This is a genomic window from Streptomyces sp. AK010, assembly GCF_014207295.1.
Classification (GTDB): Bacteria; Actinomycetota; Actinomycetes; order Streptomycetales; family Streptomycetaceae; genus Streptomyces; species Streptomyces massasporeus.
On record NZ_JACHCX010000001.1, the window covers coordinates 167962 to 224169 of the forward strand.

The window sequence follows — 56208 nt, forward strand, 5'->3', positions numbered from 1 at the left end:
GGCGTGGACCTGGCCCGTCATCTGCTCGGCGACATCACGTCCCTGACGGCCGACACGGCGATCTTCCTCCCGGAGCGGGCCCGTCCCACCGGCGCCACGGCGGGCCACAGCCGCGCCGCCGGAGGCGAACTCGGCCCCGTCGAGAACGAGGACTACGTCAGCTGCCTGCTGCGCTTCGCCTCCGGGGCGCGCGGGGTCCTGGAGGCCTGCCGGGTCTCGGTCGGCGAGCAGAACAACTACGGCTTCGAGGTGCACGGCACCAAGGGCGCCGTGATCTGGGACTTCCGCCGCATGAACGAGCTCGGCGTCAGCCGGGGCACCACCTACCAGGACCAGTCCGTCACCACCGTCCATGTCGGCCCGGGCCACGGGGAGTTCGCGGCGTTCCAGCCGGGCGCCGCGAACGCCATGGGGTACGACGACCTGAAAGTCATCGAGGCGTACCGCTTCCTGAGGTCGGTCGCCGAGGGCACCCCGCACGGAGCGACGCTCGCGGACGCCGTGCACAGTGCGGCCGCGCTGGACGCGATGGCGCGGTCGGCGCAGAGCGGGAGCTGGGCCGAGGTGACGGGGCGGGGGTGAACGGGCCGAGGTGACGGGGCGGGGTTGAACGGGCCGAGGTGACGGGGCGAGGGTGAACGGGCCGAGGTGACGGGGCGAGGGTGAACGGGCCGAGGTGACGGGGCGAGGGTGAACGGGCCGAGGTGACGGGGCGGAGGTGAACGGGCCGAGGTGACGGGGCGGAGGTGAACGGGCCGAGGTGACGGGGCGGAGGTGAACTGGCCGAGGTGACGGGGCGGAAGTGACCCCCGCCCTCCCCGGCCCGGGCTCGGGCGTGATTCCCACCTCCCCGGCCCGGGCTCGGGCGTGATTCCCACCTCCCCGGCTTGGGCTCGGGCTCGGGCGTGCCGCCGCCCTCAACCCGAGCTCTGAAGCTTTCGGCCCAGATAAACCTTCACCGGCACGAGGGCGAGCCACATCCACATGATCCTCGGGCCCGTCACCAGGACCAGCGGGACGTGGCGAGGAATACCACCACCGACGTGGCGCTGTCGAGGAGGTACAGCCTGGTCGCCGCCTCGCAGGGCCTGTCGTGGCGCAGCCAGGGGCGCCTCGCCAGGACGGCGGCCACCGCGAGGTGGCAGGCGCCCAGCGCGGCGACGGCGCCCGCGTAGACGGCGACCGACACGGACTGCGCGCCGTACTCGGCGAGCAGCCGCGTCGGGAACGGCACCAGGGCCGCGACGCCGAGGCCGACCATCGAGAGGCCGATCACCTGGCCGTCGATCTCCCGGACGTCCTGGAAGATCCGCCGGTGGTCACGCCAGAAACTCCCCAGCACCACGACGCTCAGCGCGTACGCCCCGAGGTCCGGGAGCAGCTCGCCCAGGGCCCGGCGGTAGGCGGCGGGGTCGAGCTCCCGGGGCACGGAGAGATCCAGGACGAGCAGGGTGATGGCGATGGCGAACACACCGTCGACCAGGGTCACCAACCGCTCGGGGCCGCCGTCCGGGCGCGAGGTCCACATGCGCCCGACGGTAGGGGCCGGCACGCGGCTCCTCCCGGACCCACGCCCGGCATCGCCCGCGGATCACACGGCCGCCTGCGGGGGCATGTTGTACGGCGTCACCACCTGGATCGCCGACGGCAGGGTCGGCCCCGCCGGCGGCAGCGCGTCGTGGGCGCGCATCACGGTGTGGCAGGCCTCGCGCACGTCCTGGCGCAGGTCGTGGTGGAGCACGGCGGACAGCCGGTGCTCGCGCAGCAGACGGGTGTTGTCCTGGTCGAGGTCGTGCGCGACGAACACCGCGCACTCGCGCCCGAGGTCGTCGAAGGCCCGCAGCGTGGCGATGTTGCCACCGCCGATCGAGTACACCGCGCGGATGCCGGGGTCGCGTTCCAGAGCGGCCCGGACTAGGTCGTACTGGGTGGCGTCCAGCCCCTGTCCCTCGGCGATCTCGACCAGCGTGCGCTCGGGGTGGCGGGCGCGCATGGCGCTGCGGAAGCCCATCTCACGCTCCTCCTCGTTGCGGAAGAAGCCACTGCTGAGGCTGGTCAGGATGTTGCCCGGGCGTTCCCCCAGCCACTGGCCCATCAGATACGCCGCCGTCGCACCCGCGGCCCGGTCGTCTATGCCGACGTAGGCGAGGCGGGCGCTGGCCGGCAGGTCGGTCACCAGGGTCACGACCGGCACCCCGGCGGCTTCGAGCCGGCCGACCGCGGCGGTCACCTCGGGGACGTCCGGGGCCTTGAGGATCACGCCCTGCGAGCCGCGCCGGGCGATCCGGTCCAGGATCCGTACGAGTTCCCCGGCCGGGCCGGTCTGGCGGAAGTGGAAGCGGGAGCGCAGGACCGCCGGACGCAGCGACGGCAGCTCGGCCTCCAGGGCGGCGCGGATCGCCGTGGTGAAGCGCTCGGGTGCCTGCATCACGATGTCGACCATGAAGGTCCGGCCGACGAGTCGCACCTGGGTGCGCTGCCGGTCGAGATCGGCGATGGCCTGGCGGACCTCCCGTGCGGTGCTCTCGCGCACGCCTCCCCTGCCGTTCAGCACCCGGTCGACGGTCGCCTCGCTCAGGCCCGCCTGACGTGCGATCTCCCGGATCGGGAACGGGTGGCCCATACGCCGGCTCCTTGAGGGGTTTTTGATGGCTCGCTGCTGGTTGTTCGAGGGGTTTGTACTGACAAGAATGACAGGGCTGCGTCGCTCCGTGACCCTGAAGGGACGACGATGTCCTTCACTTCCGTACACCACCGTGCCTGGCTGTCCGAACAGGACTGCGATCTCGACGCGTTCCGCGCGCTGGTCGAGCAGGCCACCGATCCCGCCGACTATCCGCACGCCTCCGCCGTGGAGCGGAACGTGCTCGTCTACGACTGCGGCCTGCTCGAAGGCGACCGGGTGGTCCAGGCCGAGCTGGTGCGGGCGCTCGCCGACGGGCCCGGCATCGTGGTCTTCCGCGGCGCCTTTCCCGATCCCCGCGTCGTGGACCGGGCCACCGACGTGTTCGAGGCGCTGATCGCCGAGCAGCGCGCCTCGGGTGCGGCTTCCGGTGACCACTTCGCCCGACCGGGCGCCAACGACCGGGTGTGGAACGCGCTGGAGAAGGCGGCCCTCTACGACCCCGAGGCGTTCGCCGACTACTACGCGAACGACATCCTGGCCCTGGTGGCCACCGCCTGGCTCGGCCCCGCCTATCAGGTGACCTCCCAGCTCAACGTGGTCAACCCGGGTGGCGCCGCCCAGACCGTGCACCGCGACTACCACCTGGGCTTCCTGTCGAACGAGGTCGCCGCCGCCTATCCGGCGCAGGTGCACCGCCTCTCCCCCGTGCTGACGCTCCAGGGCGCGGTCGCGCACTGCGACATGCCCGTGGAGTCCGGGCCGACGATGTACCTGCCGCACTCGCAGAAGTACGAGCCGGGCTATCTCGCCTGGCGGCTCCCACAGTTCCGGGCGTACTTCGACGCGCACCAGGTGCAGCTGCCGCTCGCCAAGGGCGACGCCGTGTTCTTCAACCCGGCCCTTTTCCACGCCGCCGGCACCAACCGCTCCGCGGACATCCGGCGCATGGCCAACCTGCTGCAGGTGTCGTCCGCGTTCGGGCGGGCGATGGAGACGGTGGACCGGGAGGCGGTGGCCAACGCGGTGTACCCGGTCCTCCTCGAGCGCAAGGCCGAAGGCGCCGACCAGGTGTGGCTGGACAACGTGGTCGCGGCGAGCGCCGAGGGCTACCCCTTCCCCACCAACCTCGACAGCGACCCGCCGGTCGACGGCCTGGCCCCGCCCTCGCAGGCGGACCTGGTGCGGCGCGCGCTGCGCGAGGGATGGACGCCGGAGGCGCTCCGATCGGAGCTGCGGGCCGGTGCCGAACGGCGAGAGAGCTGAGGAATTTCGATGGGACTTCTCGACGACAAGGTCGTCCTGGTCAACGGCGGCAGCCAGGGGGTCGGCGCGGCCATCGCGCGGGCCGCGGTCCGCGAGGGGGCGGACGTGGCCGTCACCGGGCGGCGCCCGGAGCCCGGCGAGGCGCTGGTGGAGGAGCTGACCGCCGCCGGCGGCAAGGCCCTGTACGTCCGGGCCGACCTGTCGGACGCCGAGCAGGCCAAGGCCTCCGTGGCCCGGGTCGTCCAGACGTACGGCCGGGTCGACTGCCTCGTGAATTCCGCCGGCCTGACGTCCCGGGGAACGCTGCTGGACACCACGCCCGAGCTGTTCGACCAGCACATCGGGATCAACCTCAAGGGCCCGTTCTTCGCGATGCAGGCGGCGGTCGCGGACATGGTGGGGCGCGAGGCGCCCGGCACGATCGTCAACATCATCACGTCGTCGGCGCACGGCGGGCAGCCGTTCCTCGCGCCCTATGTCGCCGCCAAGGCAGGGCTGATCGGCGTGACCCGCAACGCCGCGCACGCACACCGGTGGGACCGGGTCCGGATCAACGGCCTGAACATCGGCTGGACCGCGACGGAAGGCGAGGACGCCACCCAGAAGGCCTTCCACGGGGCCGGGGACGACTGGCGTGACGAAGCCGCCGCGAAGCTGCCCATGGGCAAGCTCGGCCAGCCGGACGAGATCGCCGACTTCGTGGTCTTCCTGCTGTCGGACCGGTCCGGGGTGGTCACCGGGTCGGTCATCGACTGGGACCAGAACGTGCTCGGTGGACTCGACTGAGCCCTCTCCGCAAGCAACAACCCTCCCCCTCCTCTAGGAGCAACACCCCCATGCGTATCGGAATCCTCGGCCTCGGCCGCATCGGCGCCTTCCACGCCGAGACCCTCTCCGGACTCGACGCCGTCGACTCCCTCGTCGTCACCGACCCGTTCGCGGACGCCGCCAAGGCCGCCGCCGAGCGGTTCGGGGCCGATGTCGTGGACTCGCCGGAGGCCCTGCTGGCCGCCGGTGTGGACGGCATCGTCGTCGCGGCCGCGACGGATGCCCACCCGGCGCTGATCCTGGCCGGTGTCGAGGCCGGCGTCCCCGTCTTCTGCGAGAAGCCCGTCGCCAGGACCATGGCCGAGGGTGTCGAGGTGCTCAAGGCCGTCGCCGGCCGGGACGTGCCGATCCAGATCGGCTACAACCGCCGCTTCGACGCGGGGTTCGTGGGCGCCCGCGCCGCCGTGCAGAGCGGTGAGCTCGGCACGCTGCACACGGTCCGCTCGACCACGCTGGACCCGGCGCCGCCACCGGCCGCGTACATCGCCGCCTCCGGCGGCATCTTCCGAGACTGCTCGGTGCACGACTTCGACATCATCCGCTGGGTGACCGGCCGCGAGGTGACCGAGGTCTACGCCGTCGGCGGCAACCGCGGCGCGGACTTCATCAAGGAGGCCGGCGACGCCGACACCACCGGCGCGATCCTCACCCTCGACGACGGCACCATCGCGGTGGTGTCCAACTCCCGCCACAACGCCCGTGGTTACGACGTCCGCATGGAGATCCACGGCTTCCAGGACTCCATCGCCGTCGGCCTGGAGGACAAGCTGCCGCTGCGCTCGGTCGAGCCCGGGGTGACCTTCCCGGCCGGCACGCCGCACGACTTCTTCATGGACCGCTTCACCGACGCCTACCGCGCCGAACTGACCGCGTTCACCGAGGTCGTCGCCGGCACCCGCCCCTCCCCCTGCACGATCGAGGACGCCCTGGAGGCGGGCTGGATCGCCGACGCGTGCACCCGGTCCCTGCGCGAGCACCGTCCCGTGACGATCGAGGAGGTACGGCAGGCATGAGCGAGACGGGCCGGGAACCCCTGCGCATCGGTGTGCTGGGAGCCGCGCGGATCACCGAACGCTCCCTGATCGACCCGGCCCGGGCGACCGGCCACCGCCTCGTCGCGGTGGCCGCCCGCGACCGCGCCCGCGCCGAGGCGTTCGCCGCCGGGCACGGGGTGGAGCGGGTGGCGTCCTCGTACGCCGAACTGATCGCCGATCCCGAGGTCGACGTCGTCTACAACCCGCTCGCCAACGGCCTGCACGGCCCGTGGAACCTGGCCGCCCTCGCGGCCGGCAAGCACGTGCTGTCGGAGAAGCCGTCGGCGAGCAACGCCGCGGAGGCGGCCGAGGTACGGCAGGCCGCCGAGAAGGCCGGGACGGTCTTCATGGAGGCCTTCCACTACCTCTTCCACCCGGTCACCCGGCGCCTCCACGAGCTGCTGGCCTCGGGCGAACTCGGCGAACTGCGCCACGTCGAGGTTATGGTCGCCATCGCCGCACCGCCGGACACCGACCCGCGCTGGTCCCTGCCACTGGCCGGCGGCGCCCTGATGGACCTCGGCTGCTACAGCCTGCACGCGCTGCGGATGCTCGCCCCCTGGGCGGGCGGCGCACCGCGCCTGGCCGCGGCCCGGGCCGGGGAACGCGCGGGCGCGCCCGGGGTCGACGAGTGGCTGGACGCCGATCTGGAGTACCCCGGCGGCGCGACCGGCTCGGCCCGCTGCCACATGGCCCACGACGGGCTGGACATGAGCATCCGGATCGTCGGCTCCCGGGGCGAGGCGACGGCCCCGAACTTCGTCCTGCCCCAGCTGGACGACCGCGTCGTGGTCCGCACCGCGCAGGGCGAGCGCACGGAACGCCTCGGCACCCGCTCGTCGTACACCTACCAACTGGAGGCGTTCGCGGCCCGGGTGCGGGGCGGTGCTCCGCTGCCGCTGGACGCGGACGACGCGGTGACGGCGATGGAACTGATCGACGCGTGTTACCGGCGGGCCGGGCTGGAGCCCCGGCCACGCAGCGGTATCTGAGGCATGCCGGGAGGGGCCCGGGGCGGTGGTCCCGGGCCCCTCTCTCACGCGTACAGTGCCGGCTTCGCCGCCAGCTCGATCTCCACCCGGCCGCCGTCCTCCAACGCCCGCACCCCCGCCTCGCACACCGCCGCCGCGGCGTAGCCGTCCCAGGTGCTCGGGCCGGTGACCTCGCCGCGGCGGGTGGCGTCGATCCAGGTCTGGATCTCGTGGTCGTAGGCCGTCTCGAAGCGTTCGGTCCAGTCCTGGGCGATGGTGCCGCCCCAGCGGCCGGCCATGTTGGTGACCAGGGCGTGGCCGTCGCCGATGCGGGCGGTGCCGCGTTCGCACACCACCTCGGCCTGCACCTGGTAGCCGAAGCCGCAGTTGACGAAGATCTCGACGTCGCTGAGGGCCCCGCCGTCGGTCTCGAAGACGACGAACTGGGGGTCCTGAAGGGCGTCCGGGGCGCTGGCCGAGGGGGTGGGGCGCAGCACCGTGACGGCTGTGATCTCGTGGCCCAGCAGCCAGCGCGTCGCGTCGGCCTCGTGGGCGACGGAGTCGCTGATCAGCATGGAACTGGTGAAGAAGGGCGGACTGGCGACGTTGCGGTGCCGGTTGTGCAGCATGAGCGGACGGCCCAGCTGACCCGTCGTCAGCAGGGCCTTCAGCTTGGCGTACTCGGGGTCGTAGCGGCGCATGAAGCCGACCTGGACGCGGCGGTGGCCGAGGCGCTGTTCGGCTTCGAGGACGCGCAGCGCGGACGCCGCGTCGGGGGTGAGCGGTTTCTCGCACAGGACGGGCAGATCGTGCTCGAAGGCGGCGAGGAGGGTGGCCTCGTGTGCCGGGCCCGGGGAGGCGATCAGGACGGCGTCCACGTCGGGCGCCGTCATCGCGGCAGCCGGGTCGGTGTAGGCGGTGCAGCCGTCGACACGGGCGGCGACGGCCTTCGCGCGCTCCGCGTCGACGTCCACGACGGCCGCCACCCGTGCTCCGCTGGTGACTTCGTGGATGCGGCGCACATGGTCGGCGCCCATCCTTCCGGTACCGATGACCGCGACTCCCAGAGGGGCACGCTCCGTCATGGCCGTCCTTTCGGGTCGTCAGGCCCCGCAGGACCTCAGGAACTTGCGGGTGCGCACCGCGATCGGCAGCGGCTTGTCCGGCTCACAGGGGTACATGTCCTGCTCGACGATGGCGAAGAGGTCCACGCCCAGCTTCTGTGCGGCCGTCAGGACCGGGCCCAGCTCCGGGACACCGGCGGGCGGTTCGCACATCACTCCGCGCGCGACGGCCGGGCCGAACGGCACCTCGTTCTTCACCACGTCGGCGAGGATCTCCGGGTCGACCTGCTTGAGGTGGAGGTAGCCGATGCGCTCGCCGTACGTCTCGATCAGCTTGACGCTGTCGCCGCCGCAGTAGGCGTAGTGCCCGGTGTCCAGGCAGAGGTTGACGGCGTCGGAGTCGGTCGAGTCGAGGAACCGCTCGACGTGCTCCTCGGTGTCGATGTGGGTGTCGGCGTGCGGGTGGACGACGATGTCCAGGCCGTACGTGTCCTTCACCTCGCGGCCGAGGCGCTCCATGCCCGTGGTGAGGTTGCGCCACTGCTCGGTGGTGAGCTCCGGCGCCTCCAGGATCTCCGCGGTCTTGTCGTCGCGCCAGAAGGACGGGATGACGACGAGGTGCTTGGCATCCATGGCCTGGGTGAGGGCGGCGACCCGGCTGACCTGCTCCCAGGTGGAGTCCCACTCGGAGGGGCCGCGGTGCAGTCCGCAGAAGATGGTGCCGGCGGAGACCTTCAGGTTCCGCTTGGTCACCTCGTCGGTGAGCCGGGCCGGGTCGGTCGGCAGGTAGCCGTACGGACCGAGTTCTATCCAGGAGTAGCCGGCCTCGGCGACCTCGTCGAGAAAGCGTTCCCAGGGCACCTGCTGGGGGTCGTCGGGGAACCAGACGCCCCAGGAGTCGGGGGCCGAGCCGACCCGGATGCGGTCGAGCGCGTGGGCCATGTCAGGACTTTCCTTCCGAGGACGTGGCTACGGGAGCGGTGAGGTCCCCCTCTTCGGGGAGCCCTTCGACGTCGACGCCGCGGACCTGCGCCAACTCGTGCTTGAGGGAGGCCAGTTCGGTTCCGCCGGCCATGTGGTTGGTCAGCTCTTCGAGGCTGACCTCGCTGCGGGAGGCGGACAGTTCCATGGTGCCGAGGCGCAGCACGCTGAAGTGGTCGCCGACCATGTAGGCGTGGTGCGGGTTGTGGGTGATGAAGATGACGCCGAGGCCCTTCTCGCGGGCGGCGGCGATGTACTTCAGCACCACGCCGGACTGCTTGACGCCGAGTGCGGCGGTCGGCTCGTCCAGGATGAGGACGCGGGCGCCGAAGTAGACGGCGCGGGCGATGGCGACGCACTGGCGCTGGCCGCCGGAGAGCGTGCCGATGGGCTGCTCCAGGTCGTCCAGGACGATGCCCATGTTGCGCAGTTCCTCGTCCGCGGTCCTCTTCATCGTCTCGATGTCGAGGCGGCGCACGGGCCAGGGGCCCTTGGTCATCTCGGAGCCGAGGAAGAAGTTGCGCCACACCGGCATCAGCGGGACGACCGCGAGGTCCTGGTAGACCGTGGCGATGCCCTTGTCGAGGGCCTCGCGCGGGGTGGAGAAGCGCACCGGTTCGCCGTCGACGAGGAACTCGCCCTCGGTGTGCTGGTGCAGTCCCGAGATGATCTTGATGAGGGTGGACTTGCCGGCGCCGTTGTCGCCGAGGACGCAGGTCACCCTGCCGGGGTGGACTTCGAGGCTCACGCCGTGCAGGGCGCGGATGTTGCCGTAGGACTTGCCGGCGTCGCGCAGTTCCACCAGGGGACGCTCGTCGGCGGGCGGGGTGTCCTTCAGGACGGCACCGTGGGTGCCCGTTTCTTTGCTGGTCATCGCGGTCACCTCCGGGTCGCCGTGCGCTGGACCCACAGATTGATGAGAACGGCGCCGAGGAGCATCACGCCGAGGAAGGCCTTGAACCAGTCGGGGTTCCAGCCGGCGTAGACGATGCCCTGCTGCACCATGCCGAACATGAAGGCGCCGAAGACGGGGCCGATCGCGGAGCCGTAGCCACCGGTGAGCAGGCAGCCGCCGATGACGGCCGCGGCGATGTAGATGAGCTCCTGGCCCACGCCCTCGCCGGACTGCACGGTGTTGAAGGAGAACAGCTGGTGCATGCCGACGAACCAGGCGCCGAAGCCGACCAGCATGAACAGGGAGATCTTGGTGAAGGTCACCGGGACACCGACGGCGCGCGCCGAGTGCTTGTTGCCGCCGACGGCGAAGATCCAGTTGCCGTACTTGGTGCGCAGCAGCACCCAGGTCGCCAGGGCCGCGAAGACCAGCCACCACACCACGGTGATCTTGACGTTGACCCCTCCGACGGTGAAGGTCGAGGCGAAGATCTTCTGTGCCTGCGTGAAGCCGTCCATGTCGCTGATGTCGTCGGTGGCCACGTTGCCCGTGACCAGCTTCGTGATCGCGAGGTTCACGCCCTGGAGGATCAGGAACGTGCCCAGGGTGACGAGGAAGCTCGGCAGTCCGGTCTTCACCAGCAGCCAGCCGTTGAACGCGCCGATCGCGAGCGACACGAGCAGGGCGACGATCACGCCGACCCAGACGTTCATGGTCAGTTGGTAGCTGAGCATCGACGCGGTCAGCGCCGAGGTGATCACGGCGACGCCGGCGGACAGGTCGAACTCGCCGCCGATCATCAGCAGGGCCACGGGCAGCGCCATGATCCCGATGGTCGACGACTGGTACAGGATGTTCGCCATCGAGCTGCCGTCGCGCACCGGCGGTGCCGCGAACAGGAAGAACACGAGCACCGCGACGGCGCCGAGGAAGACACCGACCTCGGGCCGGGCGAGCAGCCGCAGTGCCAGCGGGCGCTGCCGCGTCCGGCCGTCGGACTGCTTGCGGCCGGGGGCCGGCGGTGTGTCCACCGCCGGCTCGGCGTGCTGGGTCATGCTCATCACCGGGTGCCCTTCGCGGCGAACTCCCCGATCTTGTCGACGTTGGACTTGTCGACGAAGGCCGGGCCGGTCAGCACGGGCTGCTCACCGCCACCGCTGTAGTTGCCGTTGTTCTTGTAGAGCCACAGGCCGTCGACGGCCAGGTAACCCTGGAGGTAGGGCTGCTGGTCCACCGCGAACTGGATGTCGCCGCTCTTGACGGCCTTGATGAGGTCCTTGTTGAGGTCGAAGGTGGCGACCTTGGCCTTGCTGCCGGCGTCGCCGATCGACTGCACGGCGGTCAGCGCGAAGGGCGCGCCGAGGGTGACGACGTAGTCGATGGACGGGTCCTGCTTCAGCTTGGCGGTGATCGTCGACTTCACGGACGGCATGTCGGTGCCGTTGACGTTCTGGGTGTCGAGCTTGCCGTCGAAGGTCTTCTCCACGCCGTCGCAGCGCTGGGTGAGGCCCACGTTGCCCTGCTCCTGCACGACGCACAGGGCGTGCTTGGCGCCGACCTCGTTGAGCTTCTTGCCGAAGGCCTCGCCCGCGACGGACTCGTCCTGGCCGAAGAACTCCAGCAGGTTGAGGTTCTTCCAGTCGCTCAGGCCGGAGTTGAGGCCGACGACGGGTATGCCGGACTTCTCGGCCTTGCCTATGACGCCCTTGAGCGCGTCCGGCTTGGCGAGGGTGACGGCGATGCCGTCGACCTTCTGGTCGATCGCGTTCTGGACCAGGTTGGCCTGGTTGCCCGCGTTCGGGTCGGCGGAGTAGATGAGCTTGATGTTGTCCTTGGCGGCCGCGGCCTCGGCGCCCTTGCGGACGGTGTCCCAGAAGGTGTCGCCGGGCGCCTGGTGCGTGACCAGGGCGACGGTCATGCGCGGCGTGGTCGCCTTGCCCGCCGACGCGTCCGCCGCGCCTTCCTCGGACTTCTTGCCTCCGGAACTGCTGGAGCAGCCGGCGAGGGTCAGGGCCGCTGCCGCGGCCACGGCGACGACGGGCGCGAACCTGCGAGAGCGGGGGTGAGAAGAGCGGTCCATCTTTCCTGGCACCTCACTGTGCTACTGCGGGGGAAAGGGAGGGATCACGAAGGGATCCGTGGTCCCGGAGCCTTACGGAGTCCGGATCATGATGCCGCAAACCGACTGTTGCGATGGCACGGGATACAAGTCGCTGCCACGCCCGCTGTCAATACTTTGTTAAGACATCATTTCACGAGCAGGTCCGAATGTAAGTACAAACTATTGACAGCACCGCCCTCCGAGACCTACACCTGGGAGGCGGCAGGTCCCGTGGATCCACGCCCCCACCGTGTCAGGGCGCTTCAGGACCCGCATCCCCAGCTTCCCGAGGAGGTCGCGCATGGCCGAGCCAGCCCAGTATTTCGATGTGATCACGATGGGCCGCATCGGGGTCGACCTCTACCCCCTGCAGACCGGCGTCCCCCTGGAGAAAGTGGAGACGTTCGGGAAATTCCTGGGAGGTTCGGCGGCCAATGTGGCGGTCGCCGCCGCCCGCCTCGGACGCCGGACGGCGGTGATCACACGCACCGGCGACGACCCCTTCGGCACCTACCTGCACCAGGAGCTGAAGGGCTCCGGCGTCGACGACCGCTGGGTCACCCCGGTCGGCGCGTACCCGACGCCGGTCACGTTCTGCGAGATCTTCCCGCCGGACGACTTCCCGCTCTACTTCTACCGCCGCCCCAAGGCGCCGGACCTGGAGATCCACACCGACGAGCTGGACTTCTTCGCCATCCGAGACGCCCGGATCTTCTGGATCACCGGCACCGGCCTGAGCGAGGAGCCGAGCCGCTCCGCCACGCTCGCCGCCCTCAAGGCCCGCGACAGGTCCGGCATCACCGTCTTCGACCTCGACTGGCGCCCGATGTTCTGGCGCGACCCCGAGGAGGCCCGCCCGTACTACCGCGAGGCCCTGCGGCACGCCACGGTCGCGGTCGGCAACCTCGACGAGTGCGAGATCGCCACCGGCGTGCGCGAGCCGCAGGCCTGCGCGGACGCGCTGCTGGAGGCGGGCGTGGAGCTGGCCGTCGTCAAGCAGGGCCCCAAGGGCGTCCTGGCCGTGCACCGCGACGGCACCCGGGCCGAGGTCCCGCCCGTGCCGGTCGAGGTGGTCAACGGCCTGGGAGCGGGTGACGCCTTCGGCGGCTCGCTCTGCCACGGTCTGCTCGCCGGCTGGGACCTGGAGCGGACCATGCGCCACGCCAACGCCGCCGGCGCCCTCGTCGCCTCGCGCCTGGCCTGCTCCTCCGCGATGCCCACCGAGTCCGAGGTCGCGGACCTCCTCGCCGGGGTGCCGTCGGCGAGCACGAGCCACTGATGCCGTCGCCGAGCCCGAGCCATTGAAACGGAGCCTTCCTTGAACATCGGCATCCCCGACCTCACCACGGTCAGAGCCCGCACCCCCGAGGCGGTCGCGGAAGCGGCCGCCCGCCGGGTGCGCCGCCCGCTGATCGGCGACAGCGGCCGGCTGATGATCGTGGCCGCCGACCACCCGGCGCGCGGCGCCCTCGGGGTCGGCGACCGGCGCCTGGCCATGGCCAACCGCGCGGACCTGCTGGAGCGGCTGTGCACCGCGCTGTCGCGGCCCGGCGTCGACGGTGTGCTCGCCACCGCCGACATCCTGGAGGACCTCCTGCTCCTGGGCGTCCTCGACGACAAGGTTGTCATGGGCTCCATGAACCGCGGCGGTCTGGCCGGGGCGTCCTTCGAGATGGACGACCGCTTCACCGGACACCGCGCCGAGGACATCGCCCGGCTCCGCTTCGACGCGGGCAAGCTCCTGGTCCGCATCGACTACGACGACCCGGGCTCGCTGACCACGCTGGAGTCCACCGCGCGGGCGGTCGACGCCATGGCGGAGCAGCGACTGCCCCTGTTCGTCGAGCCGTTCATCTCCCGGCGGGTCGACGGCAGGGTCCGCAACGACCTGTCCGCCGAGGCCGTCACCCGGTCCGTCGCCATAGCCTCCGGGCTCGGCGGCACCTCCGCCTACACCTGGCTGAAGCTGCCCGTCACCGACGACCCGGACGACATGGCCGAGGTCCTGGAGACCTCCACCCTGCCCGTGGTACTGCTCGGCGGCGAGGTGGGCGAGGACCAGGAGGGCGCCTACGAACGCTGGCGCAAGGCCCTGCGGCTGCCCACCGTCCAGGGCATGGTCGTCGGGCGGTCGCTGCTCTACCCGGCCGGGGGCAGCGTGGAAGAGGCCGTGGACACGGCCGTCGGTCTGCTGTGATCCGGAGGACGCAATGACGTACCACCTTCCCGCCGGCAAGGCCCTCGGCGGCCCCTACACCGTCGACATCACGCCCGAGAAGGCCGGCTGGGGGCATTCCAGCCTGCGGGTCCTGGAGCTGCCGCCGGGCGGCGCGCACTCCTTCGACACCGGGGACAGCGAATGGATCGTCGTCCCGCTGAGCGGCGGCTGCACGGTCGCCGCGGCGGACGACTTCGGCCAGGAGACCTTCGAACTCCAGGGCCGTACCGATGTGTTCAGCGGCGTCAGCGACTTCGCGTACGTGCCGCGCGACGCCCGCGCGACGGTGACCTCCCCCGGCGGCGGCCGGTTCGCTCTGACCGGCGCGCGCTGCACCCGCCGGCTGCCCGCCCGCTACGGCCCGGCGTCCGAGGTGCCGGTGGAGCTGCGGGGCACCGGCACCTGCTCCCGGCAGGTCAACAACTTCGGCGCGGCCGGGGTCTTCGAGTGCGACAAGCTCATCGCGGTCGAGGTGATCACGCCGGGCGGCAACTGGTCGTCGTTCCCGCCGCACAAGCACGACGAGCACCGGCCCGGCGAGGAGTCCGTGCTGGAGGAGATCTACTACTTCGAGTTCGCCGGCCACGACGGCATCCCCGGCCTCGGCTACCAGCGCGTCTCCCCGTCCGGCCCGGGCCGGGACACCGACGTGCTCGCGGAGGTGCGCGACGGCGACGTCGTCCTCATCCCGGACGGCTGGCACGGGCCCTCGATGGCCACGCCCGGCCACCACATGTACTACCTCAACGTCATGGCGGGCCCGGAGGCCGAGCGCGCCTGGCTGATCTGCGACCACCCCGACCACGCCTGGGTCCGCGACACCTGGCCGGACCAGCCGGCCGACCCCCGGCTCCCCCTCTACACCGCCCCGGAGACCTCCGTATGAGCGCCCCCACCCGCAGACTGACGACCGCCCAGGCGCTGGTCCGGTTCCTGTCCGCCCAGTACACCGAGCGCGACGGCGTGCGCCGCCGGCTGATCGCCGGGACCTGGGGCATCTTCGGCCATGGCAACGTCGCCGGGATCGGCCAGGCGCTGATGGAGGCAGGCATCGGGCCGGGCGCCGTCATGCCGTTCCACCAGGGCCGCAACGAGCAGTCCATGGTGCACGCGGCCGTCGGCTACGCCCGGCAGCTGAACCGCCTGTCCGCGCAGGCGGTGACGACCTCGATCGGCCCGGGCGCCACCAACCTGGTCACCGGCGCCGCCCTGGCGACGATCAACCGGCTGCCGGTGCTGCTCCTGCCCGGCGACTACTTCGCCTCGCACGCCCCCGACCCGCTGCTCCAGCAGCTGGAGCACCCGGTCGAGGCCGACGTGTCGGTCAACGACACACTGCGCCCGGTGTCGAGGTACTTCGACCGGATCACCCGCCCCGAGGCGCTGATCCCCTCGGCGCTCCAGGCGATGCGGGTGCTCGCCGACCCGGCCGAGACCGGCGCCGTCACCCTCGCCCTGCCGCAGGACGTACAGGCGGAGGCGTACGACTGGCCGGAGGAGTTCTTCGCCGAGCGGGTCTGGTACGTACGGCGTCCCGCGCCGGACCCGGTGGAACTGGCGGCCGCCGTCGAGGCGATCAGGGCGGCGGACCGGCCGCTGATCGTGGCGGGCGGCGGCGTGCACCACAGCGAGGCCGAGCAGGCGCTGAAGGCGTTCGTGGAGGCCACCGGCATCCCGGTCGCCTCCACCCAGGCCGGCAAGGGCTCGCTCCGCCACGACCACCCCGCCGACCTCGGCGGCATCGGCCACACCGGCACCGCGGTCAGTGACGAACTCGCCCGCACCGCCGACCTGGTGATCGGCGTCGGCACCCGCTACACCGACTTCACCACCGCCTCCGGCACGCTCTTCCAGCACCCCGGCGTGCGGTTCCTCAACCTCAACATCACCGGTTTCGACGCCCACAAGCTGGCCGCGCGGACGCTGGTGTGCGACGCCCGGTCCGGCCTGGAGAAGCTGACCGAAGGGCTGGCCGGACACCGCGTGCCGGAGGCCTACGCGGCCGAGTACCGCGCCGGCAAGGAGCGCCTGGACGAGGTCGTCGAGGCCGCCTACCGGGCCGACGACGAGAACGCGGTCCCGACCCAGACGCAGGTGCTCGGCGCGCTGGACGCGGCCGTCGGCGACGACGACGTGGTGATCAACGCGGCCGGTTCGCTCCCCGGCGACCTGCACAAGCTGTGGCGCTCCCGCAGCCCGCGCCAGTACCACCTGGAGTACGGCTACTCCTGCATGGGCTACGAGATCCCGGCCGGCATCGGCGTCCAGCAGGCCGCCCCGGGCACCCCGGTCTGGGCGCTGGTCGGCGACGGCACCTACCTGATGATGCCGACGGAGATCGTCACCGCCGTCCAGGAGGGTCTGCCGGTCAACATCGTCCTCCTCCAGAACCACGGCTACGCCTCGATCGGGGGCCTGTCGGAGGAGACCGGCGGGGAGCGGTTCGGCACCGCCTACCGCTTCCGGGCCGCCGACGGCACCTTCACGGGCGCCCCGCTGCCCGTCGACCTCGCCGCCAACGCGGCCAGCCTCGGCATGGACGTGCTGCGCGCCAAGACGGTGCGCGAGCTGCGCGAGGCGCTGGCCGCGGCGCGTGCCTCGGACCGGCCGACGTGTGTGTACGTCGAGACGGACCCGGCCCCGACCGCTCCCCCGGCCGAGGCCTGGTGGGACGTGCCGGTCGCCGAGACCGCCTCCCGCGAGGCGGCCGTCGAGGCCCGCGAGCGCTACGACCGCCAGGTCGCGGACCGCCGCCGCCACCTCTGAACCCCCGCCGAACTCAGGCTCCACGAAAGGCCCTTGCGCACCATGAAGACCATCACCCACTGGATCGACGGCAAGCCCGTCGAAGGCGGCTCCGGCCGGTTCGGCCCCGTGTACAACCCGGCGACCGGCGCCCAGGAGAAGCAGGTCGCGTTCGCCTCCGTCGACGAGGTCGACGCCGCGGTCGCCTCCGCCAAGGCCGCCTTCGCGAGCTGGGGTGAGTCCTCCCTGGCCAAGCGCACGGCGATCCTGTTCAAGTACCGCGAGCTGCTGGACGCCCACCGCGACGAGATCGCGGAGCTGATCACCGCCGAGCACGGCAAGGTGCACTCCGACGCGCTGGGCGAGGTCGCGCGCGGCATGGAGATCGTGGAGCTGGCGTGCGGGATCTCCGTCCAGCTCAAGGGCGAGCTGTCCACCCAGGTCTCCACCCGGGTCGACGTCGCCTCGATCCGCCAGCCGCTGGGCGTCGTCGCGGGCATCACGCCGTTCAACTTCCCGGCGATGGTGCCGATGTGGATGTTCCCGCTGGCGATCGCCTGCGGCAACACCTTCGTGCTGAAGCCCTCGGAGAAGGACCCGTCGGCCTCCTTCCGGCTGGCCGAACTGGCCGCCGAGGCGGGCCTGCCGGAGGGCGTCCTGAACATCGTGCAGGGTGACAAGACAGCCGTGGACCGCCTCTTGGAGCACCCGGACATCGAGGCGGTGTCGTTCGTCGGCTCGACGCCGATCGCCAGGTACATCCAGCGAGCGGCCGTCGAGCACGGCAAGCGGGTGCAGGCCCTCGGCGGCGCCAAGAACCACATGCTGGTGCTGCCCGACGCCGATCTGGAACTCGCCGCCGACCAGGCGATCAACGCCGCGTACGGCTCGGCGGGCGAGCGCTGCATGGCCGTGTCGGTGGTCGTGGCCGTCGGTGACATCGGCGACGAACTGGTCGGCAAGATCGCCGAGCGCGCGAAGAACCTGAAGATCGGTCCCGGCGACGACCCGGCCTCGGAGATGGGCCCGCTGATCACGCGCGAGCACCGCGACAAGGTGGCGTCGTACGTGTCCTCGGCCGCCGAGCAGGGCGCGGAGGTCGTGGTCGACGGCACGGGCTTGTCGGTGGAGGGCCATGAGGACGGCTTCTTCCTCGGCGTCTCCCTGCTGGACCGGGTGCCGCTGACGGCGGACGCGTACCAGGACGAGATCTTCGGCCCGGTGCTGGCGGTCGTCCGCGCGCAGACGTACGAGGAGGCCATCCAGCTGATCAACGCCTCACGCTGGGGCAACGGCACCGCGATCTTCACCCGGGACGGCGGCGCGGCCCGCCGCTTCCAGCTGGAGGTCAAGGCCGGCATGGTCGGCGTCAACGTCCCGATCCCGGTCCCCGTCGGCTACCACTCCTTCGGCGGCTGGAAGGACTCGCTCTTCGGCGACCTGCACATCTACGGCAACGACGGCATCGCCTTCTACACGCAGGGCAAGGTCATCACCACCCGCTGGCCGGACCCGTCCGACGGCGGCATCAACCTCGGTTTCCCGAGCAACTCCTGACGGTGGAGGGGGGGCATCCATGGCGAAGACCGGTGGCCGGGCGGCCCGCACCACGGCCGCCCCGGCGCTCGGCTCGCTGGACCTCGCGCTGGACCGGGGCAGTCCCGTGCCGCTCTACCACCAGCTCGCGCAGCAGCTGGAGGCGGCGATCGAGCGCGGGGTCCTCGCCCCGGGGAACCTCCTGGGCAACGAGGTCGACCTGTCCGTGCGCCTCGGCCTGTCCCGCCCCACCGTCCGCCAGGCCATCCAGTCCCTCGTCGACAAGGGGCTGCTGGTCCGGCGGCGCGGGGTGGGCACGCAGGTGGTGCACAGCCAGGTCAAACGACCGCTGGAACTGAGCAGTCTCTACGACGACCTGGAGACGGCGGGGCAGGCGCCGACCACCGAGGTCGTGCGCAACGAGGTCGTCCCGGCCTCCTGCGAGGTGGCGGCCGCCCTCAGCGTGCCGGAGGGTCACGAGGTGACCGTCCTGGACCGTCTGCGCCGCACCCACGGCCGGCCGGTGGCGCTGCTGCGCAACCACCTGCCGGTGTCCCTGCTGGATCTGGGCGGCGCCCGCCTGGAGTCGACCGGCCTGTACCGCATGATGCGCTCGGCGGGCCTCACCCTGCACAGCGCCCGCCAGACGATCGGCGCCCGCGCGGCCACCGCGGAGGAGGCGGCCCGCCTGGACGAGCAGGAGGGCGCGGCGCTCCTCACGATGCAGCGCACGGCGTACGACGACACGGGGCGCCCGGTCGAATACGGAACGCACATCTACCGGGCCTCGCTCTACACGTTCGACTTCCGGTTGCTGGTCCGGCCTTGACCGGACTCGGGGGTCGGGTGCAGAGTCGTACATATACACCGTAAACATACGGTTCTTCGACCGCACCCGAAGCGGGAGTCATGGCATGGCCCGCAGGAACCAGTTGCCGACCGCTCGAGGAGGATCCTCATGGGCCCCTTCGACCGTCCTTGTCACCGGCGGAGCCGGTTTCATCGGCAGCCACACCTGCGTGGAACTGCTGGACCACGGTTACGAGGTGATCGTGGTCGACGATTACTCCAACAGCACGTCCCAGGTGTTCGCCCGGGTGGAACGGATCGCCGGCCGCTTCGTCGGCGCGGTGTACGAGCTGGACATCCGTGACCGGCACGCCCTCTCGGCCGTCTTCGACCGACACTCCGTGGACGCCGTCGTGCACTTTGCCGCGCACAAGGCGGGGGGGCTGTCGACACGGATGCCCGTTGCGTACTACGACACCAACGTGGGCGGCACCACCGCCCTGCTGCGGACCATGCACGAGCACGGGGTGCACCGGCTGGTCTACCCGTCCTCCTGCTGGATCTACGGCGACGCGGGCGGGGGTCCCCTCGACGAGACCACCCCCGTCCGTCCCGGCACCCCGTACGCGGCCTCCAAGTGGATCTGCGAGCAGATCCTCGCGGACATCTGCCGCCGTCACCCCGAGTACGCCGTGCTGTGCCTGCGCTATCCCGTCCCTGCGGGGGCCCATCCGAGCGGACTCCTCGGCGAGGAGCCGCGCCACACACCGCAGAACCTGATGCCGTACGTCGCGCAGGTGGCGGTCGGCCGGCGCGAGAAGCTCACCGTCCACGGCGCCGACTACCCGACCCGCGACGGCACCGGGATCCGGGACTACCTGCATGTCATGGACGTCGTGGAAGCACACCGCGTGGCACTGGACCATCTGACCGACGCGCCGGGTATGCAGGTGTTCAACCTGGGTGCGGGCGCGGGCCGTTCGGTCCTCGACGTGGTCGACGTGTTCTCCCGGGCCTCCGGCAGGCACATCCCGTACGAGGTCGGGCCCCGCCGTCCCGGGGACGTCGCCGAGCTGGTCACCGACGCGACGGCCGTGGAACGCGCCTGGGGCTGGCGCCCCAGCAGGGATCTCGCGGACGTGTGCCGGGACGCCTGGCGCTACCAGCGGCTCAACCCGCACGGTTACACGGGCACCGCGCGGGCGCCGGAGACCGAGGAGTAGGCCGCCGTGCGGCCCCCGCCGAGCGGCAGAGGCGGCCCGGCCCGACGCCTGTCGGCCGGCTACGTCGCGTCGGCCGGGGTCCTGACCGTTGCGTACCTGTCCGTTCCCGTGCTGCGCACGCCGCTGTGGGCCCTCCTCGGGCTGGCGGGCGTCGCGGCCGTCCTGACCGGAGTGCGGGTCCACCACCCCCCTCGGGCCCGCCCGTGGCTGTTCCTCGCCGCCGGGCTGCTGGCCTTCACCGCGGGCGGCACCTTCGCCCAGGCGCGGGAAGCCTACGTCTTGGCGCCGCACCCGTTCCCGTCCTGGGCGGACGCCTGCCACCTCGCCGTGTATCCGCTGATCGCCCTGGGCCTGTCCGGTCTGCTGCGCTACCGCTGGACGGGCCGTGACCTGCCCGGACTGCTCGACGGCCTGGTCATCACCGGCGGGCTCGCGCTGCCGGTGTGGGTCTATCTGGTGCAGCCGCTGGCCCGGGCGGAGGGGCTGACCTGGCAGCAGCGCGCGATCAGTGTCGCCTGTCTGCTCGGGGGCATCCTGGTGCTGGCCCTGGTGGTCCGGCTGCTCGCGCGGTGCCCCTCCCCCGGCGTCAGCCGGGCTGCCCTATTGCTCGTCGTGGGGGCTGTCACCTTGCTCGGCCTCGAGATCGCCCACAGCGGTCTCCGGCTCACCGGCGCCTGGCAGACGGCCATGCTGCCCGCCTTCGGGGGCATCGCGTTCTGCACCGCCTGGGGCCTGGCCGCGCTGCACCCCTCGATGGCCCGGCTGGCCGCCCCGGACTCGTCGGCCCAGTCCCTGCTGCCACCCCGGCGCCGGCTGCTGCTGCTCGCCACCGCGACCCTGATCCCGCCCGCGATCCTCGCTCATGAGGAGAGCGACGGCCTGGACTACGACGCGACGGTGCTGGCCGCGTTCTCCGGCGCGCTGTTCCTGCTGGTGATCTTCCGGCTCGCCCTGATGGTCGTCGCGCATCGCAGGGCCATGACGCGGGAACTGGCCCTGCGCACCGCGGCCGCCTCCTTGATGGGGGCCGTCTGGCCGGAGGAGATCGCGCGGGCCTGTGACACCGCGGTCACGTCCCTGTTCGGACCGCAGGGCCGGCACGTGGCACTTCTGCTGTCGGCCGGCGAGGCCCGGGAGCTGTACGCCCGGCTGGAGCGCTGCCCCGCCTGGACCGGCGACGACGGTCCCGCGGAGCACGGGGATCCCGCGGCGGCCCGCAGCCGCACGGTCATCGTCCCGACCGCCGCGCTGGGGCCGGAGCTCGCCGCCCGGCTCGGCAAGCTGCCGACCGCGCTCCTCTGCCCCATGGTCCAGCCCGAGCAGCCGGCCGGCGGCGAGCTCCCGGGAGCACTGCTGGCGGCCGGATCCGAGCGGCAACTCGCCGAGATGCGCGGGTCTTTGGAGCTGCTCGCCTCACACGCCGGTCTCACGACGGAACGCATCGCGCTGCGTCGGGAGGTCATCCGCAAGGAGAGCGAGGCCTACTTCCGCACCCTGGTGCACAACGCCTCGGACGTCATCCTCATCGTCAACAACGACACCACCGTCCGCTACGCCAGCCCCTCCGCGCCGACCGTGTTCGGCCGCACCGAACTCACGGGGACACCGCTGCCCGATCTGGTGGAAGCCCAGGAGCGGGACCGGGTCGTGCGCACGCTGAAGGCCGTGCACGGCGACGGGCGGCAGGAAGCCCACGACCACTGGCGGGTGCCCCGGGACACGGTCCACATCGAGGTGGAGGTGCGCTGCCGGGACCTGCGGCACGACCCGACCGTGGGCGGTCTGGTCGTCACCCTGCGGGACATCACCGAGCAACGGCAGCTGGAGCACGAACTCACCCAGCGGGCCTTCCACGACTCCCTCACCGGCCTGCCCAACCGCACGCTGCTGCTGGAGCGGACCGGACGTGCACTGCGCCGGGGCCACCGGGAGTCGACGACCACCTGTCTGCTCTTCATCGACCTGGACGACTTCAAGATCGTCAACGACACACTCGGTCACTCGGTCGGTGACCGGTTGCTGTGTGCCGTGGCCGAGCGCCTGTCGGGGACGCTGCGGCGCACCGACACCGCCGCCCGGCTCGGCGGCGACGAGTTCGCCGTGCTGATCGAGGACGCTGAGGAGCCCATCGACGCCGAGGTGCTGGCCGCGCACGTGGTCCGGACGCTCAGCCGGCCGTTCCACCTGGCGGTGGAGTCGGTGAGCGTCTCGGCCAGCGTGGGCGTGGCCACGGCACAGGACAGCACGGACGCGGGAGAACTGCTCACACTCGCCGACCTGGCCCTCTACGCCGCCAAGGCGTCCGGCAAGCGCACCTGGCGCCGGTTCCAGCCCCAGCAGCGGATCCGCGTCGTGGAGCGCCACGCGTTGCAGGTCCGGCTTGACCAGGCCATCCGCAAGGAGGAGTTCGGGCTGTGCTACCAGCCCGTGGTGGACATCGCCGAGGGCCGCGTAGTGGGCTTCGAGGCCCTGGCCCGATGGCCCGAACTGGGGCCCGATCCGGTTCCGCCGGGCCAGTTCATCCCGCTCGCCGAGGAGACGGGGCACATCTCGACCCTCGGCGCGTGGGTGCTGCGCAGATCCACCGCCGACATGGCCCGGCTCCAGCACCGCACGCCGCAGTTCGACCCGCCCTACCTCAGCGTCAACGTGTCCACGCGGCAGTGGCGGGACACCAACTTTTTGGACGAGGTGTGCACGGCTCTGGACACCACGGGCCTCGCCCCGGGCACCCTCCAGCTGGAACTCACCGAGTCGGTGCTCATGCAGCGGACCGAGCAGATCGACGCGCAGATCCAGGCACTGAAGGACCGCGGGGTGCGCATCGCGGTCGACGACTTCGGCACCGGGTTCTCCTCGCTGCGCTACCTCCGGGACTTCCCCATCGACGTGCTCAAGATCGACAAGTCCTTCATCGACGGCATCCCGCACGACCCCCAGCAGGTCGCCCTGGTGGAGGGCATCGTGCATCTCGCCGACACGCTCGGCCTGCAGGTGATCGCCGAGGGCATCGAGGACCAGCCGCAGCGGGAACTGCTGGCGGCCATCGGCTGCCGGTACGGACAGGGCTTCCTCTTCGCCCGGCCGATGACGGTGGAGCAGGGCGAGGCGGTGCTGCGGGAGCGCAACAACGGCGGCCGGAAGAAGGGCTGAGAGTCCGCCCGGGCACGGCTTCAGCGACGGCCGGCTCCGGGGCCCGGGCGATTCCAATCGGAAGCCGCCGACAGGCCGAACGCCGTCTCCACCAGCGCGACATGGCTGAACGCCTTGGGCGCGTTGCCCAGCTGGCGGCCCGCGTCCGGGTCCCACTGCTCGGCCAGCAGTCCGACGTCGTTACGGACGGCGAGGACCCGTTCGAAGGCCTCCCGGGCCTGCTGCCGGTGCCCCGTGGCGGCGAGGGCGTCGGCGTACCACAGGGAGCAGGACACGAACGTGCCCTCGGCGCCGTCCGCGGCCTCGGGCAGGGTGCCGTCCGCGGTGCAGCGGCGGACGAAGCCGCCGCGCCCGAGGCGGGCCAGGGCCCGCACGGTGCCGCGCACCCGTTCGTCGTGGGCGGGCAGGAACCCGACCCGGGGGATGAGCAGCGCCGAGGCGTCCAAACCGGGTGCGCCGTAGGACTGCACGAAGGAGCCCTGCGCGGTGTCCCAGCCCTCCCGGCAGACCTCCCGGTGCACCTCGTCCCCCATGGCCCGCCACTCGCCGGAGGAGCCGTTGCGCCCGAGCAGCTCGCCCATGCGCACGGCGCGGTCGGCGGCCACCCACGTCATGACCTTGGAGTGCACGAACTGCCGGCGCGCCCCGCGCTCCTGCCACAACCCCTGGTCCGGTTCGCGCCAGTGCCGCAGCAGAAAGCCCATGAGGGACTCGACCAGGTCCCACACATGGGCGGGCATCGGGATCCCGGCGCGCAGCGACAGCCACAGTGTGTCCATGACCTCGCCGTAGACGTCCAGCTGGAAGGTGCTCACCGCCGAGGTGCCGAACCGCACGGGCCGCGAGTCCTCGTAGCCGGGCAGCCAGGGCGCCTCGGTCTCCGGCAGCAGCCGCTGCCCCTTGACGCCGTAGACGGTCTGGAGATCGGCGGGGTCGCCGGCGACGGCCCGCACCAGCCAGTCCAACCAGGCCGAGGCCTCGTCCCGGTAGCCGCTGCGCAGCAGGCAGGACAGGGTCCGTGAGGAGTCGCGCAGCCAGCAGAACCGGTAGTCCCAGTTGTTCTGGCCGCCGATACAGCCGGGCAGGGAGGTGGTGGGGGCTGCGACGACGCCGCCAGTGGGGGCGTAGGTGAGGGCCTTGAGGGTGATGAGGGAACGCACCACGGCGTCCCGCCACGGGCCCTGGTAGCGGCACCGGACGGCCCAGCGCCGCCAGAAGTCGGTGGTCTCCTTCTGGACGGTCTCCGCCGGGACGGACAGGGGCGAAGGGGGCGCGGACCGGTACGACGGCGTCCACCCCAGCGTGAGGGCGATCCGGCGCCCGGCCGTCACGGTGAACTCCCAGACGGTGGCGTCCTCGTCGCCCCGGTCGCGGACATGCCCGTCGCAGCCGAGCCAGACGGCGTCCGGGCCGGCGACCGCGACGGTGCAGTGGCCGACGTCCCGGACCCAGGGCACGACGCGGCCCTGGTGGAAGCGCAGGCGCAGTTCGCTGCGCAGGTCCACCGTGCCGGACAGGCCCTCGACCAGGCGGACGATGCAGGGCCCGTCGGCACGCGGAGGCATGAGGTCCGTGACCCGCACCGCGCCCGTGGGGGTCTCCCAGACGGAGTCCAGGACCAGCGTGTCGGGCAGGTAGGAGCGGTGAGTGCACCGGCCGCCGGACACGGGGGCGAGACGCCAGCGCCCGTTGTCCTCGGTGCCCAGCAGAGCCGCCAGGCAGGCCGGGGAGTCGAAGCGGGGCAGACAGAGCCAGTCGACCGACCCGTCCCGGCCGACCATGGCGGCCGTCTCCAGGTCGCTGATGAGGGCGTAATCCTCGATGGGTGCATTCATGATCGGGACTACGCCGTTGTGCACTTTGCCACTTCTTACGATACGCCGCTCGAACCGGGACCGCCCTTGACCTCAGGGATGAATAGGGCAAGATGTACATATACACCGTAAATATATGGCGTCATCGTCACGGCGCCGCAGCGGAGATATCGGCACCATGAACCACACGCACCAGCTCCCCGAGCTCCCCACCTCACACGCCCACACCAACGGTTCCGCGCACCCCATGCGCCGGGCCGGAGACCGCCCCCCGCCCCGGGCCACCGTGAGCCTGGTCGTCCCCGCCCGCAACGAGGCCCGCAACATCCCCTGGGTCTTCGAGCAGATTCCGGACTGCGTCGACGAGGTCATCCTGGTGGACGGCGACTCCGTCGACTGCACGGTGCACATGGCGACCCGGTGCCTGCCGACCGTCCGCCATGTCGAGCAGAGCGGCCCGGGCAAGGGCAACGCCCTGCGCACCGGCTTCCTCTCGGCGACCGGCGACCACATCGTGATGATGGACGCCGACGGCAGCATGCTTCCGGGGGAAATCCCGCACTACCTGCACTTCCTCGACAACGGCTTCGATTTCGTCAAGGGCTCGCGTTTCATCGCGGGCGGCGGCTCCCTGGACATCACCCGCATCCGGCGGCTCGGCAACCAGGTGCTGCTGGCAGCCGTGAACCACCTCTACGACACCAGACTGACCGACCTCTGCTACGGGTTCTGCGCCTTCCGCCGCGACTTCCTTGACGACCTCGACCTGCACTCCTCCGGATTCGAGATCGAGACCGAGATGATCGCCCATGCGCTGCGCTCGGGACTGCGCATCGCCGAGGTCCCGAGTCTCGAACTGCCCCGCCGCAGCGGGCGTTCCAATCTGCACGCCGTCTCCGACGGCCGCCGGGTGCTGCGCACGCTGTTGTCCGAACGGCCCGGCGCCCGCTCCGCCGCGCGTGCCGGAGGGAACGCGGCATGAGCATCGCGCGGCGCCCGGCCATCACACGCCCCCTTGTCGCGGACGCCGGTCCGGGCGATTCCGGGTACGCGGCGGTCCGGGTCGTCGACATCGATCTGACGCGGCCGTACGAATTCCGTCCGCCCGCGGGCCCGGCCCCGGTGCGACCGACGGCACCGGTGCTGGCCCTCGTGCGGCTGCGCGGCCGCCCGCTGGGTCTGGTCAGGGCGGGCCGCCACCAGGGCGGCACACCCGAGGAACTGTGGCGGTCCCTCGCCGCCACGGCCCGCCGGGGGTTCCCGCTTCCGCGCGCGGGAATCCCTGCTCATGCCCCCTCGTACGTCCAGCCGTCGATCAGCGTGATCGTCGCGACGCACAACCGGCCCGGGATGCTGCGGGAGTGCCTGGACTCCCTGCTGCGGATGGGGTACCCGCGCTTCGAGGTGATCGTCGTGGACAACGCCCCGGCGGACGATGCCGCCGAGCAGCTGGTCGGCGACGTCTACGGGGGCCGGGTCCGCTACGTCCGGGAACCGAGAGCCGGCCTGGCCCACGCACACAACCGGGGCCTCGCCCTCGCCCGCGGTGAGATCGCCGCCTTCACCGACGACGACGCCCTGGCCGACCCCGGCTGGCTCGCCGCACTCGCCGAGGGCTTCGCCCGGGGCCGCGGCGTCGTCTGCGTGACGGGGCTCATCGTCCCGGCCGAGCTGGAGACCGCGGCCCAGGCGGCCCTGGAACGGCACGGCGGCTTCGCGAAGGGGTTCGCGCCGCGCACATGGTCCCTGCGCCACCCGCCGCACGACCCGCTGTTCCCCTTCACGGCGGGACGTTTCGGGTCGGGCACCAACATGGCGTTCCGGGTCGGCCCGCTGCGCGCGCTGGGCGGCTTCGACCCGGCCACGGGCACCGGGACCCCGGCCCACGGCGGCGACGACCTGCTCGCCTTCTTCCGGGTCCTGACGGCCGGTCACACCCTGGCCTACCAGCCCGGCGCGATCGTCTGGCACCGCCACCGCCGTACTCAGGACGCCCTGGACACCCAGGCGTTCGGCTACGGGGCCGGTCTCGGCGCCTACCTCACCGGCGCCCTGGCACGCGACCCCCGGCTGATCCCGGCGCTCCTGCGCAGGTTGCCCCGGGGCCTGCGGTACGCCGTGGCCCAGACACACCGCAAGGTGGGGTCGGGCAGCGCCCGGTCACGACGGCTCGCCCGCCTGGAGCTGTGCGGCCTGCTGTACGGGCCCATCGGATATCTGCGCAGCCGCCGCCGGAACCGCACCGGCCGCGGGCCGGTCTGAGGAGAGGCCGTGACCGTGTCCCAGGAAACAGTCGACATGCCCGAGGCCACGGGCATGTCCGGCCGGGGGCGGTCCCTGCCCACAGTGGTGCGCACGGGCATCGCCCGGGTCCTGCCCAACGAGCCCCTGGTGCGCAACGGCCATCTGCTGGCGGTCAGTTCCCTGGTCAACGCCGGAGTCGGCGCGATCTTCTGGCTGTTCGCCACCCACTGGTACGACGACGAGGTCGTGGGCGTCAGCTACTCGGCGCTGTCCGCGTCGCTGCTGCTGGCCAACATCGGCCAGCTCAACCTGAACGACTTCCTGATCCGGTTCCTGCCGTGCTCCGGACGGCAGACCCGCAAGCTGCTGCTCACCTGCTACGCGGTGACCGCCACGTGGAGCGCCCTGGTCTGCCTCCTCTTCGTCCTCCTCGTGCCCGCCCTCTCACCCGACCTGGCCTTCCTGCGGGACCCCCTGGTCGCGGTCTGGTTCGTTGCGGCGACCGCCGCCTACACCATCTTCGTCCTCCAGGACGGCGCGCTCACCGCGATGCGCCGCCCGGGCTGGGTGGTGGCGGAGAACATGGTCTTCGCCTTCGTCAAGATCGCGCTGCTGGCCGGCGGTGCCGCCCTGGCCCTGAAGACGGGGATCCTGCTGTCCTGGGCGGGCGGCCTGCTGATCTCCCTCCTCGTGGCCAACTACCTGCTGCTGCGGAGGGCGGTGCCGCGCCACGAGCGGGAGAACCCCGAGGCCGTGCGCCCGCCGCGGCTCATGAGCTACGCGGCGGCGGACTACACGGGCTCACTGTTCCGGATGGCCGCCTACACCCTCGTGCCCCTGATGGTGCTGAACGTTCTCGGGGCGGAGCAGAGCGCCTACTTCTCGCTCGCCTGGATCATCGGCTACGTGCTGTTCCTGGTGGTGCGCAACATGGGCAGCTCGTTGGTCGTCGAGGTGGTGCGCCGGCCTGAACAGCTCACCGAGCACGGGCTGCGGGTGCTGCGTCACTCCGGCATGCTGCTGGCCACGGGCGTCGCCGTGATCGTCGCCGGGGCTCCCTGGATCCTCCGGCTCTTCGGACCCGGCTACGCCGAGCACGGCACCACCCTGCTGCGTCTGCTGGCTCTGTCCGCGCTGCCCAACCTGGTGTTCAGCGTGGCCGTGGACGTGCTGCGGGCCCGCCGTCGCATGCGCCTGGTGGTCGGGCTGCAGATCGCCCTGTGCGTGCTGGTGCTGGGTCTGGTGCATGTGCTGCTGCCGGTGTTCGGGGTGGCGGGCGCGGGTGTCGCGTGGCTGGCGGCGGAGTGCCTGATCGCCACACCCCTGCTGATCCGGCGGTCCCGCTGGCTGACTTCCGGTTCCCGGGAGAAGGCCCCGAGTTCCGGGAGAACGTCATGAACACCGCACCGAGCCTCTCGGTCGTCGTGTGCGCCTACACGCTGGACCGCTGGGAGGATCTCCAGGCGGCCATCACCTCGGTCCAGTCCCAGCGCCGTCCGCCGGACGACGTCGTGCTGGTCATCGACCACTGCCCGGAACTCCAGCGGCTCGCCACCCGCATGCTGCACGGCATCCGCGTGCTGCCCAACCGCCATCGCAAGGGCCTGTCCGGTGCCCGGAACACCGGAGTGGAGGCGGCCGTCGGGGACGTGGTGGCGTTCCTCGACGACGACGCGACGGCCCATCCGTCGTGGGCGGCCCGCCTCCTGGCCGACTACCGCGACCCGCGGGTCGCCGGTGTCGGCGGGCTCGTCGTCCCCTGGTGGGAAACGGATCGGCCGGCCTGGTTCCCGCCGGAGTTCGACTGGGTGGTCGGCTGCTCGTACCGCGGTCTGCCCGAGGAGCCCGCGCCGATCCGCAACTTCATCGGCGCCAACATGTCCTTCCGTAAGGAGGAGCTCCGCGCGGCCGGCGGTTTCCGCACCGACCTGGGGCGGGTGGGCACCCGGCCCCTGGGCTGCGAGGAGACCGAACTGTGCCTGCGCATCAGCTCCCGCCGCCCGGATGCCCTGCTGCTCTACGACCCCTCGGCCGCCGTCCGGCATCGCGTCCCCGCCACCCGCGCCACCTGGTCGTACTTCCGCGCGCGCTGCTACGCCGAGGGACTCTCCAAAGCGCTGGTCGCCCGCTGCAGCGAGGGCGCGGCAGCGTTGTCCAGCGAGCGTACGTACCTCACCTCGACCATCCCGCACGCCTACCGCGAGGCCCTGCGGCGCGGCCGTCCCGCCCCGGCACACACGGTCCTCGCCCTGACCCTCGGGGTCGGCGCCACCGTCGCGGGCTACGCCGTGGGCTCGCTCCGGGCCAGGCGCACCACGTCCCCCGCCGGCACGGCACCGGCCCGGCACACACCTGCGAGGGAGCGCCCGGCATGACGTACCAGCCCGTCCCCGTGTTCCTGTACCACTCGGTCTCCGCGGACCCGCCCCCGTGGATCGCACCGTTCACGGTGAACCCGCGGGTCTTCACCGAGCAACTCGACCTGCTCGCGGACAACGGGCTCGACGTCGTCCCGCTGCGGCGTCTGGTCGCCTCGTTGCGCGGCGGACCACCGCTGCCGCCCCGGTCGGCGGTGCTCACCTTCGACGACGGTTTCGCCGACTTCCACTCCACCGTGATGCCGCTGCTCGCCGCCCGGGGCCTTCCCTCGACCCTCTACGTCACCACGGGCGCGCTGGGCGGCCTGTCCTGGCCACCGGAACACGGCAGCCTCCTCCCTCCCGCCCCGATGCTGACCTGGCGTCAAGTGCGGGAGCTGGACCCGTTCGTCGAGATCGGCGGGCACACCCGGTCCCATCCCCAACTGGACGCTCTGTCCCGGCAGTCCGCCCAGGAGGAGATACGGGGCTGCAAGGTCCGGCTCGAGGACGCCCTGGGGCATCGCGTCGATGCCTTCGCCTACCCCCATGGCTATTCCAGCCGCGCGGTCCGCCGGCTGGTGGACGAGGCGGGCTGGACCTCGGCGACGGCCGTCCGGTACGGCTTCAGCTCCGGCGCGGACGAGCCTCTGCGCATCGCCCGGCTGTTGGTGCGCGCCGACACCACCCGGAGTCGCTTCCTGGCCTGGGCACAGGGCTCGGGCGCGCCCGTGGCCCCGTTTCCCGAGCGGGCCAGGACCATGGCCTGGCGAGGCTACCGGCGGCTGCGGGCCGGCATCGACCACCCCTACCCGTCGCTGCCCACACCCGCCCGCTGACGACCCGTCACTCCTGCCAGACACGCACCCAGTCCACCGTCATCCGGGCCGAGTCCACTGACCCGGGCGGCGATTGCGGCACTCCGACGGCGAGATTGACCAGCACCTCCATGGGCACGTGCGGCACCCGCTCGGGCTCGGTGACCCGGAAGCGCTCGACCCCGTCGACGTACCAGCTCACCTCGTCGGGGGTCCAGAGCATGCCGTAGACATGCTGCTCCTCGGCGAACGGGACGGGCCCGTAGGTGCCGCGGGCCCTCTGGTCGCCGTCCGGGCCACGCCAGTGCGTGTACATGAAGACCCGATCGGTGCCGCCGAGGAACTCCATGATGTCGAGCTCCGGGGGCGTGAACTTGGACGCCGGCATCATCCAGAACGCCGGGAACATGCCCGCCTGTTCGGGGATGCGGATCGACGCCTCGAAATATCCGTAGGTGAAGACATGCCGGGGGTCGCCGTACCAGTCGTCCCGGCCGGTCGAGATCATGCCGGACCGCCAGGGGTAGGTCTTGTCGTCGCTGCCCCGTGTCTCGCGCCGCTCGGCGTTCAGGCTGAGCAGGCCGTCGCGGACGGACACCTGGCCGGGCAGGTACCACTGCTCCTCGTCGTTGCCGCTGTTGGTGCAGCCGTCCTGGTTCCAGTCGTAGCAGGTGGCCCATCGGTCGGTGTCTAGTTCCGAGCCGTCGAACTCGTCGTGGAACGTCATCTTCCAGTCCTGCGGCACCGGTCCGGGCCGCGGCACGTCCGGCTCGGTGGCGCCGCAGCCCACCGCCAGCACCAGTGCCAAGGCGGCCAGGGCGGGGCGCAGCCGTCGCGCGCGCACGGGGCTACCGCCGCTTTCCGGCCGTCACGGCGGCGGTGAGACGGCGGGCAGCGAAACCGGTGCCGGTGACGAACCGCAGCAGTGGCCCGAAACTCGGAGCCGCCGCGAGGCCGGTGAAGTAGAGGCCGGGCGTGGAGGACTCGAACCCGGCGGTCAGTACCGGCGCGCCGGCGAAGACCCGCAGCGACTGCCTCAGACCCGGATCGAGGACGTCCAGGCGACGAATGTCGACCCGGTAGCCGGTGGCGGCCAGGACGTGGTCGACCACGATGTCCTCCGGCCAGCCGTGCTCGTCGAGCAGCCGCAGCCGGACCACCCCGTACCCCGGCTCGGCGGCGACCAGCGTGCGGCCGCACAGCACAGGGAACTGGCCGGCCGCCCTCTCCTTCAGCCACCAGGCGCCGGACGGCCGCGGTACGGCGCGCAGCAGCTCCATGCGCAGCGGCGCGGGGAGGCGGCGGTAGACCGCCCCACCCCTGCTGACGGTGCCCAGCAGCGGGCGTCCGCGACCGAGCGGTGAGGCGGGCCCCGGCAGCAGGAGGCGATCGCCCGTGCCGTTCGGCGGCGGGGGGTCGAAAACCACGGCCGACGTGCGAGCCACGATGGTGGGCCGGGCCCGGGCCTCGTGCAGCAGGGTCGCGCACTCGAGGGCGGACTGCCCGGCACCGAAGACGGCCACGCGCTCCCCGGCGAAACGACGCAGATCCCGGTGCCGGCTGGTGTGCGAAGCGAGCCCTTCCTCGACGCACGCCCGCAACGCCCGGGGGATGTAGGCGTAGGGCACCGCACCGGTGGCGAGCACCACGGAGGCGGCGAGGAGTTCCTCACCCGTGTCGAGGAGCAGCCGGAAACCGCCCTCCGCGGGACTGATCCGGCGCACGCGGCACGGCTCCAGTTCGGGCACCAGGTGCTCCTGGAACCAGCGCCCGTAGTCGATGTACTCGGCCAGCGGAACCGGGCGGTGGTCGTCGGCCCCGGCCAGCCCTCGGGCCGCATGGAAGTCCGCGAGGGCGTGACCGTGCCGCGGTGTCGCGATCGCCGAGGCGGCCGGGACGGTCTGCAGGAACATCCCCTCGGGCATGTGGGCCCGCCACGACTCCATCGTCTGCCCGAAGACCCGTAGCGGGACTCCGGCTGCCTGCAAGTGGCAGGCGGTGGCCAGGCCGTAGGGCCCGGCTCCGACGACGGCGACGGTGACCCGGTCGCTCGGCGGGCCGGGGCTGCGCGGCCGCGCCTGCGGGGTCCGAGGCGCCGTCCGTGCCCTGGTGCCCGGCTCGTCCCGGGTGTCCGTCGTCGGGGCGGGCCGGGTGCCGGGGGCCGGCGGCGCGTCGTCAGGGTCGGTGGGCCGCGCGCCGGGCCGTCGACCGCCCGGTGTGGGCAGCAGGGCCAGGAGCGACGTCAGGGCCGCGAGGGTGATGATCACGCGCGTGGTGGTGAAGGTCTCGCTGAGGTAGAACGGCTCCACCGCGAGGACCGCCAGGCACAGGCTGAACAGCAGGGCGAGGAACGCGGTCTCCACGACGAACGGCCAGCCCTTGCCGTGCCAGGGCGTGGGCCTGGCCCACCGTGTGGCCGCGGCCCCCGGGCACAGCAGCAGGAACGTACAGACGACCAGCATGCGCAGGGCGCCGGCGTCGGGCAGGGCCAGGGTCGCGGCGAGCGCGAGCCAGCCGGACAGCGCGAGTGCGACGCGCAGCGGCCATCTCCAGCGGGGCGGGAGGATCATGGGGAGGGTGGTCATGATGCCTCTCCCGCGTCGGGGTTCTGGTAGCGGAAGACCACGGCGTCCTGATTGCGGAACACACGCACGAAGCCCCAGGTCTTCGACATCGCCTCTTCCATGCGCTGCATGGTGTCGGCGGGCAGGGACCCGTTGAGGTAGCACTCGGCGGCCTGGGCGCGGCTCAACACGATGTAGGCCGGTTCGCGCACGGTGGCACCGTCGATGAACGGGTCCAGCCCTTCGATCGGGTTCTCGACGAGCCGCTGGCGGACCTTGAGGTCCTGTTCGTTGAGCTGGACCCGCGGATGCTTGTCGTAGTTCATCTCCAGGCCGGGCACGTCCGACGTGAGGGAGACGATGAGGGACCCGGGAGGCGTGGTGGCCGTGACGAAGTGTGTGGCCGCCACCTCCTCCTTGGTGAAGTAGTTGGCCGACTCCTTGCCGTAGTAACCGAAGAGCAGTCCGCCGAGCATCGCCAGCAGCAGCGGGGCGACCAGGAACACGCGCAGCCGTGGATGTCTTCGTGACTCGAACAGGAGGGCCGAGATGAGCAGGGCGGCGGCGGGCAGTGCGAACAGGTAGGCGCGGAAGATCATCTCGCCGCCGTAGGAGTTCGCGGCCAGGAGCGGCATGGGGGCCAGGACGAGCAGCGGCATGCCGGTACGGCGGGTCCAGCGGCGCCGGACGAAGGCGAGGGCCGCCAGCAGGAACACGGCGGCGGACAGGCCCCGGTCGATCCAGGAGACCTGTACCTGCCCGGGCGCGGCGGCGCCCAGGGCCGCCAGCCCGGAGACCACGTTGGAGTCCGGCTTCAGCAGGGCGCCGACGAACTCGCTCAGATTGGCCGAGACGAAGGGTCGCGCGACGGTGGCGTCCCAGAGCACGGTCAGCAGCACCCCGGCCCCCAGTACCGGCAGCAGTACCCGTCGGTTGCGGCGCGGCAGGGACAGGGCGACCAGGGCGCTGACCATCATCAGCGGGGTCAGCGGGTGCGAGCAGACGATCACGCCCATGATCAGCACGACGAGCAGGAATCTGCCGACGGGCCAGACTCTGGCCTTGTCGCCCGGTGGCCGCTCGGCGAAGGCCCTCAGCTGCCCCATCAGGAGGGCGATCAGGGTGACGAAGAGCAGGAACGCGAACGCCTGGGGCGCGAAGTAGTCCTGCCCGACCCACGAGCACGAGTAGAAGATCCAGACGGCTCCCCAGATCAGCCTCCGGTTCGAGGTCACCGCCCGGTAGACCAGCAGCAGCGGGGCGAGCAGCAGCACGTTGTTGACGGGCGGGGCCCACACCGCGTAGCCGAGCGACGACTCCAGGCCGGTGGCCTGCACCACCAGGGCGTTGAGGTGGAAGAAGCCGGGCCACTGGTCGTAGACGTCGAGTTTCTCCGCGCCGGGCACGCTGCCGCCGTTGCGGATCATGGCGTCCACGACGGCGACGTGCTTCCACGCCCATCCGTAACGCAGGGTGGGATAGAGCAGCGCCGGGGTGGCGTGCAGGATCGCGATCAGACCGAGGACGTAGGCGGCGAACCAGCCGCCCCGGGTCCGCCGGTCGGACAGAGCCACGCAGAAGCCGACGGCGAGCAGGCCGAGAGCGACCCAGAAGAGCACCGGGAGCACCTGGAGCAGGCCCAGGTCGGTCATGGCGTTCAGATTCACGTGGCGCAGGGAGAGCAGCCACAGAACGAGTGCGACGGGCAGGGCGGCCCGGGCGATCCACTGCAGTCTCGTCGTACGCCGCCGGCCCGGCGGCGTAGCCGGCGCTCCGTCCGGTCGCCGCGTCTCCAGAGGAGCACGCGGCGACCACTGACCGATCGTCAGCGGCGAACGCTTGCCCATGGATATGCCTCCCGCACAGCGGGTGCGACGACCGGGCCGGGGGGGCGCCATCCGTGGCGCTTCCTCCATCGGCACACACCAGCGATCCATGCCGACCAATATGCGGCATAAGTGCTAAAAATTACGTTACTGCCGTTTGCTGCGACCGGCAGCGCGGCTGAACCGACCGTCAGGGGAGAGCAGTGACATCAGGAGTGAGGACGCCGTTCCGGCCGGTGCACCGCATGCGGAAGTCGCTCGTCGCCGCCGGCGCCGCTCTGGCGGTGCTCCTCCCGCTGGCGGGCTGCACCTCATCGGACGAGGGCGGCAGCCCCCGGCCGGACCACATCGTGATCGTCGTCGAGGAGAACCAGGGGTACGAGGACATCATCGGCTCGCCCGAGGCCCCGTTCATCAACGAACTGGCCCGCAAGGGCGCCAATCTCACCAAGTTCTTCGCCATCACCCATCCGAGCCAGCCGAACTATCTGGCCCTGTTCTCCGGTTCCACGCAGGGCGTCGACAACGACTGCCCGAACGACTTCTCCTCCCGCAACCTCGCCTCCCAGTTGCTGCAGGCCGACCTGAGGTTCACCGGATACGCGGAGAGCCTGCCGAGCGTCGGCTTCAAGGGCTGCACCAGCGGGCCCTACGTGCGCAGGCACACGCCGTGGGTGAACTTCACCAACCTGCCGAACTCCGTCAACCGGCCGTGGACGGACTTCCCGGAGGACTTCTCGGACCTGCCCGAGGTCTCCTTCGTCATCCCCAACCTCGACAACGACATGCACGACGGCGGAATCAAGCAGGGCGACACCTGGCTGCGGAAGAACCTGGGTGCGTACGCGGACTGGGCCATGACCAACAACAGCCTGCTGGTGGTCACCTGGGACGAGGACGAGGGCGGCGAGGACGAGGACAACCACATCCCGACCGTCGTGGTCGGCGAGCAGGTGGAGCCGGGCGACCACGACCAGCCCAACAACCTGTACGGGTTGTTGCGCACCATTCTGGACGCCTACGGCCTCGGCCGGCTCGGCCACAGCGCCGAGGCCGAACCCCTGGACGTCTTCAAGGGCGACGGCTGACCGGCTCCGTCAGGCGTCCTGGAACCGGATCACGCGTTTGACGGCCGTGCGCAGCCCGTGCTCGACCGCGGAGACGGGCAGCCGTTCCCGCGCGTAACGGGGGGACGGGCGGCCCACCGCTCCGAAGCCCGCCTTGAAGTGCTCCAGGGAGGAGCCCGGGGCGGACTCGCCCATGTCGTAGATCTGGCAGCCTGTCTCGCACGCCTCCTCGATGGCCAGCCGGGTCAGCAGCGGGACGGCCCAGGTCCGATGGGCCAGGTCCCGGTTCATGGCCGACCGCCAGTACTTGGCGTACGGGCCGTGCCGCAGGACGACGATGGACGCGGCAGGCTCCCCGTCACGCCAGGCCACCCAGATCGCACAGGACTCGCCGAACCGGGCGGCCACGGTGGCCAGTCGCCCCATGGGGAACTCCCGCCGCTGGCGCCACCGGGCCAGAGCCAGCGGCTCGTGCTGCTTCCTGGCCCAGCGCTCGATGGACTGGTCGTACAGCTGCTCGAAGACCGGGACGAGCCGGCCGGTGCGGTCCACCTCAACCTCGACGTGCGCCTTCTCCGCGCGCTTGATGTCACGCCGGGCCCGGCCATGGAAACGGTGCTGCCACACGGCGCCGAAACCGCCGTCAAGATCCAGCACCTGGGTCAGGTGAGACTCCAGCCGGAAATACCCGGGAGCGGCCCGCTGCCACGTCTCGGCATCCTGCGGCCGGAAGCGCACGCCGACCCGCAGAGCCGGCCGGCGCCCCAGGTCCTCGAAAACCGCCCGCGCATGCTCGGAGCCGGCTCCTCCTGGGACAACCGGGCCTCCGGTCCCCCAGCCGGTCGGCCAGGACTCCTCCACGTCCAGCAGTCGTGGACGCCGGCCCCTGCTGACGAGCGGCAGCACGATCCGGACGCCCTCGCCGAACGCGTAGAGACGGCTGGCATCCCGGTACGGCCCCGTCTCGCACAGGCAGTCGAGCCACGTCGGCGTCTGTGTGACGCTGGTGTCCGCGTCCTGCGCGGCCAGTTCCCACCAGGAGGCGCGGGGGGCCGGGGTCGTGACGTGTGCGGGACCTGCGGCAGTGTCGATCAGGAGTTCAGCGGGTGTGTTCACGACGTTCTCCAGCGGGAGCGTGGACTCTGCGGGCTGTTGTGCGCCAGTACCTCACCGAGGACGGAGACGACGTTGTCGGCGACCCACCGGTGGCTGCGCCCGTACCGGGCCGACTTCTCGAGATTCCCCGCGACGTGCCACAGCCAGGCCAGCAACGTGATCGCGGTCTCCGCCTCCGGGCCGGGAGCCAGAGCCCTCCCCTCAGCGAGCAGCCGCCTGTCCTCGGGCCGGAGGGAGGCACGCCGCACCACGTCGGTGACGACTGCGCCGAATTCCCGTCCGGCGAGCTGGTGCCGCATGGTCAGCACGAAGGTGTGACAGTCGAGCAGAGCCGGGCCGTCGGGGACGGCGCCCGCCCAGTCGATCACCCCCGACAGGGGCCCCCGGCCCTCCGTCAACAGCACGTTTCCCGGGTGGAAGTCACCGTGCGTCCAGGCCACCAGCAGCCGACGCCCGGCCAGGGCGCGCTCCACCTGCTCACGCACCGCCGGCAGGGCCCGCGCACCCTCGCCCCGGCGGCACCAGCGGACCTCCTCGGCCAGGACCGCCAGCCGGGGCTCCACCCAGTCGGCGATGTGGGGCGTCACCTCCTCCGTCCGTCCCGTGGCGAGGTGCAGCTCACGGATCGTCGTGAGTGCGGACTCGGCGACCCGGCGGGCCAGCTCCGGGGAACGCCGCATCAGCGCATCGGCCTCCACGCCGGGCAGACAGGTCTCCACCACCAGGGGCAGCGGCCCTTCCAGGCGGCGCTCCTCCACCAGGGGCAGCAGCAGCCGCCACGAGCCGAGCCGTTCGTCCCCGGCCAGTCGGCGTACGGCGTCGCACTCGTGCGCCAGCGACGCGATCGCGCGTGCGCTGCGGGGGTGCTTGACCACGGCGGACGGTACGCCTGCGTCGTCGAGCCGGAAGACGAGGAGGTCGGAGAAGGTCCGCCGGGGCCGGTGCGGATCGCCCTGCGCGCCGAGCGAGTCTGTGAGCCTGCGTGCGGCGAGGGCATCGACAGGACGCGTCAGAAGCGGGGCGGGACGCAGGGGGAGGAGCCCCCTCAGCCCCTCGGCGAACGTCATCCGGCGCTCCCTTCAGCCAGATGCCCGCAAATAGTCTGTATCACCTCTTTTCATCTTCAGTGCAGCTCGGCTGAGGTGCGACTCGGCGTGGATCGTGTATGTGTACGTCGTACAAGGGCCGGCTTCGCCGGTTCCGTCCTTGCGCACACCGAGGAGGCAGCATGGCGAACGGCCGTGGGCCACGCGAAGCCCGTCGCGCCAGCGACCGCGGCCGCTACGGCCGACTGAGCAGGGAACGGGTACTGGCCACCGCGCTGGAGCTGGTCGACCGTGAGGGCCTCTCCGCCCTGAGCATGCGCCGTCTCGGCACCGAGCTAGGCGTGGAGGCCATGGCGCTCTACCGGTACGCGGCGAGCAAGGACTCCCTGCTCGACGGGCTGGTGGAGGCGCTGTACCTGGAGCTGGAGGAGCGGCTGGCCGCCGACGGCGACGAGGACCCCGACTGGCGGGCCGGGCTGCACCGGATCGCCCGTGCGATGCACGCCGTGTGCCTCACGCATCCGCAGGCGGTGCCGCTGCTCGCCACGCGTCTGCTGGCGGTCCCACTGGCCCGCAGGCCCGCCGCGGTCCTGCGGGATCACGAAAGGGTGCTGACCCTGCTGCGGGGCGCCGGGTTCGACGAGGCGACCGTGGCCGACGTGTTCCGCGCCTTCACGGCGTGGCTGCTGGGCTATGTGTCCGTGGAACTGCGCCCGACGGTGGACAACCCGGACGAGACCGACCCGGCCTTCCGTCTCGGACTGCACCGGCTGTCCGCGAAGGAGCTGCCGACGCTGCGGGAGACGGCCGCCGCTTTGGCCGAGCAGGGCGGTCCGGAGGGCCTCGCGGCCGGTCTTGACGCCCTGCTCGACAGCTTCACGCGCGGCTCCGCCTCCGCAGCATCCGGCTGAAGGGCGTGTCCGGCCGCTCCAGGCGCTCACCGTCCACCGTGATGTCGACGACCTCGTTGAAGAAGGCGACACGCCCCTGGATCACCGCCACCGCGGGCAGCGGCTCGGGGTAGGTCCACACGAGGTTGGGCGGCACGTCGGCCTCGCCGCGCCACGACCAGTAGGCGGCGGTGCCCTTGTAGGGGCAGCCGGTGTGGTGGTCGGTCTCGTCGAACAGGTCGAGGCGGACGTCCTCGCGGGGGAAGTAGTACCGGGTGGGCAGGGACGTCTCGAAGAGCAGGACCGGCGCGCGGCTGTCCGCGACGACCTGCCCGTCGATCTCGACCTGCACGTGGCGGCTGCTCGGCAGCGCGTCGACGCGTTGGTGCGGGTCACGGGGGTGGATGAAGATCTCCTCGTCCTCCTCGTACCAGTGGTCGAGGCCCGTGTCGGTGCGCAGGAACCACTCGAAGGAGATGTGGCCGACCAGGTCGTCGGCGGGGAAGGTCCAGGCCGCGTTCTCGCGCACCTCGCCCTCGGCGTCGAGGTCGTAGAAGACCCGGGAGCCGGTGTGGGCGCCCGTGGGCGGGCTCTTGGCCGGACGGAGGAGGTCAGTGCGGACGTCCGCGCGAGGGAAGGCGTACTGCGGCACGGGAAGGCGGGGCTCCCAGACGAGCACCGGGTGCCGGCTGTCGACGACGGTGACGTCGCCCTTACGGCCGCGCACCCAGCGCTCGCTGGGCTCCCACATGAGGCCTTCCGGGGTGGTGCGGATCGAGCGGGCGCCGGGGTGGGCCGGGTGGGTGGTCATGGCCGGTGCTCCTTCCGGAGGTCCGGTTGCCGTTTCCCTCCACGGTCCCACGGTCTCAGTGCGCCGCGTCCAGCCGGGCGCGCTGCTCCGGGGTCAGTTCCAGGTCCACCGCCGCCAGGTTCTCCTCCAGCTGTGCGACCGAGGAGACGCCTGCCAGCGGCAGGACGGGCAGTTCGCCGCCGATCTGCCAGGCCAGCACGACCTGGTTCACGGTCGCACCCGTCTCCCGGGCCACGTCGCGCAGTGCCGTCAGCCGGACCGGGGTGCCGGGGTGGTCGAAGTCGGCGGGCAGCCGCTCCGGGCGGGTGTAGGCGCCCTTCAGCAGCGGCGAGTACGCGACGAGGGTCAGGCCGGGCTCGGCCCTGAGGTAGCCGAGCAGGTCGGGGCCGGCGTGGCCGAGGCTGCCGTCCGGGAACAGGGCCTCGGGGACATCGCTGCGGGGGCGCAGGTGGGTGTGGGCGTACTGGAGGACCTCGTAGCCGGGCAGTCCGGCCGCGGCGGCGACGGCCCGGGCCCGCTCCACGCGCCAGACGGCGTGGTTGCTCACGCCGAGCAGTCCGACGGTGCCGTCGGCGACCAGGGCGGCGAAGGCCTCGACGGTCTCCTGGAGCGGGACGGTGTGGTCCTCTACGTGCGCGTACAGCAGGTCCAGTTTCTCCAGGCCGAGCCGTTCCCGGCTGCGCTCGGCGGACTCGCGGATCACCTTGGCGGACAGGCCCTCGGGGTTGTCGGTGTAGCTGGTGCCGGGGGCCAGCGGGCGGGCGCCGAGCTTGGTGGCGATGACGATCTCGTCGCCGATGCCGCGGCTGCGCCGCCAGCGGCCGAGGAGTTCCTCGCTCTGGCCGCCCTGGCCGCCGTCGGCCCAGAAGGCGTAGTTGTCGGACGTGTCGATGAAGTTCCCGCCGGCTTCGACGTAATGGTCGAGGAGGGTGAAGGACGTCACCTCGTCCGTCACCGAGCCGAAGAGCATCGCGCCGAGCGCGAGGACGCTCACCTCGCGGCGGGTCGCGGGATCCGTGCCGATCGTGCGGTACTTCATGAGTCGCTCCCTGAAGTCGGTCCCCGGTTCCGGGGCACGGAGGGAGTCAACGGCTTGGAGCGCTCTCGAGGTCAAGGGCGGACGCACAACGAAAAGGGCCCCGCAGGCATCGGCCTGCGAGACCCTTCAACACCGTCGGGACGACAGGATTTGAACCTGCGACCCCTTGACCCCCAGTCAAGTGCGCTACCAAGCTGCGCCACGTCCCGGTGCGCGCCACCCGCGGTGAAACCGCGTGATCGCGCGAACAGCACTTTACCCCACACCCCTGGCCGCGCCGAAAGCGGGCCGGGCGGGACAATCTCCGTATGGGCAGCACAGGAGAGACCGGCCCGGGCCGGCCGGGCGACGCACGGGATCGCGACAGTGAGGGGCGGGCGCGCAACGCCCGGCCCCGGGACGGTCTCGGCCGGCCCCTGCCGTACGACGCGGACGGCGTGCCCCGGCAGCCCGAGGGCGTCGTCCGTACCCCGGAGGAGACCGTGACGGAGGCGCAGCGGCTGCTGGACGAGGGCAAGCCGTTCCACGCGCACGAGGTGTTCGAGGACGCATGGAAGTCGGGGCCCGACGAGGAGCGCGAACTGTGGCGCGGTCTCGCGCAGCTCGCCGTGGGTCTCACGCACGCCGCCCGCGGCAATCTGACGGGCGGGGCGCGGCTGCTCCGGCGCGGCGGTGGCGCGGCGGAGGCATGGGTCTCCGGGTCCGGGCAGCCCCGGCCGCACGGCATCGACGTGGCGAGCGTGGCCGCCTGGGCACGGGAGCTGGCCGGGGACGTGGAGCGGGAGGGCCGGGCCGTGGACGCGGGTGCGCGGGCGCCTCGACTGCGGGGTGGGGGCCCTGGGCGCTGAGCCGGGGCCGATGACGGGGTGCCCGGGGGCTCAGCCGGGGGCGGTCGACGGAGGGGGCCGGCTCCGAGCCGGGGGCGAAGACGGAGAGGGCCGGGCCCCGAACCGGGGGTCGATGACCCGGGCCGGACCGCGAACCGGGGGTCGATGACCCGGGCCGGCCCCGGGCCGGGGGCGAAGACCGAGAGGGCCGGGCCCCGAACCGGGGGTCGATGACCCCGGCCGGACCCCGAACCGGGGGCGAAGACCGAGAGGGCCGGACCCCGAACCGGGGGTCGATGACCCCGGCCGGACCCCGAACCGGGGGCGAAGACCGAGAGGGCCGGGCCCCGAACCGGGGGTCGATGACCCCGGCCGGACCCCGGGCCGGGGGCCGGTGACCCGACCGCGGTGAACCCGGCCTCACCCCCGTGCGGCAGACTCGGGGCGTGCGAAAGATTCATGTCATCGGTATCGGCGCGGGCGACCCCGACCAGCTCACCCTCCAGGCGGTCAGGGCACTGCGGAGCACGGACGTGTTCTTCATCCTGGAGAAGGGCGAGGTGAAGGCGGACCTCACCGGGCTCCGCCGGGACATGCTCAACGCGCATGTGCCCGAGGGGACGTACCGCGTCGTCGAGGCGCGTGACCCGGAGCGGGACCGGAGCGCCGGTGGTTCGGCCTACTCCCCCGCCGTCGGGGACTGGCGCAGCGCCCGTGCCGACATCTACGAGCGGCTGATCGCCGAGGAGCTCGGCGAGGAGCAGACCGGCGCGTTCCTGGTGTGGGGGGACCCGTCGCTGTACGACAGCACGCTCGGGATCCTGGAGGAGGTGCTGGAGCGGGGCGCGGTGGCGTTCGAGTACGACGTCGTGCCCGGCATCAGCAGCGTATCGGCGCTCGTCTCCCGGCACCGCACGGGCCTCAACCGGGTCGCGCGGCCCGTGCAGATCACCACCGGCCGGCGGCTGGCGGAGGGCTTCCCGGAGGGCGTGGACGACGTCGTGGTGATGCTCGACGCCCACCAGACCTTCCGGCAGTACGCGCAGGAGGACGTCGACATCTACTGGGGCGCCTACATCGGCACTCCGGACGAGATCCTCGTCTCCGGCCCGATCGCAAAGGCCGCCCCCCGCATCGAGCGGTTGCGCGCCGAGGCCCGCGAGCGCAAGGGCTGGATCATGGACACGTATCTGTTGCGCCGTCACCCCCGCGACTGACGGGACCGGCAGCCACATCACCGGGCACTCGTACGGCCGTTCTGGCATGCGCACGTAGCCCACAGGTGTGAAGGTGACGACGTTTCCGTCGTGGAGGAAACCGGCGTCCTGGAGTCCGACACCCGGCTCGACGTGGCCGGGGCGTGGGCGGGTGATGCAGGTCGAGCTGTTCACACGCATGGTCGGACACGCGAGCCTCGGACTGATCGCCGCGCGGCGCCGACTGCCTCCGCAGGTGCTGCTGCCGGTCTTCGAGCGGACGGTCGAGGAGGGGTTCCTGACCCGCCACGGCTCCCTGCCGTCCCACACCGAGGCGGGAGCGCGGGAGGCCGCGGCCCTCACCCGGGCTTGGGCCGACTGGCTGGAGGACCGGCCGGGGCGGGACATCGGGCGCCCCACGGACGGCGATCTGCGCGTGGCGGTCGACGCGATCGCGAAGCAGACTGCTGGTGGAGGACCTGAGCCATGGGCTGCCGCGCAGTGCGGAGAAGTCCCTCACGGCCGGCTCGGTGTGAGCCCTACCCGAGCCCCAGCCGTTCCAGCACGCCCTCCACGTCCGGTACCGCCGTCACGCCGTCCGGCAGCGGCGGCCGCCGTACGACCACGACCGGCACTCCGAGGGCCCGGGCCGCGGTCAGTTTGGCAGCCGTCGCCGCTCCCCCGCTGTCCTTGGTCACCAGGACGTCGATGCGGTGCTCGCGCAGCAGGGCCGTCTCGCCGGGGACGGTGAACGGGCCGCGGGCGGGCAGCAGATGGGTGTCGGGCGGCATCGGCGGCTCGGGGGGATCCACCGACCGCACGACGAAGTGGAGGCTCGAAAGGTGGGCGAAGGAGGCCAGGCCGAGGCGCCCGGTGGTGAGCAGCACCCGGCGGCCGAGGCTGGGGAGCAGGTCCGCGGCCGCGTCCAGTGAGGGGACGGAATGCCACCCGTCCCCGGGGCCGGGCCGCCACCCGGGGCGGCGGAGCACCACCGCGGGCACGCCGGTCTCGGCCGCGGCGCGGGCCGCGTTGGCCGTGATCGACTCGGCGAAGGGGTGCGTGGCGTCGACGAGCGCGTCCACCCGCTCCGCCCGCAGCCAATCGGCCAGCCCTGACGCCCCGCCGAAGCCTCCGACGCGCACCTCCCCGTCGAGCGCCCCCGGCTTGGCCACGCGCCCCGCGAGGGACGTCGTGACGCGCACGCCGGGACGTGCGCACAGCGCGGCGGCCAGGGCTCGGGCCTCGGCCGTGCCGCCAAGGATCAGGACGTGAGGGGACACGACGTCGAGCGTACGAGGTCGGGTGCCGCGGTGCCGGGACGGGTGCCGGCCGGCTGACGGCAGCGGGACTCGGGGTGCCGACCAGCCGACGGACAGCAGGACGCGTGGTGCCGACCAGCCGACGAGCAGTGGGCAGCGGGCGGCGGGCAGCGGGCAGCGGGCAGCGGAACGGATGGTGCCGACCGGCGAAGGCCGCTCCCCGTGGTTATCGTCCTGGCATGGAGTCCGTGCGTGCCGTGCTCATCGACATCGACGGGGTGCTCACCGTCTCGTGGCGGCCGTTGCCCGGGGCCGTCGAGGCGTTGCGGGAGGTCCGGGAGGCCGGGTTCGGCGTTCTGCTGGTCACCAACACCACCTCCCGCACCCGGGCTTGGATCGCGGGGACGCTGGCGGAGACGGGGTTCCCGGTGTCCGCCGAGGACGTCCTGACCGCGCCCGCCGCCACCGCCGCGTACCTCGCCGAGCACCACCCCGGCGCCCGCTGCGCGCTGCTGAACAGCGGCGAGATCGCGGAGGACCTCGACGGGGTCACCGTCGTCGAGGCGGGTGACACCGAGGCCGTGCCGGATGTCGTCCTGGTCGGCGGCGCCGGCCCCGCGTTCGGCTACGCGGCGCTCGACCGGGCCTTCGGCCATCTGCAGCGCGGGGCCCGGCTGGTGGCGATGCACCGCAACCTGTACTGGCGCACGGCCGAGGGGCTGCGGCTGGACTCGGGGGCGTTCCTGGCCGGGCTGGAGCGGGCCGCGCGGGTGGAGGCCGAGATCACCGGCAAGCCGGCGCGGGCGTTCTTCGCGTCGGCGCTCGCCCGGCTGGGCGTCGGTGCGCAGGAGGCGGTGATGGTCGGGGACGACGTCGAGTCCGACGTGCTCGCGGCGCAGCGCGCCGGGGTCACCGGCGTACTCGTGCGGACCGGGAAGTTCCAGCCGGAGACGCTGCGGGCCGCCGACGGCACGCCCGACCACGTGATCGACTCCTTCGCGGACCTTCCGGCGCTTCTGCGGGGGTCAGCGAAGCAGTAGTTGCAGACCGCCCACGACGGTCGCCGCGATGACGAGCTGCTCGAACAGCCGCTGGTTGATCCTGTGCACGGCCCACTTGCCGAACAGCGCGCCGGGCACGACGAACGCCACGAGCGCCAGGTCGAGGAGCAGCGAGCGGCCGTCGATCAGGCCGAGGCCCGCGCTGAAGGGCAGCTTGGAGACGTTGACGATCAGGAAGAAGAAGGCCGAGGTGCCGAGGAAGCCGAGCTTGCGGAAGCCGGCGGAGAGGAGGTACATCGACATCACGGGGCCGCCCGCGTTGGCGACCATGGTGGTGAAGCCGCCGAGGACGCCGTAGGAGCGGGCCTTGAGGCGGCCCGACCGGGTGGTGACCGACTCCGGTTCCTCCTCCTTGTCGGCCGTACGGCGGCGCCATACCGTCACGGCCGCCATCAGCAGCAGGATCGCGCCGATCGAGGTCCCTACGATCGCGTCGTCCGCCCAGAACAGGAACACCGTGCCGACGACGACGCCCGCGGCGACCGCCGGGAACAGCCGCCACAGCGTGGGCCAGTGGGCGTGCCGCCGGTAGGTGACGACGGCAAGGAGGTCCCCGGCGATCAGGATGGGCAGCAGCACGCCGGTGGAGGCGCGGGCGGGCAGCACGGCGGCGAAGATGGCGAGGCTGACCGTGTTGGCCCCGCTCACGGCGGTCTTGGAGAAGCCGACGAGCAGGGCCGCGAGGGCGAGGGCGGCGAACTCCCAGCCGGTGATGTGCCAGAGCGTCATGGTGTTCATGCGAACACTGATGCTATGTGCAACGAACAGGCGGCCGTAAGCGCTGTCTCGCCTGGTGGGCCGGGCCGGGTTCGCCAGGGACGTGCGACCGCCGCGAGGAGCGGTCGCCTGCCGCTCGGAGCGGTCGCCTGCCGCTCGGAGCGTGCGCCTGCCGCTCGGGCCGTTCGACGAGCATCGCGCTCCCCTGCCCCACCCCGACGCACATCGTGGCGAGCCCCCGGCCCGCCCCCGTACGCCGCATCCGGTGGAGCAGCGTCGTCAGGATGCGGGCGCCCGAGCAGCCCAGGGGGTGGCCGAGGGCGATGGCGCCGCCGCTGGGGTTGACCAGGTCGGGGTCGATGCCGAGCTGGTCCACGCAGGCCAGGGCCTGGGCGGCGAAGGCCTCGTTGAACTCGGCCTCCTCCAGGTCGCCGATGCTCCAGCCGGCGCGGGTCAGCACCTTGCGGGTGGCAGGGACGGGGCCGATGCCCATCACGTCGGGATGGACACCGGCGGAGGCGCCGGCGACATAGCGGCCCAGGGACTCCAGGCCCAGGTCGTTCAGGGCGTCCTCGCTGACGAGGAGGAGGCCGGCGGCGCCGTCGTTCATCGGCGAGGCGTTGCCCGCGGTGACCGTGCCGCCGTCGCGGAAGACCGGCTTGAGCCGGGACAGCTTCTCGTACGAGGTGTCCTCGCGGACGCATTCGTCGGTGTCGACGACCACGCCGTCGGGGCGCTCCACGGGGAGGAGTTCGTCGTCGAAGTGGCCGCATCTGCGGGCCAGGGCGGCGCGCTGGTGGCTGCGCAGGGCGAATTCGTCCTGGCGTTCGCGCGCGATGCCGTACCGCGCGGCGACCTCCTCGGCCGTCTCACCCATGGCCAGCAGTCCGTGCAGCTCGCGCATCGCCGGGTTGACCAGGCGCCAGCCGAGGCGGGTGTCAGCGGTCTCCATGCGGTGCGGCAGGGCCTCGTCGGGGCGGGGCAGCACGAAGGGGGCGCGGCTCATCGACTCGGAGCCGCCGGCGATCACGATGTCGGCCTCGCCGGAGGCGATGGTGCGGGCGGCCGTGGTCACGGCCTCCAGGCCCGAGGCGCAGAGGCGGTTCACGGTGGCGCCGGGCACGGAGTCGGGGAGGCCGGCGAGCAGCGCGGCCATGCGGGCGACGTTGCGGTTGTCCTCGCCGGCCTGGTTGGCGGCTCCCCAGTAGACGTCGTCGATCCGGGCGGGATCCAGCGCCGGCACCCCGGTCACCAGGGCGCGGACGACGGTCGCCGCGAGGTCGTCGGGCCGTACCGAGGAGAGGGCTCCCCGCAGCTTGCCGATGGGGGTGCGGCGGGCGGCCGCGAAGTGGACGGGACGCACGAGAGGCTCCTCACGCCGCGCATCTACGCACAATTAATTAGCACTGCTAGTTTCGGACTATAGACCCTCGCCCCGCCGTCTGTGAAGATTCTGCGCCTCCCGGCGCTCCTCAGGGGTCATATCGCAGGCCGGACGACCCTCATGCGTCGCGTTTGCACCAGGACGCCCGGGGCACCCGCGCGTTCATGGAGTGGTTGCGGAGCGCCGCCTGCGTGGACGAGGACCCCGAGTTGTTCTTTCCCGTCGGCACCGCCGGCCCCGCCCTGCGTGACGTGAGCGCCGCGAAGCGGGTCTGCCGCATTCTCTGGGGGTAACCGTGTGGCGCGAGGCGAGTGGAGACCACTTTGTGCAGCTCAGCGTCGGTGTGGGCGACAGTATCGTGCGCAACACCTGTGGCGCTACCTGTGATTGGAACTGTGGTCGGAGCTCCCGCAGAGTGCGCCGCAGTCACGCGTGGGGCACGAACGGCCTGACCGCGGTGCCGAGTGCATGGTCAGGTGGTGCGGCACAGAGCGTGGTCGATGAGGTTGCGCAGTGCGTCCTCTTGACGGGCTGCGACCTGTGGGTCCGCAGAGCGGCTGTGCGCGGAGACGGTGATCGTGCGTCGGCCGTCCGTGGTTGTCGCTGCCCGGATGACATACCCGAAGCCGCTTCCTCCGTGCCCGAGGTAACCGCCGCCGCAGGACAGAGGGGTGAAGAACAGGCCCAAGCCGTCCCCGGTGCCTGCCGGGTGGCCGCTGTCCTGCGGTACCGGGACTGTGGTCCGCATGGCAGCGAGCTCGGCGGGCTTCAGCAGCCGTCCGTTGGCCAGGGCGGTGAAGAAGCGGTTGAGGTCGCGGGCCGTGCCGGTCATCGAGCCGTCTGCCCCGCTGTCGAACGGACGGTAGGGGATCGTGGTGTCGACCATCGGGCCGTCCACGGTGAACTGCTGGTAGTTGGCCGTGTGTGGATGCGGGAGGAAGGGCTTTGTGCCTGGGGTGTCGGTGGTCTGCAGGCCGAGGGGGCGCAGGATGCGGTCGTGGACCTGCTGTTCCCACGTGCGGCCGGTGATCTTCTCGATGATCATTCCGGCGAGTACATAGTTCGTGTTGGAGTACGCCCAGCGGGTGCCGGCTGGGAAGTCCGGCTTGTGGCGCATGGCCAGGGCGACCAGCTGTTCGGGCTGGTAGGCACGCCACCGGTTGGCGAAGTAGGTCTGGGCACTGGGGTCGGGAAAGACGTCGTAGATGTAGTCGGACAGGCCGCTGGTGTGCTGCAGCAGGTCGCGGACGGTGATAGTCCGGCCGTCGTTTCCGTTTCCGGACACGACCCCGGGCAGCAGTTGCTCCACCGTCTGGTCAAGGGAGATCCGCTTTTCGCCCACCAGTTGCAGCACGACGGTGGCGACGAACGTTTTGGTGGTGCTGCCCAGACGCAGGTAGCCGTCCTTCGAGACAGGGCGATGAGTGACCAGGTCTCCCACCCCAGAGCGGGCCGTGGTTATCCCGCGCGGGGTCTCCAGGCGGACCGCTACTCCGGTGACCCCGGTATCCCGCAGAGCGTCGGCGTCACTCTGCACAGACCAAGCCGTGCCGGAGGGGCGTGGCGCGGCCGAAGCCGCAACGGACGGCAGAGACGACACGGCCAGCGCGAGCACCGCAGCTGATAACCACACACGACGAAAGATCATGACCCTGAGGCTAGGAACAACAAGGGTCACCAGCCATCCGGGATACGCCCCTTGTGAACGGGTGCCAGCCGGATGGACAAGCGCACCAGGCATCCGGCCTCAGCACTGAGCTTCCACATCTGATAGCGCCCTCTGAACAGCAGAAAGGGCGCTGGATCTGACTCAGCTGCGTTGGTTCAGTGCTCTGGTCAGGTCCCGGTTGGCTTCCCTCGCGGCATCGAGATCGGATCGGGTCTCCTCCAGCGCGGAGGTCAGTTCGACGTTGTGCTGCTCCAGCCTCGTGATCTTCCGCTGGAGCTCGTCGATGTCCGCAGGGGCTCCCAGCCCCGACTCCTGCCATGCCTGAGCACCCAACGCCTGCGACAGCCGCTTCTCCAGCTGCTGAACGCGGGCCGCCAGGCGGGTGTTGCGGGCCTGAGCGTTGGCAAGGTCTGCCTGGAGCGATGCCCGGCTCACCGGCGAGCCGCCGGCCGGGTCCTGAGCTCCCGGTTCGCGTTCGGCCGCATGGACAAGTTCGAGCAGGTCGCGGTGACGATAGAGGAACGTGCGGTCCACTCCAGCTTGCCGGGCGATGGCGGAAACGCCGATCGGGGTGCCGTTCTTGGCGGCGTTCCTTATGGCGGTGGCCACTCGCTGGCGGCGACGCTCGGAGTTGGCTTGCCGGCCGTCTCGCATGGTGGGGCTCAAGGGAGTCTCCAGGGACGGACGTCGGGCATGGGCTGGGCGATGCGCGGCATGCCGAGCATGACGGTGCGGCTGCGGCGTACCACCGCGACGGCTTCCTCGATCTGGGAGCGTTCCTCGGGTGAGAGGTCGTCGAGGTCGGCCTTGACCCGGTTGATCAGGCGGCGGACCCGGCGGATCTCCTCCTCGGAGGGCACCGCTTCGCTGCGGGCCCAGTCGTCGGCCTCGAAGGCTGACATCAGCCGTTCTCGGCTGCGGAGAAGGTCATCGAGGTATCGCTCCAGGTCGGGGAGGTAGGAGATGTCGGTGCGGAAGTGGTCGCAGCCGACACAGCGGAAGCGGAGCGGGCAGCTCTGTCCGCCGGCCGCGACGTTGTGGGGCTCCAGGCAGATGCCGTAGGCCGTGGCGACCTCGCCGATGGCCCGTCGCACGTGCTCGGAGTCGAGCAGGCCCTGGGCCTTGCGCCAGACACGGGTGCCGTGCCGGTCGAACTGCAGGGCGGTGACGCGGTCGACGGCTTCGCGCCGTCGTTCTTGGTTGACGCGGTAATAGGACTGTGTGGTGGAGAGTTCGCGATGGTCCATCAAATCCTTGAGGACATCGGGCGCGATGCCGGCGTCGGCGTGCCGTTGTGCGTAGCTGTGCCGGTAGGCGTAGGGAAAGATCTTGGACTTGTCGAACGGCAGCAGCCGCGTGACGTGCTTCCCGTCGAGCTCGACGACGACCGGGATCATGATGTCGGGCAGTGCGTCGACCCACGCTCGGTGCTGGTCCCCGATCGTGCCGATGGACTTCTTCCCTTCGGGGTTGGCCACGGGGCTCGGCAGGAGTTTGAGCATGCTGGTCGGGGTGTCGGGGAACCGTTCTCGGACGCGTTTCTGCTGTTCGGTGATGATGGCGGCGGTCGCCTTGGCGATCGGCAGGCGTCGGCCGAGCCGGTAGTTCTTGTGGTTGTCGTAGAGCAGGATGAGGGAGTCGTCGGGGTCCGTGGTCAGGCAGTCCCAGGGCAGTTTGGCGATCTCGTCGGGCCGTCGTCCGGTGTCGATCAGCAGCTCGGTGGCGACACGGATCTCGCGGTAGCTGGTCTTTTCCAACAGGTCCAGGTTGTCGCAGAGTTCGCGCATCACCTCGTCCGGCAGGTCCTTGCCGGCCTCGGTGTCTTCGGGCTCGTCCGGGATGTCCTGCACGGACAGTGCGAGGCTCACGGGGAGCCCGTCGAGTATCTCGCCGTGGGCGGTCAGGCCCAGGACGCGGATCCTGTTGAGGATCTGCCGGACGGCCCGGATCACGTGGACGCGGTGGTAGGCCCCGAACACGCCGGTCTCAGTGAGGAAGGCCATCCGGGTGCAGAAGTTGTCGATGTCGGTGCGGCTGAGAAGCCGCAGCTGGTGTCCCCCGTCCTCACGCTGCAGCCGCAGGGACTCCGAGAGTCTTTCCATGCCCCGGATGGTGTTCTGCAGAGAGGAGGCGACGTGCTGGCCTCTGCGCCGCGGCAGCTCGTCGTAGGCCCAGACCTTGACCGCTTCCCGGAAGCCCTTCTGGTGGATCTTGGTGAAGTTGAGCGTGCCGCTGTGTCCGAAGACGACCAGGTCCCATATGTCCTTGAGGCGTTCGGTGTCCGGAGTCGTCCCCAGCCGGCGCAGGGCCGTCCGGGCGCCCCTGATGATCATTCCGAGGTCGTCGATCAAACCCACACGATCCAGGTCCGCGTCGTCGAGCGCTTCGAGACTCGGGATCTGGAGCAGGCGTACTCGGTCGCAGATCGTGCGGAACCGGTGGTCGCGGGTCTTCACTTCCCGGACGGTGCGGACCTGGAGACTGTAGAGGAGCTCGGCGACGAGCCGGTCGGGTAGGCCACGCAGACTGATCTCCCGGTCCACTGCCACCGCGGGCGTCGTCCGGCGCCATTTGTCCTCGTCACCGTCGAAGGTTCCGCGCTTGCGCTCGATGCCGAGCCGTGAGGCGTGCACGTCGCAGTAGAGGTTGCCTTCTCGACTGCGGGTCCGATAGCAGGACGCGACGTGGCAGGGGCCGATGGCTGGCAGCGGATGCAAGTTTGGGCGGCTGAGGAACTCTTCCATGGTCAGCTCGCTCGATCTCGCCCAGTGGTACTGGTGCGCGGGACACAGCCTGGCCGCGACCGACCGGCGTGGACGCTCGCACTGCGGCACCTCGCAGAGCTTCTGGCCGATGCTGCGGAGCCGGCCCGTTCGCCCCTGGGCGGTGAAGTCCTCCAGGGATAGCCCGGACCGCCGCCAGCGGTTCATGCAGCCGACGCATATCGGCTCACCGAGCGGGGTGCCCTTCACACATCCGGGAATCTCGCAGTCCGGCATCCCCAGCACCGGATGGCTGGTGGGATAGCGGGCAACCCGCACTTCCCAGTCCCAGCTCAGAAGGCTCAGGAAGGTGGCGTCCAGCGCGTCGATGATCTCGCTGGTCCGCAGGTCCTGCAGTTCACGGGCCAGAGGCAGAGGCGTCGTCATCAGTTCTCCTCCAGACCTCGGCGGGCCCGTGGTGAGGGGACACGTTCGATCGCCTCGCGCAGTCGGGACCGGTCGGGTATCAGATAGGGCCGCGGTGACTCCGGGTGATCCTGTCCGAGCAAGGCCTGCACCTCGTCCAGCGTGCCGCCGGCGTCCGAGACGTTGCTGCCGAACGCACGGCGGGCCATGTGCGGGCCCACCTTCCGCGACAGCCTCGCCCGTTTGCCCAGGCGCTCGAACAGCTCGCCCATCGCGTCGGGCGTCATGGGGGCGCCCAGCGGTTCACGGAACAGGTTCACCAGCAGGAAGTCGCTGCTGCCGGTTCCGAGGATCTGCTGGCGCTCGTCGATGTACTGGTCGAAGGCCTGGACGACGAGGAAGTCCACCGGCTGGCTCCACGCCTTCTTCGACTTCGACCAGGCGCCGTTGTGGTTGTCCCGGCGCCGAACGTGCAGGTGAGGGCCTTCGTAGTCGCATCCCAACGCCTTGGAGTCCGGCAGCAGATGACAGTCGCTGCGGCGAAGGCCCGCCACTTGGCCGCGGCGCAGTCCGACTCGGCCGTGCAGCAGCACGATCAGCCGGTCCCGCGCATTGCGGCACTCCAGGAACATCGCCACCAGCTCGTCGTCGGTGGCCCGGTCCACATCCGCCTCCGGCTCCTGCACCCGGTGGACGGCCCGCAGCCGGTAGGACAGGCCGGAGTCCTCTTTCTGGGCTTCCAGCGGCAGGTCCCGGCTGTCGGCCAGCTCATAGATCTGCCCGAGCACCGACCTGGGTGCCTCGCCCACCGACACGGCGTACGACAGCAGCCCGCGCACCGCGGTCAGCACCCCGTTCATCCGCCGTTCCCTCCGGGCCGGATCGGCCCCGGGCCCCAGCACCACCAGGGCCGGCTCGCCGCCCGGCGTCGACGGCGTGAACTTCAGCCAGACCATGAACAGGCCCAAGTCCCGGGCCGCTTGCGGCCACTGCCGTCCCGTCCGCCTGCACCACAGCAGGTACAGGGCCACGCCACCGGCGTACGCCTTCGTCGTCAACTCGGCACGACTCCGGCCGAACCGCAAGAACCTCAGCCACTGGTCAGCGACCGGCACCACCTGAAGGTCGTCGTCCACGACCGTCCAGTACCGCACCCCAGACGGCAACTCCACAGGAAAGGCCCTCAATGCAACTCCATGATCCGACAGTTGATGCAACAACCCGCCACAGAGCTACAACCCCCAAGAACGAGTCTCAGAAGATCAACATAGCCTCCTCCTGCAACAACACACCACGCAGGTCAGCACCCCAGAGAAGCGCGCGCTGCCCGGTGATCGGCCCGTGCCTGGACTTCGCCCTGGCGAGCGGTCAGGCCTCGGGCGTCTGGGGCGGCACCGGCGAGGACGAGCGCGACCGACTGCTCCGCACGACCAGGAACGACGCGAGAAGGAGAAGCGCCCTATGACGACTGTGAGGAGCACACTGCCCGACGACGCCCGGAAGGCCGCCTGCGAGGCACTCCAGGACACCTTGGTGGATCTGCTCGGGCTCTCGCTGGTCGGGAAGCAGGCGCACTGGAACGTCGTCGGACCACGGTTCCGGTCCATTCACCTCCAGCTCGACGAGGTGGTCACGGCGGCGCGCGACTTCGCCGACACGGTCGCGGAGCGGTCCGCGGCGCTCGGCGTCCCGCCGGACGGCCGTCCGGAGACCGTCGCCAAGGCCTTCACTCTGCCCTCCCCGCAGGAGGGCTGGGTGCGCGACTCGGACGCCGTGCAGGTGATGGTGGAGGCGCTGCAGGAGGCGGCGGGCCGGCTGCGCGAGCGCATCGACGCGACCGAGAAGGCCGACCCGGTCACCCAGGACCTGCTGATCACCATCACCGCGGAGCTGGAGAAGCAGCGGTGGATGTTCGACGCCGAGAACTTCCCCCGCTGACCCGCGCGGCGACGGCACAGAGCATCCGACGGACGTACGGAAGGGGCAGGCGATGACCGACGCCCTCGAACTCGACGCGCTGTGGGAGGACTTCCACCGCGTGGTGAACATGACCTCGCAGGAACTCGCGGCCTGGCTACGGGTCCGCGACGCCGACGAGACTACCGAGCCACTGCCGGACCAGGCGGGCTCCGCCACCGGACAGCACGTCCTGGCCATCCTCCAGAAGCGGCGCACCGACCTGACCGAGGACGACCTGCGCGTGATGCGGAAGGTCGTGGAGACGGTCACCGACCAGGTGGACCTGGAGAACGAGCCCGAGCCCGAGGTGACGGCGGAGGACACCCGCCGCCGGCACCGGCTGATGACGGTCGGGCACGACCCGCTGCGGGGATAGGCCCGTGGGCCGCGAGGAGCGCGTCGTACGGGAACTCGTCGGCGCGCACGGCCGGACGTACGCCGAGGAGGCGGGCATCGCGCTGAAGGACACCCCGCAGCCGCTGTACCGGCTGCTGGTGCTGTCCCATCTGCTCAGTGCCCGCATCCGCGGTTCGATCGCGCTGGCCACCGCCCGTGCCCTGCACGAGGCGGGGCTGCGCGATCCGCGGCGTATGGCGCAGGCCTCCTGGCAGGAACGAGTGGACGCGCTGGGCCGGGGCGGCTACCGCCGCTACGACGAGCGGACGGCGACCCAGCTCGGGGAAGCCGCCGAGCAGCTGAACGACCGGTGGGGCGGCGACCTGCGGCGACTGCGCCGGGAGGCGGGCGGCGAGGTGCCCGAACTGCGCCGCCTGCTCCAGGAGTTCCCCGGCATGGGCCCGGCCGGCGCCGGCATCTTCCTGCGCGAGGCGCAGAGCGTCTGGCCGGAGGCGGCCCCCTGCCTGGACGCCAAGGCCCTCCAGGGCGCCGAGCGGCTGGATCTGCCCAAGGACCCCGGGCGCCTCACCGAACCGGCCGGGGACACCGACCCGGCCGTGTTCGCCGCCGCGCTGGTACGGGCGGCGGTGGACGCGGAGGTCGTACGGGACACGCTCGGCCGCGCCGGGTGAACGGCCCGGACAGCTGAACGGCCCCGACAGCCGAGCAGCCGGCCTTTACCGAAACAGCCGGGCCCCGCCCGGGCAACCGACCCTCGACCGAGCAGCCGGGCCTCACCCGGCCAACCGGTCCTCACCCGAGCAACCATCCCCCGTCCACGGTCAGTTCGACCGCGTTCACCGACCGGTTCCGCAGCAGGAAGTCCACCGCGTCCACCACGTCGGCCATCGCGGCGAGCCGCCCCGTGGGGGTCTCGGTGCGCAGCGTGGCGAGGACCCTCTCCGGCTTGGCCTGCCAGTAAGGGCTGTCCCCCACGACACCGGGATGCACGACGTTGACCCGAACGGGAGCGAGCTCCACGGCGAGGGAGTTCATCAGGCCGCGCACCCCCGCGTTGACCGTCGCCACCGTCGTCGCGCCCGGGTAGGGGCGTTCCTTGGCCTGGCCGCCGAAGAGCACGATGGCGCTGTCGTCGTGCAGCCGGCCGCGCAGCGTGTGCACGACCTCCGTGTAGCCGACGAGTTTGAGGGTGACCAGCCGCAGGGCGGCGTCGATGTCGTACTCGGTGACCTTGTTGTCGTCGCGCGAGACGGCCGCGATGACCAGGTGGTCGACACGCCCCATGCCGGCCAGGGCCGCCGCGATCTCCAGCGGCCTTTCCAGGTCGACGGCGAGTCCACGCGCGCCCACCTCCTTCGCGACCACGTCGGCGCGCTGGGCGTCGCGGCTGGTGAGCACCACGTCGTCCCCGCGCTCGGCACATGTACGGGCGAATTCGAGCCCGATCCCGGACGTTCCGCCGACGACGAGCACACTGCTCATGACTTCTCCTCCAGTGCCGCGCGCAGGTAGTCCCAGTCCCGCGTGAACCGGTACGAGTGCCGTGACGGCGGTTGCGGCGCCTGCGTCTCCAGCCAGCGCAGGGGTCCCCGCCCCGCGTTGACGAAGCCGTGCACGCACCCGGCGCCCGCC

General features: G+C 71.5%; 50 protein-coding genes, 1 tRNA gene and 3 pseudogenes (2 of these 54 cut by a window edge). 29 read left to right on the top strand and 25 right to left on the bottom strand.

The genetic code is table 11. From position 1 onward, the window contains the following. Positions 1-582, top strand: partial view of a Gfo/Idh/MocA family protein gene (locus HDC93_RS00790; RefSeq protein ID WP_185006138.1) — the final stretch only. 582 nt of this gene lie to the left of the window's left edge; the window shows 582 of its 1164 coding nt (coding positions 583-1164); its start codon lies off the left edge, out of view; the stop codon is at positions 580-582. A 418-nt stretch (positions 583-1000) separates the two neighbouring features. Here HDC93_RS00790 and HDC93_RS00795 read toward each other — a convergent pair whose 3' ends face one another. Next, positions 1001-1528, bottom strand: coding sequence for a TMEM175 family protein (locus tag HDC93_RS00795; protein WP_311774457.1), 528 nt, complete (start codon positions 1526-1528; stop codon positions 1001-1003). Between the two features lie 63 nt (positions 1529-1591). Next, the gene (locus HDC93_RS00800; RefSeq protein ID WP_185006140.1) at positions 1592-2623 is read right to left on the bottom strand and encodes a LacI family DNA-binding transcriptional regulator; all 1032 of its coding nucleotides are present in this window, start codon (positions 2621-2623) and stop codon (positions 1592-1594) included. A 108-nt stretch (positions 2624-2731) separates the two neighbouring features. Here HDC93_RS00800 and HDC93_RS00805 point away from each other — a divergent pair, with 108 nt between their 5' ends. The 4 genes from HDC93_RS00805 to HDC93_RS00820 are packed head-to-tail and all read left to right on the top strand — an operon-like array spanning position 2732 to position 6743. After that, positions 2732-3889 (top strand): phytanoyl-CoA dioxygenase family protein, encoded by a 1158-nt coding sequence (locus tag HDC93_RS00805; protein WP_185006148.1) that lies wholly within the window; start codon positions 2732-2734, stop codon positions 3887-3889. 9 nt (positions 3890-3898) lie between these two features. Beyond that, positions 3899-4675, top strand: coding sequence for an SDR family oxidoreductase (locus tag HDC93_RS00810; protein WP_185006150.1), 777 nt, complete (start codon positions 3899-3901; stop codon positions 4673-4675). A gap of 50 nt (positions 4676-4725) precedes the next feature. Beyond that, complete coding sequence (locus tag HDC93_RS00815) at positions 4726-5730, top strand: Gfo/Idh/MocA family oxidoreductase (protein WP_185006152.1); 1005 nt, start codon at positions 4726-4728, stop codon at positions 5728-5730. Continuing rightward, entirely contained in the window at positions 5727-6743 is a 1017-nt protein-coding gene (locus HDC93_RS00820; protein WP_185006154.1) for a Gfo/Idh/MocA family protein, read from the top strand. Before HDC93_RS00815 ends, HDC93_RS00820 begins: the two co-directional genes overlap by 4 nt. Before the next feature lie 44 nt (positions 6744-6787). On the opposite strand, the gene HDC93_RS00825 is transcribed toward HDC93_RS00820, so the two are convergent. From HDC93_RS00825 to HDC93_RS00845, 5 genes are read right to left on the bottom strand one after another with little or no spacing between them, the layout of a single operon-like run. Next, positions 6788-7807 carry a Gfo/Idh/MocA family protein gene (locus HDC93_RS00825; protein WP_185006156.1) on the bottom strand — a complete coding sequence of 340 codons (1020 nt, stop codon included), beginning with the start codon at positions 7805-7807 and terminating at the stop codon, positions 6788-6790. 18 nt (positions 7808-7825) lie between these two features. After that, positions 7826-8728 carry a sugar phosphate isomerase/epimerase gene (locus tag HDC93_RS00830; protein WP_185006158.1) on the bottom strand — a complete coding sequence of 301 codons (903 nt, stop codon included), beginning with the start codon at positions 8726-8728 and terminating at the stop codon, positions 7826-7828. A 1-nt stretch (position 8729) separates the two neighbouring features. Continuing rightward, on the bottom strand, positions 8730-9641 hold the full coding sequence (locus tag HDC93_RS00835; protein WP_185006160.1) for an ATP-binding cassette domain-containing protein: 912 nt from the start codon (positions 9639-9641) through the stop codon (positions 8730-8732). 5 nt (positions 9642-9646) lie between these two features. After that, positions 9647-10723 carry an ABC transporter permease gene (locus HDC93_RS00840; RefSeq protein ID WP_185006162.1) on the bottom strand — a complete coding sequence of 359 codons (1077 nt, stop codon included), beginning with the start codon at positions 10721-10723 and terminating at the stop codon, positions 9647-9649. Further along, a complete protein-coding gene (locus tag HDC93_RS00845) occupies positions 10723-11742 on the bottom strand; it encodes a sugar ABC transporter substrate-binding protein (RefSeq protein ID WP_185006164.1) in 1020 nt (339 codons plus the stop codon). Before HDC93_RS00845 ends, HDC93_RS00840 begins: the two co-directional genes overlap by 1 nt. A 322-nt stretch (positions 11743-12064) precedes the next feature. On the opposite strand from HDC93_RS00845, the gene iolC reads away from it, so the two are divergent. The 8 genes from iolC to HDC93_RS00885 all read left to right on the top strand — a co-directional run bounded on the left by iolC (position 12065) and on the right by HDC93_RS00885 (position 23427). Continuing rightward, positions 12065-13042, top strand: coding sequence for a 5-dehydro-2-deoxygluconokinase (gene iolC, locus HDC93_RS00850; protein WP_185006166.1), 978 nt, complete (start codon positions 12065-12067; stop codon positions 13040-13042). Between the two features lie 39 nt (positions 13043-13081). After that, on the top strand, positions 13082-13960 hold the full coding sequence (locus HDC93_RS00855) for a deoxyribose-phosphate aldolase (protein ID WP_185006169.1): 879 nt from the start codon (positions 13082-13084) through the stop codon (positions 13958-13960). A gap of 13 nt (positions 13961-13973) precedes the next feature. Further along, a complete protein-coding gene (gene iolB, locus HDC93_RS00860) occupies positions 13974-14867 on the top strand; it encodes a 5-deoxy-glucuronate isomerase (protein WP_185006171.1) in 894 nt (297 codons plus the stop codon). Next, a complete protein-coding gene (gene iolD / locus HDC93_RS00865; protein WP_185006172.1) occupies positions 14864-16747 on the top strand; it encodes a 3D-(3,5/4)-trihydroxycyclohexane-1,2-dione acylhydrolase (decyclizing) in 1884 nt (627 codons plus the stop codon). The genes iolB and iolD overlap by 4 nt, the downstream gene beginning before the upstream one ends. 42 nt (positions 16748-16789) lie before the next feature. Further along, complete coding sequence (locus HDC93_RS00870; protein WP_185006174.1) at positions 16790-18283, top strand: CoA-acylating methylmalonate-semialdehyde dehydrogenase; 1494 nt, start codon at positions 16790-16792, stop codon at positions 18281-18283. A gap of 19 nt (positions 18284-18302) precedes the next feature. Further along, positions 18303-19091, top strand: a complete 789-nt coding sequence (locus HDC93_RS00875; protein ID WP_185006176.1) for a GntR family transcriptional regulator — start codon at positions 18303-18305, stop codon at positions 19089-19091. Positions 19092-19176: 85 nt separating this feature from the next. Next, on the top strand, positions 19177-20274 hold the full coding sequence (gene galE, locus HDC93_RS00880; protein ID WP_185006178.1) for a UDP-glucose 4-epimerase GalE: 1098 nt from the start codon (positions 19177-19179) through the stop codon (positions 20272-20274). Between the two features lie 6 nt (positions 20275-20280). Next, positions 20281-23427, top strand: a complete 3147-nt coding sequence (locus HDC93_RS00885) for an EAL domain-containing protein (RefSeq protein ID WP_311774458.1) — start codon at positions 20281-20283, stop codon at positions 23425-23427. 20 nt (positions 23428-23447) lie between these two features. Here HDC93_RS00885 and HDC93_RS00890 read toward each other — a convergent pair whose 3' ends face one another. Next, a complete protein-coding gene (locus HDC93_RS00890) occupies positions 23448-25262 on the bottom strand; it encodes a glycoside hydrolase family 15 protein (RefSeq protein WP_185006180.1) in 1815 nt (604 codons plus the stop codon). Positions 25263-25419: 157 nt separating this feature from the next. Here HDC93_RS00890 and HDC93_RS00895 point away from each other — a divergent pair, with 157 nt between their 5' ends. From HDC93_RS00895 to HDC93_RS00915, 5 genes are read left to right on the top strand one after another with little or no spacing between them, the layout of a single operon-like run. Then, on the top strand, positions 25420-26223 hold the full coding sequence (locus HDC93_RS00895; RefSeq protein ID WP_185006182.1) for a glycosyltransferase family 2 protein: 804 nt from the start codon (positions 25420-25422) through the stop codon (positions 26221-26223). Beyond that, complete coding sequence (locus tag HDC93_RS00900) at positions 26220-27503, top strand: glycosyltransferase family 2 protein (protein ID WP_185006184.1); 1284 nt, start codon at positions 26220-26222, stop codon at positions 27501-27503. Before HDC93_RS00895 ends, HDC93_RS00900 begins: the two co-directional genes overlap by 4 nt. A 9-nt stretch (positions 27504-27512) precedes the next feature. Then, positions 27513-28883, top strand: coding sequence for a lipopolysaccharide biosynthesis protein (locus HDC93_RS00905; RefSeq protein WP_185006186.1), 1371 nt, complete (start codon positions 27513-27515; stop codon positions 28881-28883). Then, positions 28880-29860: a glycosyltransferase family 2 protein gene (locus HDC93_RS00910; protein WP_185006187.1), complete on the top strand. Its 981-nt coding sequence runs from the start codon at positions 28880-28882 to the stop codon at positions 29858-29860. Before HDC93_RS00905 ends, HDC93_RS00910 begins: the two co-directional genes overlap by 4 nt. Then, positions 29857-30681: a polysaccharide deacetylase family protein gene (locus tag HDC93_RS00915; protein WP_185006188.1), complete on the top strand. Its 825-nt coding sequence runs from the start codon at positions 29857-29859 to the stop codon at positions 30679-30681. The genes HDC93_RS00910 and HDC93_RS00915 overlap by 4 nt, the downstream gene beginning before the upstream one ends. A 7-nt stretch (positions 30682-30688) precedes the next feature. Here HDC93_RS00915 and HDC93_RS00920 read toward each other — a convergent pair whose 3' ends face one another. From HDC93_RS00920 to HDC93_RS00930, 3 genes are read right to left on the bottom strand one after another with little or no spacing between them, the layout of a single operon-like run. Further along, a complete protein-coding gene (locus HDC93_RS00920; protein WP_185006189.1) occupies positions 30689-31504 on the bottom strand; it encodes a family 16 glycosylhydrolase in 816 nt (271 codons plus the stop codon). A gap of 4 nt (positions 31505-31508) precedes the next feature. Next, the gene (locus HDC93_RS00925; protein WP_260419342.1) at positions 31509-33245 is read right to left on the bottom strand and encodes an NAD(P)-binding domain-containing protein; all 1737 of its coding nucleotides are present in this window, start codon (positions 33243-33245) and stop codon (positions 31509-31511) included. Further along, positions 33242-35071, bottom strand: coding sequence for a glycosyltransferase (locus HDC93_RS00930; RefSeq protein WP_185006190.1), 1830 nt, complete (start codon positions 35069-35071; stop codon positions 33242-33244). Before HDC93_RS00930 ends, HDC93_RS00925 begins: the two co-directional genes overlap by 4 nt. Before the next feature lie 224 nt (positions 35072-35295). Here HDC93_RS00930 and HDC93_RS00935 point away from each other — a divergent pair, with 224 nt between their 5' ends. Next, entirely contained in the window at positions 35296-36138 is an 843-nt protein-coding gene (locus HDC93_RS00935) for an alkaline phosphatase family protein (RefSeq protein ID WP_221516100.1), read from the top strand. 9 nt (positions 36139-36147) lie between these two features. Here HDC93_RS00935 and HDC93_RS39200 read toward each other — a convergent pair whose 3' ends face one another. Both HDC93_RS39200 and HDC93_RS00945 read right to left on the bottom strand, forming a co-directional pair. Beyond that, entirely contained in the window at positions 36148-37233 is a 1086-nt protein-coding gene (locus HDC93_RS39200; RefSeq protein WP_185006192.1) for a GNAT family N-acetyltransferase, read from the bottom strand. Continuing rightward, entirely contained in the window at positions 37230-38300 is a 1071-nt protein-coding gene (locus HDC93_RS00945) for a phosphotransferase family protein (RefSeq protein ID WP_185006193.1), read from the bottom strand. Before HDC93_RS00945 ends, HDC93_RS39200 begins: the two co-directional genes overlap by 4 nt. A gap of 161 nt (positions 38301-38461) precedes the next feature. Here HDC93_RS00945 and HDC93_RS00950 point away from each other — a divergent pair, with 161 nt between their 5' ends. Continuing rightward, positions 38462-39190: a TetR/AcrR family transcriptional regulator gene (locus tag HDC93_RS00950; protein ID WP_185006195.1), complete on the top strand. Its 729-nt coding sequence runs from the start codon at positions 38462-38464 to the stop codon at positions 39188-39190. Here HDC93_RS00950 and HDC93_RS00955 read toward each other — a convergent pair. From HDC93_RS00955 to HDC93_RS00965, 3 genes are all read right to left on the bottom strand, one after another. After that, complete coding sequence (locus tag HDC93_RS00955; RefSeq protein WP_185006197.1) at positions 39156-39980, bottom strand: DUF427 domain-containing protein; 825 nt, start codon at positions 39978-39980, stop codon at positions 39156-39158. The genes HDC93_RS00950 and HDC93_RS00955 overlap by 35 nt on opposite strands. Before the next feature lie 55 nt (positions 39981-40035). Beyond that, positions 40036-41019 carry an aldo/keto reductase gene (locus HDC93_RS00960; RefSeq protein WP_185006199.1) on the bottom strand — a complete coding sequence of 328 codons (984 nt, stop codon included), beginning with the start codon at positions 41017-41019 and terminating at the stop codon, positions 40036-40038. 135 nt (positions 41020-41154) lie between these two features. Next, positions 41155-41228: transfer RNA gene (locus HDC93_RS00965), tRNA-Pro, on the bottom strand. 99 nt (positions 41229-41327) lie between these two features. Between HDC93_RS00965 and HDC93_RS00970 the strand changes: the two genes are divergently transcribed. The 3 genes and pseudogenes from HDC93_RS00970 to HDC93_RS38005 form a co-directional block, all read left to right on the top strand. Then, on the top strand, positions 41328-41867 hold the full coding sequence (locus tag HDC93_RS00970; protein ID WP_185006201.1) for a DUF309 domain-containing protein: 540 nt from the start codon (positions 41328-41330) through the stop codon (positions 41865-41867). A 425-nt stretch (positions 41868-42292) separates the two neighbouring features. Next, positions 42293-43063, top strand: a complete 771-nt coding sequence (gene cobF / locus HDC93_RS00975; RefSeq protein WP_185006203.1) for a precorrin-6A synthase (deacetylating) — start codon at positions 42293-42295, stop codon at positions 43061-43063. A gap of 105 nt (positions 43064-43168) precedes the next feature. Beyond that, a pseudogene (locus tag HDC93_RS38005) lies at positions 43169-43578 on the top strand (MFS transporter); the annotation flags it as partial. A 3-nt stretch (positions 43579-43581) separates the two neighbouring features. On the opposite strand, the gene HDC93_RS00980 reads toward HDC93_RS38005, so the two are convergent. Continuing rightward, on the bottom strand, positions 43582-44322 hold the full coding sequence (locus tag HDC93_RS00980) for a cobalt-precorrin-6A reductase (RefSeq protein ID WP_185006205.1): 741 nt from the start codon (positions 44320-44322) through the stop codon (positions 43582-43584). 218 nt (positions 44323-44540) lie between these two features. Here HDC93_RS00980 and HDC93_RS00985 point away from each other — a divergent pair, with 218 nt between their 5' ends. Next, positions 44541-45341, top strand: coding sequence for an HAD-IIA family hydrolase (locus HDC93_RS00985; RefSeq protein ID WP_185006207.1), 801 nt, complete (start codon positions 44541-44543; stop codon positions 45339-45341). On the opposite strand, the gene HDC93_RS00990 is transcribed toward HDC93_RS00985, so the two are convergent. Continuing rightward, positions 45327-46100, bottom strand: coding sequence for a sulfite exporter TauE/SafE family protein (locus HDC93_RS00990; RefSeq protein ID WP_185006209.1), 774 nt, complete (start codon positions 46098-46100; stop codon positions 45327-45329). The genes HDC93_RS00985 and HDC93_RS00990 overlap by 15 nt on opposite strands. A 160-nt stretch (positions 46101-46260) precedes the next feature. Beyond that, positions 46261-47442: pseudogene (locus HDC93_RS00995) on the bottom strand (thiolase family protein); the annotation flags it as partial. A gap of 185 nt (positions 47443-47627) precedes the next feature. Between HDC93_RS00995 and HDC93_RS01000 the strand changes: the two are divergent. Further along, positions 47628-47738, top strand: a pseudogene (locus HDC93_RS01000) (WhiB family transcriptional regulator); the annotation flags it as partial. A gap of 197 nt (positions 47739-47935) precedes the next feature. Here the strand turns inward: HDC93_RS01000 and HDC93_RS01005 are convergent. The 4 genes from HDC93_RS01005 to HDC93_RS01020 all read right to left on the bottom strand — a co-directional run bounded on the left by HDC93_RS01005 (position 47936) and on the right by HDC93_RS01020 (position 53396). Beyond that, on the bottom strand, positions 47936-49111 hold the full coding sequence (locus HDC93_RS01005) for a serine hydrolase (protein WP_185006213.1): 1176 nt from the start codon (positions 49109-49111) through the stop codon (positions 47936-47938). Positions 49112-49273: 162 nt separating this feature from the next. After that, on the bottom strand, positions 49274-49798 hold the full coding sequence (locus HDC93_RS01010) for a DUF6262 family protein (RefSeq protein ID WP_260419343.1): 525 nt from the start codon (positions 49796-49798) through the stop codon (positions 49274-49276). Beyond that, a complete protein-coding gene (locus HDC93_RS37715) occupies positions 49795-52281 on the bottom strand; it encodes a tyrosine-type recombinase/integrase (protein ID WP_221516101.1) in 2487 nt (828 codons plus the stop codon). Before HDC93_RS37715 ends, HDC93_RS01010 begins: the two co-directional genes overlap by 4 nt. Continuing rightward, positions 52281-53396 carry a site-specific integrase gene (locus tag HDC93_RS01020; RefSeq protein WP_311774459.1) on the bottom strand — a complete coding sequence of 372 codons (1116 nt, stop codon included), beginning with the start codon at positions 53394-53396 and terminating at the stop codon, positions 52281-52283. Before HDC93_RS01020 ends, HDC93_RS37715 begins: the two co-directional genes overlap by 1 nt. Before the next feature lie 50 nt (positions 53397-53446). Here HDC93_RS01020 and HDC93_RS39205 point away from each other — a divergent pair, with 50 nt between their 5' ends. Genes HDC93_RS39205 through HDC93_RS01040 form a run of 4 tightly spaced genes read left to right on the top strand, consistent with a single transcriptional unit; the run spans position 53447 to position 55247 of the window. Continuing rightward, on the top strand, positions 53447-53725 hold the full coding sequence (locus HDC93_RS39205; RefSeq protein ID WP_185006216.1) for a WhiB family transcriptional regulator: 279 nt from the start codon (positions 53447-53449) through the stop codon (positions 53723-53725). Further along, on the top strand, positions 53722-54198 hold the full coding sequence (locus tag HDC93_RS01030; RefSeq protein WP_185006218.1) for a Dps family protein: 477 nt from the start codon (positions 53722-53724) through the stop codon (positions 54196-54198). The genes HDC93_RS39205 and HDC93_RS01030 overlap by 4 nt, the downstream gene beginning before the upstream one ends. A 52-nt stretch (positions 54199-54250) precedes the next feature. Further along, on the top strand, positions 54251-54595 hold the full coding sequence (locus HDC93_RS01035; protein ID WP_097222104.1) for a DUF3140 domain-containing protein: 345 nt from the start codon (positions 54251-54253) through the stop codon (positions 54593-54595). A 4-nt stretch (positions 54596-54599) separates the two neighbouring features. Then, positions 54600-55247: an endonuclease gene (locus HDC93_RS01040; RefSeq protein WP_185006220.1), complete on the top strand. Its 648-nt coding sequence runs from the start codon at positions 54600-54602 to the stop codon at positions 55245-55247. A gap of 121 nt (positions 55248-55368) precedes the next feature. Here HDC93_RS01040 and HDC93_RS01045 read toward each other — a convergent pair whose 3' ends face one another. Together HDC93_RS01045 and HDC93_RS01050 are read right to left on the bottom strand one after the other, a co-directional pair. Beyond that, positions 55369-56058: an SDR family oxidoreductase gene (locus HDC93_RS01045; RefSeq protein WP_185006222.1), complete on the bottom strand. Its 690-nt coding sequence runs from the start codon at positions 56056-56058 to the stop codon at positions 55369-55371. Continuing rightward, a protein-coding gene (locus tag HDC93_RS01050) for a cupin domain-containing protein (protein WP_260419344.1) crosses the window boundary here: on the bottom strand, positions 56055-56208 show its end. Its footprint extends 1190 nt past the window's final position; only the last 154 of its 1344 coding nucleotides appear in the window; its start codon lies off the right edge, out of view — the gene reads right to left on this strand; the stop codon is at positions 56055-56057. The genes HDC93_RS01045 and HDC93_RS01050 overlap by 4 nt, the downstream gene beginning before the upstream one ends.

Excerpts from the sequence above, each read along its gene's own strand:
- HDC93_RS00795 (WP_311774457.1), bottom strand. The coding sequence starts at position 1,528 with ATGTGGACCTCGCGCCCGGACGGCGGCCCCGAGCGGTTGGTGACCCTG.
- HDC93_RS00800 (WP_185006140.1), bottom strand. The coding sequence starts at position 2,623 with ATGGGCCACCCGTTCCCGATCCGGGAGATCGCACGTCAGGCGGGCCTG.
- HDC93_RS00805 (WP_185006148.1), top strand. The coding sequence starts at position 2,732 with ATGTCCTTCACTTCCGTACACCACCGTGCCTGGCTGTCCGAACAGGAC.
- HDC93_RS00810 (WP_185006150.1), top strand. The coding sequence starts at position 3,899 with ATGGGACTTCTCGACGACAAGGTCGTCCTGGTCAACGGCGGCAGCCAG.
- HDC93_RS00815 (WP_185006152.1), top strand. The coding sequence starts at position 4,726 with ATGCGTATCGGAATCCTCGGCCTCGGCCGCATCGGCGCCTTCCACGCC.
- HDC93_RS00820 (WP_185006154.1), top strand. The coding sequence starts at position 5,727 with ATGAGCGAGACGGGCCGGGAACCCCTGCGCATCGGTGTGCTGGGAGCC.
- HDC93_RS00825 (WP_185006156.1), bottom strand. The coding sequence starts at position 7,807 with ATGACGGAGCGTGCCCCTCTGGGAGTCGCGGTCATCGGTACCGGAAGG.
- HDC93_RS00830 (WP_185006158.1), bottom strand. The coding sequence starts at position 8,728 with ATGGCCCACGCGCTCGACCGCATCCGGGTCGGCTCGGCCCCCGACTCC.
- HDC93_RS00835 (WP_185006160.1), bottom strand. The coding sequence starts at position 9,641 with ATGACCAGCAAAGAAACGGGCACCCACGGTGCCGTCCTGAAGGACACC.
- HDC93_RS00840 (WP_185006162.1), bottom strand. The coding sequence starts at position 10,723 with ATGAGCATGACCCAGCACGCCGAGCCGGCGGTGGACACACCGCCGGCC.
- HDC93_RS00845 (WP_185006164.1), bottom strand. The coding sequence starts at position 11,742 with ATGGACCGCTCTTCTCACCCCCGCTCTCGCAGGTTCGCGCCCGTCGTC.
- iolC (WP_185006166.1), top strand. The coding sequence starts at position 12,065 with ATGGCCGAGCCAGCCCAGTATTTCGATGTGATCACGATGGGCCGCATC.
- iolB (WP_185006171.1), top strand. The coding sequence starts at position 13,974 with ATGACGTACCACCTTCCCGCCGGCAAGGCCCTCGGCGGCCCCTACACC.
- iolD (WP_185006172.1), top strand. The coding sequence starts at position 14,864 with ATGAGCGCCCCCACCCGCAGACTGACGACCGCCCAGGCGCTGGTCCGG.
- HDC93_RS00870 (WP_185006174.1), top strand. The coding sequence starts at position 16,790 with ATGAAGACCATCACCCACTGGATCGACGGCAAGCCCGTCGAAGGCGGC.
- HDC93_RS00875 (WP_185006176.1), top strand. The coding sequence starts at position 18,303 with ATGGCGAAGACCGGTGGCCGGGCGGCCCGCACCACGGCCGCCCCGGCG.
- galE (WP_185006178.1), top strand. The coding sequence starts at position 19,177 with ATGGCCCGCAGGAACCAGTTGCCGACCGCTCGAGGAGGATCCTCATGG.
- HDC93_RS00890 (WP_185006180.1), bottom strand. The coding sequence starts at position 25,262 with ATGAATGCACCCATCGAGGATTACGCCCTCATCAGCGACCTGGAGACG.
- HDC93_RS00895 (WP_185006182.1), top strand. The coding sequence starts at position 25,420 with ATGAACCACACGCACCAGCTCCCCGAGCTCCCCACCTCACACGCCCAC.
- HDC93_RS00900 (WP_185006184.1), top strand. The coding sequence starts at position 26,220 with ATGAGCATCGCGCGGCGCCCGGCCATCACACGCCCCCTTGTCGCGGAC.
- HDC93_RS00910 (WP_185006187.1), top strand. The coding sequence starts at position 28,880 with ATGAACACCGCACCGAGCCTCTCGGTCGTCGTGTGCGCCTACACGCTG.
- HDC93_RS00915 (WP_185006188.1), top strand. The coding sequence starts at position 29,857 with ATGACGTACCAGCCCGTCCCCGTGTTCCTGTACCACTCGGTCTCCGCG.
- HDC93_RS00925 (WP_260419342.1), bottom strand. The coding sequence starts at position 33,245 with ATGACCACCCTCCCCATGATCCTCCCGCCCCGCTGGAGATGGCCGCTG.
- HDC93_RS00930 (WP_185006190.1), bottom strand. The coding sequence starts at position 35,071 with ATGGGCAAGCGTTCGCCGCTGACGATCGGTCAGTGGTCGCCGCGTGCT.
- HDC93_RS00935 (WP_221516100.1), top strand. The coding sequence starts at position 35,296 with ATGCGGAAGTCGCTCGTCGCCGCCGGCGCCGCTCTGGCGGTGCTCCTC.
- HDC93_RS00945 (WP_185006193.1), bottom strand. The coding sequence starts at position 38,300 with ATGACGTTCGCCGAGGGGCTGAGGGGGCTCCTCCCCCTGCGTCCCGCC.
- HDC93_RS00950 (WP_185006195.1), top strand. The coding sequence starts at position 38,462 with ATGGCGAACGGCCGTGGGCCACGCGAAGCCCGTCGCGCCAGCGACCGC.
- HDC93_RS00955 (WP_185006197.1), bottom strand. The coding sequence starts at position 39,980 with ATGACCACCCACCCGGCCCACCCCGGCGCCCGCTCGATCCGCACCACC.
- HDC93_RS00960 (WP_185006199.1), bottom strand. The coding sequence starts at position 41,019 with ATGAAGTACCGCACGATCGGCACGGATCCCGCGACCCGCCGCGAGGTG.
- HDC93_RS00970 (WP_185006201.1), top strand. The coding sequence starts at position 41,328 with ATGGGCAGCACAGGAGAGACCGGCCCGGGCCGGCCGGGCGACGCACGG.
- HDC93_RS00985 (WP_185006207.1), top strand. The coding sequence starts at position 44,541 with ATGGAGTCCGTGCGTGCCGTGCTCATCGACATCGACGGGGTGCTCACC.
- HDC93_RS00990 (WP_185006209.1), bottom strand. The coding sequence starts at position 46,100 with ATGAACACCATGACGCTCTGGCACATCACCGGCTGGGAGTTCGCCGCC.
- HDC93_RS01005 (WP_185006213.1), bottom strand. The coding sequence starts at position 49,111 with ATGATCTTTCGTCGTGTGTGGTTATCAGCTGCGGTGCTCGCGCTGGCC.
- HDC93_RS37715 (WP_221516101.1), bottom strand. The coding sequence starts at position 52,281 with ATGACGACGCCTCTGCCTCTGGCCCGTGAACTGCAGGACCTGCGGACC.
- HDC93_RS39205 (WP_185006216.1), top strand. The coding sequence starts at position 53,447 with ATGCAACTCCATGATCCGACAGTTGATGCAACAACCCGCCACAGAGCT.
- HDC93_RS01030 (WP_185006218.1), top strand. The coding sequence starts at position 53,722 with ATGACGACTGTGAGGAGCACACTGCCCGACGACGCCCGGAAGGCCGCC.
- HDC93_RS01035 (WP_097222104.1), top strand. The coding sequence starts at position 54,251 with ATGACCGACGCCCTCGAACTCGACGCGCTGTGGGAGGACTTCCACCGC.
- HDC93_RS01045 (WP_185006222.1), bottom strand. The coding sequence starts at position 56,058 with ATGAGCAGTGTGCTCGTCGTCGGCGGAACGTCCGGGATCGGGCTCGAA.